Origin of the sequence: Micromonospora arida (genome assembly GCF_042873195.1) — a bacterium.
Lineage (GTDB): Bacteria > Actinomycetota > Actinomycetes > Mycobacteriales > Micromonosporaceae > Micromonospora > Micromonospora arida.
Map to the genome: position 1 here is coordinate 397,094 of NZ_JBIALC010000003.1, position 56,271 is coordinate 453,364.

The 56,271-nt window shown below is 72.7% G+C and carries 51 protein-coding genes, 1 pseudogene and 1 riboswitch (1 of these 53 running past the window's edge); of the genes and pseudogenes, 33 read left to right on the forward strand and 19 right to left on the reverse strand.

The annotated features are described in order from the left end of the window. On the forward strand, positions 1–2,447 hold the 3' portion of the coding sequence (gene aceE / locus ACFYP0_RS13020; protein WP_355494109.1) for a pyruvate dehydrogenase (acetyl-transferring), homodimeric type. It extends 292 nt beyond the left edge of the window; only the last 2,447 of its 2,739 coding nucleotides appear in the window; its start codon lies off the left edge, out of view; the stop codon is at positions 2,445–2,447. A 133-nt stretch (positions 2,448–2,580) separates the two neighbouring features. Here aceE and ACFYP0_RS13025 read toward each other — a convergent pair whose 3' ends face one another. Beyond that, the gene (locus ACFYP0_RS13025) at positions 2,581–3,027 is read right to left on the reverse strand and encodes an SRPBCC domain-containing protein (RefSeq protein ID WP_327041635.1); all 447 of its coding nucleotides are present in this window, start codon (positions 3,025–3,027) and stop codon (positions 2,581–2,583) included. Between the two features lie 188 nt (positions 3,028–3,215). Between ACFYP0_RS13025 and ACFYP0_RS13030 the strand changes: the two genes are divergently transcribed. The 3 genes from ACFYP0_RS13030 to gltX are packed head-to-tail and all read left to right on the forward strand — an operon-like array spanning position 3,216 to position 7,300. Further along, complete coding sequence (locus ACFYP0_RS13030; protein WP_355494108.1) at positions 3,216–4,565, forward strand: GH1 family beta-glucosidase; 1,350 nt, start codon at positions 3,216–3,218, stop codon at positions 4,563–4,565. Beyond that, complete coding sequence (locus ACFYP0_RS13035) at positions 4,562–5,839, forward strand: MFS transporter (RefSeq protein ID WP_355494107.1); 1,278 nt, start codon at positions 4,562–4,564, stop codon at positions 5,837–5,839. Before ACFYP0_RS13030 ends, ACFYP0_RS13035 begins: the two co-directional genes overlap by 4 nt. A gap of 51 nt (positions 5,840–5,890) precedes the next feature. Then, on the forward strand, positions 5,891–7,300 hold the full coding sequence (gene gltX, locus ACFYP0_RS13040) for a glutamate--tRNA ligase (RefSeq protein WP_112671611.1): 1,410 nt from the start codon (positions 5,891–5,893) through the stop codon (positions 7,298–7,300). Between the two features lie 172 nt (positions 7,301–7,472). Here gltX and ACFYP0_RS13045 read toward each other — a convergent pair whose 3' ends face one another. Then, complete coding sequence (locus ACFYP0_RS13045) at positions 7,473–8,090, reverse strand: copper resistance CopC family protein (protein WP_355494106.1); 618 nt, start codon at positions 8,088–8,090, stop codon at positions 7,473–7,475. Positions 8,091–8,342: 252 nt separating this feature from the next. Here ACFYP0_RS13045 and ACFYP0_RS13050 point away from each other — a divergent pair, with 252 nt between their 5' ends. After that, positions 8,343–8,993, forward strand: a complete 651-nt coding sequence (locus tag ACFYP0_RS13050; protein WP_112675883.1) for a hypothetical protein — start codon at positions 8,343–8,345, stop codon at positions 8,991–8,993. Positions 8,994–9,050: 57 nt separating this feature from the next. Here the strand turns inward: ACFYP0_RS13050 and ACFYP0_RS13055 are convergent, their stop codons facing one another. Then, entirely contained in the window at positions 9,051–9,362 is a 312-nt protein-coding gene (locus tag ACFYP0_RS13055; protein ID WP_355494105.1) for a hypothetical protein, read from the reverse strand. A 315-nt stretch (positions 9,363–9,677) separates the two neighbouring features. On the opposite strand from ACFYP0_RS13055, the gene ACFYP0_RS13060 reads away from it, so the two are divergent. The 7 genes and pseudogenes from ACFYP0_RS13060 to fabF all read left to right on the forward strand — a co-directional run bounded on the left by ACFYP0_RS13060 (position 9,678) and on the right by fabF (position 16,409). Continuing rightward, positions 9,678–10,862 carry a sensor histidine kinase gene (locus tag ACFYP0_RS13060; RefSeq protein ID WP_355494104.1) on the forward strand — a complete coding sequence of 395 codons (1,185 nt, stop codon included), beginning with the start codon at positions 9,678–9,680 and terminating at the stop codon, positions 10,860–10,862. 11 nt (positions 10,863–10,873) lie between these two features. Then, positions 10,874–11,560, forward strand: coding sequence for a response regulator transcription factor (locus ACFYP0_RS13065; protein ID WP_355494230.1), 687 nt, complete (start codon positions 10,874–10,876; stop codon positions 11,558–11,560). 48 nt (positions 11,561–11,608) lie between these two features. After that, positions 11,609–12,910, forward strand: coding sequence for a PucR family transcriptional regulator (locus ACFYP0_RS13070; RefSeq protein WP_355494103.1), 1,302 nt, complete (start codon positions 11,609–11,611; stop codon positions 12,908–12,910). A gap of 78 nt (positions 12,911–12,988) precedes the next feature. Beyond that, positions 12,989–13,906 (forward strand): annotated as a pseudogene (locus ACFYP0_RS13075) (ACP S-malonyltransferase); the annotation flags it as partial. 5 nt (positions 13,907–13,911) lie between these two features. Next, positions 13,912–14,856, forward strand: a complete 945-nt coding sequence (locus ACFYP0_RS13080) for a beta-ketoacyl-ACP synthase III (protein WP_355494102.1) — start codon at positions 13,912–13,914, stop codon at positions 14,854–14,856. Positions 14,857–14,940: 84 nt separating this feature from the next. Continuing rightward, a complete protein-coding gene (locus ACFYP0_RS13085; protein ID WP_030330276.1) occupies positions 14,941–15,180 on the forward strand; it encodes an acyl carrier protein in 240 nt (79 codons plus the stop codon). Between the two features lie 2 nt (positions 15,181–15,182). After that, positions 15,183–16,409 (forward strand): beta-ketoacyl-ACP synthase II, encoded by a 1,227-nt coding sequence (gene fabF, locus ACFYP0_RS13090; RefSeq protein WP_124855678.1) that lies wholly within the window; start codon positions 15,183–15,185, stop codon positions 16,407–16,409. 50 nt (positions 16,410–16,459) lie between these two features. Here fabF and ACFYP0_RS13095 read toward each other — a convergent pair whose 3' ends face one another. Next, positions 16,460–16,678 (reverse strand): hypothetical protein, encoded by a 219-nt coding sequence (locus ACFYP0_RS13095; RefSeq protein WP_124855676.1) that lies wholly within the window; start codon positions 16,676–16,678, stop codon positions 16,460–16,462. Between the two features lie 133 nt (positions 16,679–16,811). On the opposite strand from ACFYP0_RS13095, the gene ACFYP0_RS13100 reads away from it, so the two are divergent. After that, positions 16,812–17,486 (forward strand): lipoprotein, encoded by a 675-nt coding sequence (locus ACFYP0_RS13100; RefSeq protein WP_124855674.1) that lies wholly within the window; start codon positions 16,812–16,814, stop codon positions 17,484–17,486. Positions 17,487–17,516: 30 nt separating this feature from the next. On the opposite strand, the gene ACFYP0_RS13105 is transcribed toward ACFYP0_RS13100, so the two are convergent. Both ACFYP0_RS13105 and ACFYP0_RS13110 read right to left on the reverse strand, forming a co-directional pair. Continuing rightward, positions 17,517–19,250, reverse strand: a complete 1,734-nt coding sequence (locus tag ACFYP0_RS13105) for a glycoside hydrolase family 3 protein (protein ID WP_386995798.1) — start codon at positions 19,248–19,250, stop codon at positions 17,517–17,519. An 87-nt stretch (positions 19,251–19,337) separates the two neighbouring features. Then, positions 19,338–19,829 carry a DUF3145 domain-containing protein gene (locus ACFYP0_RS13110; protein ID WP_091409261.1) on the reverse strand — a complete coding sequence of 164 codons (492 nt, stop codon included), beginning with the start codon at positions 19,827–19,829 and terminating at the stop codon, positions 19,338–19,340. 308 nt (positions 19,830–20,137) lie between these two features. Between ACFYP0_RS13110 and ACFYP0_RS13115 the strand changes: the two genes are divergently transcribed. Further along, entirely contained in the window at positions 20,138–20,467 is a 330-nt protein-coding gene (locus ACFYP0_RS13115; protein WP_030330285.1) for a hypothetical protein, read from the forward strand. 148 nt (positions 20,468–20,615) lie between these two features. Here ACFYP0_RS13115 and ACFYP0_RS13120 read toward each other — a convergent pair whose 3' ends face one another. Further along, positions 20,616–21,239 carry a carbonic anhydrase gene (locus ACFYP0_RS13120; RefSeq protein ID WP_355494229.1) on the reverse strand — a complete coding sequence of 208 codons (624 nt, stop codon included), beginning with the start codon at positions 21,237–21,239 and terminating at the stop codon, positions 20,616–20,618. A gap of 169 nt (positions 21,240–21,408) precedes the next feature. Here ACFYP0_RS13120 and ACFYP0_RS13125 point away from each other — a divergent pair, with 169 nt between their 5' ends. The 5 genes from ACFYP0_RS13125 to ACFYP0_RS13145 all read left to right on the forward strand — a co-directional run bounded on the left by ACFYP0_RS13125 (position 21,409) and on the right by ACFYP0_RS13145 (position 27,603). Further along, positions 21,409–22,356, forward strand: a complete 948-nt coding sequence (locus ACFYP0_RS13125; protein WP_355494100.1) for an alpha/beta fold hydrolase — start codon at positions 21,409–21,411, stop codon at positions 22,354–22,356. Positions 22,357–22,463: 107 nt separating this feature from the next. Continuing rightward, complete coding sequence (locus ACFYP0_RS13130) at positions 22,464–24,581, forward strand: HelD family protein (protein WP_124855666.1); 2,118 nt, start codon at positions 22,464–22,466, stop codon at positions 24,579–24,581. 105 nt (positions 24,582–24,686) lie between these two features. After that, positions 24,687–25,604 carry a cation diffusion facilitator family transporter gene (locus ACFYP0_RS13135; protein ID WP_355494099.1) on the forward strand — a complete coding sequence of 306 codons (918 nt, stop codon included), beginning with the start codon at positions 24,687–24,689 and terminating at the stop codon, positions 25,602–25,604. A 145-nt stretch (positions 25,605–25,749) separates the two neighbouring features. Next, positions 25,750–25,881: riboswitch (cyclic di-AMP (ydaO/yuaA leader) on the forward strand. 5 nt (positions 25,882–25,886) lie between these two features. Continuing rightward, complete coding sequence (locus tag ACFYP0_RS13140) at positions 25,887–26,951, forward strand: coiled-coil domain-containing protein (RefSeq protein ID WP_386995802.1); 1,065 nt, start codon at positions 25,887–25,889, stop codon at positions 26,949–26,951. A gap of 142 nt (positions 26,952–27,093) precedes the next feature. Then, positions 27,094–27,603, forward strand: coding sequence for a hypothetical protein (locus tag ACFYP0_RS13145; RefSeq protein WP_355494098.1), 510 nt, complete (start codon positions 27,094–27,096; stop codon positions 27,601–27,603). 217 nt (positions 27,604–27,820) lie between these two features. Here the strand turns inward: ACFYP0_RS13145 and ACFYP0_RS13150 are convergent, their stop codons facing one another. After that, a complete protein-coding gene (locus ACFYP0_RS13150; protein WP_355494097.1) occupies positions 27,821–28,285 on the reverse strand; it encodes an SRPBCC family protein in 465 nt (154 codons plus the stop codon). Between the two features lie 190 nt (positions 28,286–28,475). Here ACFYP0_RS13150 and ACFYP0_RS13155 point away from each other — a divergent pair, with 190 nt between their 5' ends. Together ACFYP0_RS13155 and surE are read left to right on the forward strand one after the other, a co-directional pair. Then, positions 28,476–29,453, forward strand: coding sequence for a 1-phosphofructokinase family hexose kinase (locus ACFYP0_RS13155; RefSeq protein ID WP_181518436.1), 978 nt, complete (start codon positions 28,476–28,478; stop codon positions 29,451–29,453). Continuing rightward, positions 29,450–30,277: a 5'/3'-nucleotidase SurE gene (gene surE, locus ACFYP0_RS13160; RefSeq protein WP_355494096.1), complete on the forward strand. Its 828-nt coding sequence runs from the start codon at positions 29,450–29,452 to the stop codon at positions 30,275–30,277. The genes ACFYP0_RS13155 and surE overlap by 4 nt, the downstream gene beginning before the upstream one ends. 19 nt (positions 30,278–30,296) lie before the next feature. On the opposite strand, the gene ACFYP0_RS13165 is transcribed toward surE, so the two are convergent. Then, positions 30,297–30,659 carry an STAS domain-containing protein gene (locus ACFYP0_RS13165; RefSeq protein ID WP_124861320.1) on the reverse strand — a complete coding sequence of 121 codons (363 nt, stop codon included), beginning with the start codon at positions 30,657–30,659 and terminating at the stop codon, positions 30,297–30,299. A gap of 386 nt (positions 30,660–31,045) precedes the next feature. On the opposite strand from ACFYP0_RS13165, the gene ACFYP0_RS13170 reads away from it, so the two are divergent. Further along, positions 31,046–31,189, forward strand: coding sequence for a hypothetical protein (locus ACFYP0_RS13170; RefSeq protein WP_158629639.1), 144 nt, complete (start codon positions 31,046–31,048; stop codon positions 31,187–31,189). Positions 31,190–31,358: 169 nt separating this feature from the next. Then, positions 31,359–31,757 carry a hypothetical protein gene (locus tag ACFYP0_RS13175; protein WP_355494095.1) on the forward strand — a complete coding sequence of 133 codons (399 nt, stop codon included), beginning with the start codon at positions 31,359–31,361 and terminating at the stop codon, positions 31,755–31,757. 156 nt (positions 31,758–31,913) lie between these two features. On the opposite strand, the gene ACFYP0_RS13180 is transcribed toward ACFYP0_RS13175, so the two are convergent. After that, the gene (locus ACFYP0_RS13180; protein ID WP_355494094.1) at positions 31,914–34,610 is read right to left on the reverse strand and encodes a cellulose binding domain-containing protein; all 2,697 of its coding nucleotides are present in this window, start codon (positions 34,608–34,610) and stop codon (positions 31,914–31,916) included. Positions 34,611–34,970: 360 nt separating this feature from the next. Between ACFYP0_RS13180 and ACFYP0_RS13185 the strand changes: the two genes are divergently transcribed. The 3 genes from ACFYP0_RS13185 to ACFYP0_RS13195 all read left to right on the forward strand — a co-directional run bounded on the left by ACFYP0_RS13185 (position 34,971) and on the right by ACFYP0_RS13195 (position 36,796). Continuing rightward, on the forward strand, positions 34,971–35,657 hold the full coding sequence (locus tag ACFYP0_RS13185; RefSeq protein WP_124861313.1) for a BON domain-containing protein: 687 nt from the start codon (positions 34,971–34,973) through the stop codon (positions 35,655–35,657). Positions 35,658–35,753: 96 nt separating this feature from the next. Then, positions 35,754–36,251, forward strand: a complete 498-nt coding sequence (locus ACFYP0_RS13190; protein ID WP_124861309.1) for a redoxin domain-containing protein — start codon at positions 35,754–35,756, stop codon at positions 36,249–36,251. After that, positions 36,248–36,796 (forward strand): DsbA family protein, encoded by a 549-nt coding sequence (locus ACFYP0_RS13195; protein ID WP_091409221.1) that lies wholly within the window; start codon positions 36,248–36,250, stop codon positions 36,794–36,796. The genes ACFYP0_RS13190 and ACFYP0_RS13195 overlap by 4 nt, the downstream gene beginning before the upstream one ends. Before the next feature lie 5 nt (positions 36,797–36,801). Here ACFYP0_RS13195 and ACFYP0_RS13200 read toward each other — a convergent pair whose 3' ends face one another. Further along, positions 36,802–39,633: a helix-turn-helix transcriptional regulator gene (locus ACFYP0_RS13200; protein ID WP_355494093.1), complete on the reverse strand. Its 2,832-nt coding sequence runs from the start codon at positions 39,631–39,633 to the stop codon at positions 36,802–36,804. A 143-nt stretch (positions 39,634–39,776) separates the two neighbouring features. Here ACFYP0_RS13200 and ACFYP0_RS13205 point away from each other — a divergent pair, with 143 nt between their 5' ends. The 5 genes from ACFYP0_RS13205 to serS all read left to right on the forward strand — a co-directional run bounded on the left by ACFYP0_RS13205 (position 39,777) and on the right by serS (position 45,099). Then, entirely contained in the window at positions 39,777–40,217 is a 441-nt protein-coding gene (locus ACFYP0_RS13205; protein ID WP_386995808.1) for a hypothetical protein, read from the forward strand. Next, positions 40,214–41,362, forward strand: a complete 1,149-nt coding sequence (locus ACFYP0_RS13210; protein WP_355494091.1) for an alcohol dehydrogenase catalytic domain-containing protein — start codon at positions 40,214–40,216, stop codon at positions 41,360–41,362. Before ACFYP0_RS13205 ends, ACFYP0_RS13210 begins: the two co-directional genes overlap by 4 nt. A 51-nt stretch (positions 41,363–41,413) precedes the next feature. Beyond that, positions 41,414–42,610: a saccharopine dehydrogenase family protein gene (locus tag ACFYP0_RS13215; RefSeq protein ID WP_356977249.1), complete on the forward strand. Its 1,197-nt coding sequence runs from the start codon at positions 41,414–41,416 to the stop codon at positions 42,608–42,610. A gap of 25 nt (positions 42,611–42,635) precedes the next feature. After that, positions 42,636–43,718, forward strand: coding sequence for a DNA polymerase III subunit beta family protein (locus ACFYP0_RS13220; protein ID WP_355494089.1), 1,083 nt, complete (start codon positions 42,636–42,638; stop codon positions 43,716–43,718). Positions 43,719–43,815: 97 nt separating this feature from the next. Continuing rightward, entirely contained in the window at positions 43,816–45,099 is a 1,284-nt protein-coding gene (gene serS, locus ACFYP0_RS13225; protein ID WP_124853442.1) for a serine--tRNA ligase, read from the forward strand. A 15-nt stretch (positions 45,100–45,114) separates the two neighbouring features. On the opposite strand, the gene ACFYP0_RS13230 is transcribed toward serS, so the two are convergent. The 4 genes from ACFYP0_RS13230 to ACFYP0_RS13245 are packed head-to-tail and all read right to left on the reverse strand — an operon-like array spanning position 45,115 to position 49,915. Continuing rightward, complete coding sequence (locus ACFYP0_RS13230; RefSeq protein WP_386995812.1) at positions 45,115–46,035, reverse strand: cytochrome c biogenesis CcdA family protein; 921 nt, start codon at positions 46,033–46,035, stop codon at positions 45,115–45,117. Then, the gene (locus ACFYP0_RS13235; RefSeq protein ID WP_386995814.1) at positions 46,032–46,766 is read right to left on the reverse strand and encodes a TlpA family protein disulfide reductase; all 735 of its coding nucleotides are present in this window, start codon (positions 46,764–46,766) and stop codon (positions 46,032–46,034) included. The genes ACFYP0_RS13230 and ACFYP0_RS13235 overlap by 4 nt, the downstream gene beginning before the upstream one ends. 51 nt (positions 46,767–46,817) lie before the next feature. Then, positions 46,818–48,281 carry an NADH-quinone oxidoreductase subunit NuoF family protein gene (locus ACFYP0_RS13240; RefSeq protein ID WP_208740771.1) on the reverse strand — a complete coding sequence of 488 codons (1,464 nt, stop codon included), beginning with the start codon at positions 48,279–48,281 and terminating at the stop codon, positions 46,818–46,820. After that, a complete protein-coding gene (locus tag ACFYP0_RS13245) occupies positions 48,281–49,915 on the reverse strand; it encodes a hypothetical protein (protein ID WP_386995816.1) in 1,635 nt (544 codons plus the stop codon). The genes ACFYP0_RS13240 and ACFYP0_RS13245 overlap by 1 nt, the downstream gene beginning before the upstream one ends. 284 nt (positions 49,916–50,199) lie before the next feature. Here ACFYP0_RS13245 and ACFYP0_RS13250 point away from each other — a divergent pair, with 284 nt between their 5' ends. Then, positions 50,200–51,645, forward strand: a complete 1,446-nt coding sequence (locus ACFYP0_RS13250; RefSeq protein ID WP_355494085.1) for an alpha-amylase — start codon at positions 50,200–50,202, stop codon at positions 51,643–51,645. A gap of 75 nt (positions 51,646–51,720) precedes the next feature. Continuing rightward, a complete protein-coding gene (locus tag ACFYP0_RS13255; protein ID WP_386995819.1) occupies positions 51,721–52,632 on the forward strand; it encodes a L,D-transpeptidase in 912 nt (303 codons plus the stop codon). Between the two features lie 16 nt (positions 52,633–52,648). Here the strand turns inward: ACFYP0_RS13255 and ACFYP0_RS13260 are convergent, their stop codons facing one another. The 4 genes from ACFYP0_RS13260 to ACFYP0_RS13275 are packed head-to-tail and all read right to left on the reverse strand — an operon-like array spanning position 52,649 to position 56,136. After that, the gene (locus ACFYP0_RS13260; protein WP_386995822.1) at positions 52,649–53,281 is read right to left on the reverse strand and encodes a response regulator transcription factor; all 633 of its coding nucleotides are present in this window, start codon (positions 53,279–53,281) and stop codon (positions 52,649–52,651) included. Beyond that, positions 53,278–54,408, reverse strand: coding sequence for a sensor histidine kinase (locus ACFYP0_RS13265; protein WP_386995824.1), 1,131 nt, complete (start codon positions 54,406–54,408; stop codon positions 53,278–53,280). The genes ACFYP0_RS13260 and ACFYP0_RS13265 overlap by 4 nt, the downstream gene beginning before the upstream one ends. Positions 54,409–54,434: 26 nt before the next feature. Next, a complete protein-coding gene (locus tag ACFYP0_RS13270) occupies positions 54,435–55,235 on the reverse strand; it encodes an ABC transporter permease (RefSeq protein WP_355494082.1) in 801 nt (266 codons plus the stop codon). A gap of 1 nt (position 55,236) precedes the next feature. Next, positions 55,237–56,136 carry an ABC transporter ATP-binding protein gene (locus ACFYP0_RS13275; protein ID WP_091409175.1) on the reverse strand — a complete coding sequence of 300 codons (900 nt, stop codon included), beginning with the start codon at positions 56,134–56,136 and terminating at the stop codon, positions 55,237–55,239. Positions 56,137–56,271 lie beyond the last annotated feature (135 nt).

The following is a 56,271-nucleotide window of genomic DNA, read 5'->3' on the forward strand; positions in this document are numbered from 1 at the left end:
GGTGGAACGCCGCCATGCTGGTGCACCGGGCGCAGCGCCCGGAGATCGGCGTCGGCGGGCACATCTCCACCTTCGCCAGCTCGGCGTCGCTCTACGAGGTGGGCTTCAACCACTTCTTCCGGGGCAAGAACCACCCGGGCGGTGGCGACCAGATCTTCTACCAGGGCCACGCCTCCCCCGGCATGTACGCGCGGGCGTTCCTGGAGGGGCGGCTCAGCGAGCACCAGCTCGACGGGTTCCGCCAGGAGCTGTCGCACCCCGGTGGTGGGTTGCCCTCGTACCCGCACCCTCGGCTGATGCCGGACTTCTGGGAGTTCCCCACCGTCTCGATGGGCCTCGGCGGTCTGAACGCGATCTACCAGGCCCGGTTCAACCGGTACCTGCAGCACCGCGGCATCAAGGACACCTCCCAGCAGCACGTCTGGGCGTTCCTCGGCGACGGCGAGATGGACGAGCCGGAGACCCTCGGCGCCATCGGCGTCGCCGCTCGCGAGGAGCTGGACAACCTCACCTTCGTGATCAACTGCAACCTGCAGCGGCTGGACGGCCCGGTCCGGGGCAACGGCAAGGTCATGCAGGAGCTGGAGGCGTTCTTCCGGGGTGCCGGCTGGAACGTGATCAAGGTCGTCTGGGGTCGTGAGTGGGACCCGCTGCTCGCCGCGGACACCGACGGCGCGTTGGTCAACCTGATGAACACGACGACCGACGGCGACTACCAGACCTACAAGGCGGAGTCCGGCGCGTACGTGCGGGAGCACTTCTTCGGCCGTGACTCACGGACCCGCAAGATGGTCGAGCCGCTCAGCGACGACGAGATCTGGAACCTCAAGCGGGGTGGGCACGACTACCGCAAGCTCTACGCGGCCTACAAGGCGGCCACCGAGCACACCGGTCAGCCCACCGTCATCCTGGCGAAGACGATCAAGGGCTGGACCCTCGGCTCGCACTTCGAGGGCCGCAACGCGACCCACCAGATGAAGAAGCTGACGCTGGAGGACCTGAAGACCTTCCGCGACCGGCTCTACCTGGACATCCCGGACTCGGCGCTGGAGGACAACCCCTACCTGCCGCCGTACTTCCACCCGGGCGAGAAGTCCGAGGAGCTGGCGTACCTCAAGGAGCGGCGCGAGCAGCTCGGCGGGTACCTGCCGTCCCGGCGGACCAGCACGAAGCGGCTGGCCATCCCCGGGCCGGAGCGGTTCGCCGACATCAAGCGCGGCTCTGGCAAGCAGAAGGTGGCCACCACGCAGGCCTTCGTCCGTCTGCTCAAGGACGTGATGAAGGACAAGGAGTTCGGCAAGCGTTGGGTGCCGATCATCCCGGACGAGGCCCGCACCTTCGGTCTCGACTCGATCTTCCCGACCGCGAAGATCTACTCGCCGCACGGCCAGCGCTACACCTCGGTCGACCGCGAGCTGTTCCTCTCGTACAAGGAGTCGACGACCGGGCAGATCCTGCACGAGGGGATCAACGAGGCCGGCTCGGTGGCCTCGTTCACCGCGGCCGGCTCGGCGTACGCCACGCACGACGAGCCGATGATCCCGATGTACATCTTCTACTCGATGTTCGGGTTCCAGCGGACCGCCGACGGGCTGTGGGCCGCAGCCGACCAGATGGCCCGGGGCTTCCTGCTCGGCGCCACCGCGGGTCGGACCACGCTCAACGGTGAGGGCCTTCAGCACGAGGACGGGCACTCGCTGCTGATCGCCGCGACCAACCCGGCCGTGGTGGCGTACGACCCGGCGTTCGCGTACGAGATCGCGCACATCCTGGAGCAGGGTCTGCACCGGATGTACGGGGACGCGCAGGAGAACGTCTTCTACTACCTGACGGTCTACAACGAGCCGACCCTCCAGCCGGCCGAGCCGGCCGACGTGGACGTGGAGGGCCTGCTCAAGGGCATCTACCGCTACTCGCCGGCACCGCAGGTCGACGGCCCGAAGGCCAACCTGCTCGCCTCGGGCACCGGGATGCAGTGGGCGCTCAAGGCCCAGCAGCTCCTCGCCCAGGACTGGGGGGTGGCCGCGAACGTCTGGTCGGTGACCTCCTGGACGGAGCTGCGCCGCGACGCGGTGGAGACCGAGGAGTACAACCTGCTCAACCCCGGCGCCGAGGCGAAGGTTCCGTACATCCAGCAGAAGCTGGCCGACGCGGACGGGCCGAAGGTCGCGGTCAGCGACTTCATGCGTGCGGTACCGGATCTGATCGCCCGCTGGGTACCCGGCGACTACACGTCGCTCGGCACCGACGGTTTCGGCATGTCGGACACCCGGCACGCGCTGCGCCGGCACTTCCACGTCGACGCGGAGTCGATCGTGGTGGCCACCCTGCGGCAGCTCGCCCGCAGCGGCGCGGTGGCGACCACGGTGCCGGCCGAGGCCGCCAAGAAATACGCGATCGACGACGTCAACGCCGCCCCGGTCGGCGAGACCGGCGGCGACAGCTGATCCAGCACCACTGAGGAGGGCCCGGCGCATCCGCGCCGGGCCCTTTTCGGTGTAGGGAGCGGCGGTGGTCCGGGGGCCCTGGCGGGGATCCGGACCACCGCCGTCGCGGGTGACGCCGGGAGGATGGCGCTCGTCAGCCGACGGCGGCCAGGTCGGTGAGCCGGGCCAGCGAGTCCTCCAGGTCGGCGCCGACCCGACGCAGTCCGAGCCGCAGCAGGGCTGCCTTGACCGGGCCGGCCGGCCAGCGGACCACGATGAGGCGCACGACGGTCCCGCCCTCCTCCTCGTCTCCGGTGAGCTGGACGTAGATCTCGGTGCGTGCCTCCGCCCGAGATCCAGCGCCCTTGGCCCGTTCCCGCCAGCCGATCAGCGTCGGTTCCTGGTAGGCGATCACCTCGGCCTCATGCGCCGAGCCGCGCCCCGCCTGGACGAGTTGTCGCCGCCCGAAGCCCTCTCCCGAGAGCACTTCGGCCGCTCGGACCCCGGCCAGCCAGGCCGGCAACTGCTCGGCCCGCTGCACGACATCCCAGACCACTTCAATTGGCGCCGCCACGTGCGCACTGCGTTCCACGAGGATCATTTCCGTCTTTCCTCCGGTGAGGACATCCCACGATATCGGCACTCTATGCGTTAAATCGGACTTACCTGGACGGGTTCGGAAAAAGACACGCCGATCAACCATTGCGCATTGCGCCAGGCCGGCCTATGGCGCATTCATCGACAGCGCCCTAAAGTCCCGAGCACGTTTCACGTTGACCGGGAGGGCGCATGTCAACCGCACCGATGCCCCAGTTCCCCACCGGCTTCCGCTGGGGCGTCTCCACATCGGCCCACCAGATCGAGGGCGCCACCACTGCCGACGGCCGAGCGCCGTCCATCTGGGACACCTTCGCGCGCTCCCCCGGGCGGATCAGCGACGGCAGCAGCGGCGAGGTGGCCTGCGACCACTACCACCGGCACACCGAGGACGTGGCGCTGCTGGCCGGCCTGGGCGTCTCCGCGTACCGGTTCTCCATCGCCTGGCCCCGGATCCAGCCCACCGGCGCCGGCCCCGCCAACCCGGCCGGCCTGGACTTCTACGACCGCCTGGTGGACGAGTTGCTGGCCGCCGGCGTCGACCCGGTGGCCACCCTCTACCACTGGGACCTGCCGCAACCTCTCGAAGACGCCGGCGGCTGGCTGCACCGCGACACCGCCGCCCGGTTCGCCGAGTACGCCGAGAAGACCGCCGCCCGCCTCGGCGACCGGGTCCGGCTCTGGATCACCCTCAACGAGCCGTTCATCCACATGAGCCTCGGCTACGGCATGGGTGTGCACGCCCCCGGCCGGATGCTGCTGTTCGACGCCTTCCCGGTCGCCCACCACCAACTGCTCGGGCACGGGCTCGCGGTCGCCGCGCTACGGACCCACACCGCCAGCCCGGTGGCGATCGCCAACAACTACTCGCCGGTGCGGGTGCTCGGCGACCACGACGCCGACCGGGCCGCCGGGGCGGCGTACGAGGCGCTGCACAACCGGCTCTTCACCGACCCGCTGCTCGGCCGCGGCTACCCGGAGCTGCCCGGCTTCGACCCGAGCGTCATCCACCCCGGCGACCTCGACACGATCGCCACTCCGATCGACGTGCTCGGGGTGAACTACTACAACCCCACCGGTGTACGGGCAGCAGAGGAGGGCTCGCCCCTGCCGTTCGACCTCGTACCGCTCGACGGCTACCCGCGTACCGCCTTCGACTGGCCGGTGGCCCCCGACGGGCTGCACGAGTTGCTCGGCTGGCTGCGCGACACGTACGGCGACGCACTGCCGCCCATCGAGATCACCGAGAGCGGCTGCGCGTACGACGACGCGCCCGACGCCGACGGGCAGGTGGCCGACCCGGAGCGGATCGCGTACCTCGACGGGCACCTGCGGGCGGTCCGGGCAGCCATCGACGACGGGGTGGACGTACGCGGTTACTTCGTCTGGTCGCTGTTGGACAACTGGGAGTGGGCCGAGGGGTTCACCAAGCGCTTCGGTCTGGTGCACGTCGACTACGCCGCCCAGACCCGTACGCCGAAGTCGTCGTACACCTGGTTGCGGGACGTGATCGCGGCCAGCCGGCCGGGGTCGGCGCGGTGACCACCCTCGACCCGACGCCGGCGTCGCTGCCGGCGGCGCTCGCCGAGCCGACGGCGCCGGTGCGGCGCGGCTGGATCGGTTTGATCTTCGCGGCCAACCTCGGCGTGTGGATGGCGTTCTTCACGCCCATCCAGGTGCTGCTGCCGCAACAGATCGAGCAGATCGCGCCCGGCGACAAGGAGAACATGCTGGCCGTGGTCACCGGCCTCGGCGCGCTGGCCGCGGTGCTGGCCAACCCCCTCGCTGGCGCGTTCTCCGACCGGACCTGCCTGCGGATCGCCGGGCGCGAGTTCGGTCGACGGCACGTCTGGACGGCGGGCGGGGCCGTGCTCGGCGCGGCGGCCCTGGTGCTGCTGGCCCAGCAACGGACCATCCTCGGCGTCGCCCTCGGCTGGGTCGCCGCGCAGGTCTGCTTCAACGCGATGCTGGCCAGCCTCACCGCCGCCATCCCGGACCGCGTCCCGGTGCGCCAGCGCGGCGGAGTCTCCGGGTGGGTGGGCATCCCGCAGGCGCTCGGGTTGGTGCTCGGCGCGGTGCTGGTCACCGCCGTGGTCACCGGCAACGCCGCCGGCTACCTGGCGATCGCCGTGGCCATCCTGCTGCTGTCGCTGCCGTTCGCGCTGCTCACCCCCGACGAACCGCTGCCGCGTGCCCATCGGCCGGCGATCCGGACGCGGGCGCTGCTGGCCTCGATGTGGATCAGCCCTCGCCGGCACCCGGATTTCGCCTGGGCCTGGATCACCCGGTTCCTGGTCCAGTTGGGCAACGCCCTGGGCACCCTCTACCTGCTGTACTTCCTCACCGACGGGGTGCGTCACCCCGACCCCGAGGGCGGCCTGCTGGTGCTGATCCTGCTCTACACGCTCGGGATGATGCTGACCGCTGTGGTCGCCGGCCGGCTGTCCGACCGTTCCGGCCGCCGCAAGATCTACGTGATCGCCTCCGGGCTGATCATGGCGGTGGCGGCGCTGCTGCTCGCGGTCGCGCCGGTCTGGCCGATGGCGATCGTCGCCGCGCTGCTGCTCGGCGCCGGCTACGGCGTTTACCTCTCGGTGGACGCCGCGTTGATCACCCAGGTGCTGCCCCGGGCAACCGACCGGGCCAAGGACCTGGGCGTCATCAACATCGCCAACTCGGCGCCGCAGGTGCTCGGCCCGGCGCTCTCCGCCCCGCTCGTGGTCTACCTGGGCGGCTATCCCACGCTCTACGCGGTCACCGCCGTGGTCACCCTGCTCGGCAGCGCGCTGGTCGTCAAGATCCGCTCGGTGCCGTGAGCCAGGGGGCGGTGGCGGAAAGCAGTCGCGTACCGCCGTAGGCTGGGGGACGTGACAGTACGTGTGCGCTTCGCCCCCTCCCCGACCGGTATGTTCCACGTCGGCGGTGCCCGCTCGGCGTTGCAGAACTGGATCTACGCCAAGCAGCAGGGCGGCGTGTTCGTGCTGCGCATCGAGGACACCGACGCGGCGCGCAACAAGCCCGAGTGGACCGAGGGCATCCTCTCCGCGCTGGACTGGATCGGGATCTCCCGGGGCAGCTACGAGGGCCCGTACTTCCAGTCGGCGAACGCCGGCGAGCACCGGGCCGCCGCCGCGCGCCTGTACGACTCGGGCCGCGCCTACTACTGCGACTGCACCCGCGAGGACGTGCAGGCCCGCACCGGTTCGCAGTACCAGGGCTACGACGGCTACCACCGCGACCGTGGCCTCGGCCCCGGCCCGGGGCACGCGCTGCGCTTCCGTACGCCCGACGAGGGCGCGACAGTGGTGGTCGACCTGATCCGTGGTGAGCCCACGTTCGAGAACAAGCTCATCGAGGACTTCGTCATCGCCCGGGGCGACGGCTCGCCGGTCTTCCTGCTGGCCAACGTCGTCGACGACATGACCATGGGGATCACCCACGTGATCCGGGCCGAGGAGCACCTGCCCAACACTCCCAAGCAGCAACTGCTCTGGGAAGCCCTCGGAGTCAAGCCGCCGATCTGGGCGCACGTGCCGGTGGTGGTCAACGAGAAGCGGCAGAAGCTCTCCAAGCGTCGGGACAAGGTCGCCCTGGAGGCGTACCGCGACGAGGGTTACCTGGCCGGCGCGATGCGCAACTACCTCATGCTGCTCGGCTGGGCCCCCTCCGGCGACCGGGAGATCGTTCCCTGGTCGGTCATCGAGGACGAGTTCCGGCTGGACGAGGTCAACCTCTCCTCGGCGTTCTTCGACGAGAAGAAGCTGCGCGCGTTCAACGGCGAGTACATTCGCGCGCTGCCGGTGGCCGAGTTCATCGACGCCTGCCAGCCCTGGCTGACCGGCACCGGGACCATCGCGCCGCCGCCGTGGCAGCCGGAGGAGTTCGACGCCGACGCGTTCGCCGCCGTGGCGCCGCTGGCCCAGACGCGGATCGCGGTGCTCAGCGAGATCGTGCCGAACGTCGACTTCCTCTTCCTGGCCTCACCGCTGATCGACGAGGCCGCCTGGACCAAGACGATGAAGGACGGTTCCGCCGAGCTGCTGGACGACGCCGTCGCGGCGTTCGAGGCGCTGGAGTCCTGGGACGCCGAGTCGTTGAAGTCGACGCTGGAGGCGGTCGGCGCCGAGCGGGGCCTCAAGCTCGGCAAGACGCAGGCACCGGTGCGGGTCGCGGTCACCGGCCGCACCGTGGGTCTGCCGCTGTTCGAGTCGCTGGAGGTGCTCGGTCGCGAGCGCACCCTGACCCGGATCCGCGCCGCCCGCCTGCGCCTGGTCTGACTGTCGCTCGTCGACGCGTCACGGGCGCGTCGCCGGCCCAACTCCGCATCGCCCTGCCTTTGCTCTGCACCCCAATAGGCGCCGGTCACAGACCGTAGCCGTCGCTTCCGCGGGTGCAGAGCAAAGGATGGCGCGCACACCTGACCCACCGGGAGCGGTGAGTATCAGAGGGTCACCGAACCCGTCGCTGACGGCGGAACACGAGGCCGGCCCCGAGTGCGGCGAGCAGCAGCAGGCCGCCGAGGGCCCAGAACCACCAGCGACCGCCGGAGTCGGACCGCTCCGACGCCGCCGGCACCGCGGAGGCCGTCGAGCTGCCGGGTGTCGCCGACGCGGGCCCGCTGGAGGGTGCGCCGACCGCCGACGCGCCTGCCGAGGGCGAGTCGGCCGGGTTGGTGCTGGCGGCGGCCGACGGCGAGGCGGACGGGTCGGCCGCGGTGCCGGTGGTGAGGGTGAACCGCACCTCGCCCTTCACCGGGTGCCCGTCGGACGACGCGAGCTGGTAGCCGACGATGTAGAGCCCGGCGGCGGCCGGCTTGAACGGCACCCGCACCCGACTGCCGTCGAAGGCGGGAGTCCCGCCAGCGACCACATTGTCCGGTCCGGTTATTGTGATCTTCGTCGTAGTCGGCGACGGCTTGGCGAGGAACCGCAGCTCGACGCGGGCGGGTGCCGTCGCCACGCGGGCGCCGTCGCGCGGGTCGCTGCCGGTCAGTTGGTTGTGGGCGGCGGCCGGAGTCGCCGGCACCAAAAACGACACACCGAACGCCACGCCGAGCACCACTGGCATGACCCGCACCGTACGTGTAACCCTGCCCCCCATGAACCCCTCCGTAAGGGTACGATCCGCCCGCTGATCAAACGGCTCCTCATTAGTCGAGCAGAGATCGCAGATAGTTCCAATTACTGTTCCGAAAGCTGCAACTCATCGACGTTCTGCGGAGTCTGTAAGAGTGGACGCGACCATCCGGTCGATGCCGCACCGGCAGATCGGTCCAGACGTCACGACGAAGCCATCCATCGAACGGGGCGAGGAGGCGGGATGGTCCGACACATGAGGCGGTTGGCCGCCGTGTTGGCGGGCACGCTGGCGGTGGCACTGCTGTCGCTTGGCACCGCCGGCTCGGCCTCGGCGGCGCCGAAGCCGGCACCCGCCGGAGTGGACATCACCGGCACGGGGCTGTCCGAGCCGCTGCGGTTGCACGCGGACAAGGAGCCCGCCCTCGTGGGCGCGGTCATCGACCAGGTCAACTTCCTCGCTCGCACCGGCATGCCGACCGGTCCGAAGGCCGCCAACCTCGGTCCGAAATACACGGTCGTGGTGCTCGCCGGCGAGACGCCGAAGCAGACCTACGACCTCTATCCCAAGGCGATCGGCGGCCCCCGCGTCTACCGGCCGGCGAAGCAGCCGGACGGCCGCAAGACCAGCGCCGGCTGGTTCCTGGGTCGGCTCAGCATGTCCGAGACCCTGCGCACCGCCGGCGTGCCGCTGGAGCGACAGTTCGACACGGTCAGTGGCGGCGCGGGCGGCGGCGAGCGCGTGCTCCCGGAGGACACGCTCGACCCGGCGAAGGACCTCGACGAGGCGCTCGGCGACCTGCAACGCCTGCTGCTGCTCAACGTCGGCGTGATGCTGACCATCACGGTCGGCCTCGCCGGGATCGCCCTGCTGATCCGCCGCCGCACGCGCTGACCCGACGCACTCGCTGACCCGACGCACTCGCTGATGCAGCGAGTGCGTCGACGGTGCTCAGCACCAGCGGCGCGGTGGGCGCTCCCGGCGGGTGGCCCGCGGCCGCGGCCGGACCGCGCCGTGCCGGTGCGCCCCGGCCCAGCCGGGAAGTTCGCTGAGGCAACCAGCGGGAACGTCCGAGTCGGGCTCGGCGGAGCGCTGACGGGGCAGCACGGGCTCGTCGTCGACGCGCCCGTGCAGTGGCTCCACCGGGTGCGATGGTGCGCCGCCGACCGGCCGGCGATGCTTGCCAGCCGCCTGCGGGTCGTGGTGCCCCGGCCGGCAGGGCTCGCCCTGGGCGCAGCCGTGCTCGGCCTCCCCGTGCGCCATCCCCGGTCTCCTCACGCTCGCCTCACCCTCGGGTGCTCTCCCCGAGGTGCCCTGTCACCGTACTGGCCGGGACCGACGGGCCGCGCGGCAGCGTACCCGGGGTCCGGACCGGCCGGTCCTCGAAGACGTCGCTGAGCGCGGGGGCCGGTTACGCAGTTCACAGCTTCTTTTCGTGCCGTTCACCCGACGCGTCACGGCCGCTGACCGTACTGGCGGTCGGTAAGGGTCCGTGTACCCCTTTCGGCCCATGGCGGTGCCGTCGAGGTCCTCCCCCGGTGGGAGTTCGGCGGGCGGCGACTGTGGTGGGATCGGGGCATGCGTGCGCCACCGTGGCTCGACTCCGGCACCCTCGGCCGCGACCTCGTGCTGGCCGGCGCGTCGCTGGCGGGTGGTCTGGTGCTGCACGCCCTGGGGTGGCAACCGCAGGTCCGTCCCGACGCCGACGTGCCGTCGGCGTTGTTCCTGCCGCCGCTGGTGGCTGTCTGCGTCGCCGTCGGCCTACGGCGGGTCGCACCACGCGCCAGCCTGGCCGTGGGGACCGGCGCGCTGGTGGTCGACACGGCGCTGGGCAGTTCGCTGGGCACGGTCCTGGTCTACACGCAGGTGCTCTACGACGCCTGCGTGTACGGCCCGCCCCGGCTGTGGCGGTGGTTGCTGCGGATCACCGTGGCGCTGAGCCTGGTCGGAGTGGTCGTCGGCGTGCTCACGTACGGCCAGTGGCGCGGGGCGGCGCTCGGGGTGCTGGTGGTGCTCGCCGGGCTGCTGCCGGTGCTGACCGGCATCAGTGTGCGGCAGTACCGCGACCAGGCCGCCGCCGAGCGGGAGCGGGCCGAGCAGACCGCCCGGCTGGTCGAGTTGGATCGTCGGCAGGCGGTCAGCGCCGAACGGGCCAGGATGGCCCGGGAGCTGCACGACGTGGTCGCGAACCACCTCAGCGCGGTGGCCATCCACGCCACCGCCGTGCTCTCCGTGCCCGGGTTGGGTCGCGGTCAGGTGGAGTCGGCGTTGCGGGTGATCCGGGAGAGCAGTGTGCAGGGCCTCGCCGAGATGCGTCAGATGATCGAGGTGCTGCGCGAGCCCGGAACCGGCGCCGGCCTGGCCACCCCCGAGGTGGTCACCGCGCGGCTGGCCGAGGCGGACGGACTGGTCGACAGGGTCCGGGCGGCCGGCCTCGCGGTCCGCGTCCGGACCGATGGCACGCCGGGCGCGTTGCCGGTGGGGGTGGACCTCGCCGCGTACCGGATCGTGCAGGAGTCGCTGACGAACGCGCTCAAGCACGGTACGGGTGAGGCGGAGCTGACGATCGCGTACCGGCCGGCCGAGGTGGTGCTGACGGTGGAGAACCCGGTGCGCGGGGGCGGGGCCGGGCTGCCGGGCGCCGGTGCCGGACTGATCGGCATGCGGGAGCGGGCCACGCTGCTGGCCGGCCGGTTCACCGCCGGACCGCACGACGGTCGCTGGCAGGTGCGGGCGGCCCTGCCCACCGGGGAGGGCGGGTGACCGGGCCGGCGATGCCACCGGACGACGCGGGCCCGGCGACGGTACGGGTGGTGCTCGCCGACGACCAGCCGGCGGTACGGGCCGGACTGGCCCTGATCCTGAACGGCTCAGCGGGCGTCGAGGTGGTCGGCGAGGCGGCCGACGGCGACGCCGCGGTGCGCCTGTGCCGGGAGCTGCGCCCCGACGTGGCGGTGCTGGATGTGCGGATGCCGCACCGGGACGGGATCTCCGCGACCCGGGCGATCGTCACCGACGGGCTCGCCGACGTGCTGGTGCTCACCACCTTCGACCTGGACGAGTACGTCTTCGGGGCGTTGCGGGCCGGCGCGGCCGGGTTCCTGCTCAAGGACACCGACGCCGACGGCCTGGTCAGCGCGGTGCGGACGGTGGCGCGGGGTGACGGGTTCATCGCGCCCACTGTGACCCGCCGGCTGATCACCGCGTTCGCGGCCACCGCGCCGGGCGCGTCGGCGGACGCCCGGGCCGCGCTGGACACCCTCACACCGCGTGAGCGTGACGTGCTGGCCTGCCTCGGCTTGGGCCTGTCCAACCAGCAGATCGCTGATCGACTGGTGCTGGCGGAGAGCACCACCAAGACCCATGTGAGCCGGATCCTGGCGAAGCTGGACCTTCGCAGCCGGGTGCAGGCCGCGATCCTGGCCCAGGAGGTGGGCCTGCCCGCTCCCCCACAGCCCTGAGACGGGCCCGCTGGGCGCGCCGACGATGGTCGGCAGACCGGTGCCGGCGTGGTTGGCCTGCTCACGACGTGTCAGGCTAGGGCGGTGAGCACGCCGGGCGGTGGGGAGCTGTCGGCCACGCTGCGCCGGATCGAACGATCGGCGGGGGCGTTGGCCACCTCCAGCGTGGCCCGGATGGACGAGACGCTGCCCTGGTTCCGGGCGCTGCCGGCCGACCAGCGCTCCTGGGTGATGCTGGTGGCCCAGGCGGGCGCGAGGTCGCTGGTGCAGTGGCTGCGCGAGGGCGGCGGCACGGCGGACAGCACCCAGGAGGTCTCGGACGAGGTCTTCGCCGCCGCCCCGCAGGCGCTGGCCCGGTCGATCACCCTCCAGCAGACCGTGGCGTTGATCAAGGTGACGATCGACGTGGTCGAGGAGCAGGTGTCGCAACTTGCCGCCGTGGGCGAGGAGCAGCAGCTACGCGAGGCGGTGCTGCGCTTCTCCCGGGAGATCGCGTTCTCCGCCGCCCGGGTGTACGCGCGGGCCGCCGAGTCGCGCGGCGCCTGGGACGCCCGGTTGCAGGCGCTGCTGGTCGACGCGCTGTTGCGTGGTGACTCGCCGGACGTCCTGGCCAGTCGGGCCGCCGCGCTCGGCTGGGCGGACGCACCGCCGGTGGCGGTGGCTGTCGGTCGGTCGCCCGGCGGCGAGGTCTCCGCGGTGCTGCACGTGGTCTACCGCCAGGCCCGCCGGATCGGCGTGGAGGTGATCGGCGGCGTGCACGGCGACCGGCTGGTGATCGTGCTGGGCGGCGCACCTGACCCGCTGACCGCCACGGCGAAGCTGCTGAGCGCGTTCGGGGACGGCCCGGTGGTGGTCGGTCCCGCCGTACCGAGCCTCGACGAGGCGACCGAGTCGGCGCGGGCCGCGCTGTCCGGCTTTCGGGCCGCACCGGCCTGGCCGAGCGCGCCCCGGCCGGTGCTGGCCGCGGACCTGCTGCCAGAGCGGGCCCTCGCCGGCGACGCGGAGGCCCGTCGGCGGCTGCGTCACGATGTGTACGCGACGCTGGTGCGCGCCGGTGGGGAACTGCTGGCGACCCTGGATGCCTTCCTGGCCGCCGGTGGCACGCTGGAGAGCGCGGCACGGGCACTGTTCGTGCACCCGAACACGGTGCGCTACCGGTTGCGCCGGATCGCCGAGGTGACCGGGTTCTCGCCACTGTCGCCGCGAGACGCGTTCGCCCTTCAGGTCGCGCTGACCGTGGGTCGGTTGGATCCGGTCGCCCCGCTGGCCTCGCAGGTCCCGACTCAGACAATGACCCCGGCTACCCGGAAATCCGCCCAAACCGAGGATGATCCCCGCCGATCTTTGTAGGAAACCTCTAAAGGTCCTAGTGTGGTTTGGTCGAGGGCGGCACCGCGTTACCCGCCTTTATCCGGGAGAGTCATAGACGTGCTCGCCGTACTTAGTCCCGGCCAGGGTTCTCAGAAACCCGGCTTCCTGACCCCCTGGCTCGACCTGCCTGGCACTGAGGCGCGACTGCGCGACTGGTCGGCGTTGGCCGGGGTCGACCTGCTGCACCTGGGCACCGACGCCGACGCCGACGAGATCAAGGACACCGCCCGCACCCAGCCGTTGCTGGTCGCCGCGGCGTTGCTCGCGGCCGAGCACCTGCCGCTGGACGGCGTCGCACTCACCGCCGGCCACAGCGTCGGCGAGTTGGGTGCCGCCGCCCTGGCCGGTGTGCTGTCGGCGGACGCAGCGATCACCCTGGCCGGCGTCCGTGGCCGTGAGATGGCCGCCGCGTGCGCGCTGGAGCCGACCGGAATGGCCGCGGTGCTCGGCGGCGACCCCGACGAGGTGATCGCCGCGATCGAGGCGAACGGGCTCTACCCGGCCAACCGCAACGGCGCCGGGCAGATCGTCGCTGCGGGCGCGCTGGACGGGCTCGACAAGCTGGCCGCCGCGCCGCCCGCCCGGACCCGGATCATCCGACTCCAGGTGGCCGGTGCGTTCCACACGCCGTACATGGCTCCGGCCGAGACCGCGCTCGCCGCGGAGGCCGCCGGGATCACCCCCGCCGACCCGGCCCGGACCCTGCTCTCGAACCTCGACGGCACCGCCGTCGACAACGGCGCGGCCATGGTGCAGCGCCTCGTTCGTCAGGTCACCGCGCCGGTGCGCTGGGACCTGTGCATGCGCACGCTGGCCGACCTCGGGGTCACCGGCGTGATCGAGCTACCCCCGGCCGGCACCCTCGCCGGCCTGGTCAAGCGGGAACTCAAGGGCGACGGCGCCCCGGAGATCGTCACCCTCAACACCCCGGACGACCTGCCGGCCGCACGGGACCTGATCGCCCGTATCGGAGGTCGTTCATGACTGGCAGTCGCATCGTCTCGATGGGGCACTACCAGCCCTCCCGGGTGGTGACCAACGACGACATCGCCCAGCTCGTCGACACCAACGACGAGTGGATCCGCGACCGCGTCGGCATCGTCAGCCGGCGGATCGCCGACAGTGAGACGGTCGCCGACATGGCCGCCGCGGCCGCCGGCAAGGCGCTGGCCAACTCGGGCCTGACCGCCGCCGACATCGACCTGGTCGTGGTCGCCACCTGCTCCTCCATCGACCGTAGCCCCAACGTGGCCTGCCGGGTCGCCGCCAAGCTGGGCATCACCGCGCCGGGCGCGTTCGACCTCAACACCGCCTGCTCGGGCTTCGCGTACGCGCTGGGCACCGTCGACCACGCCATCCGGGCCGGGGCGTCGCGCAACGCGATCGTCATCGGCGCGGAGAAGCTGTCCGACTTCACCGACTGGACCGACCGCTCCACCTGCATCATCTTCGCGGACGGGGCCGGGGCCGCAGTGGTCTCCGCCACCGCCGACGACGAGCCAACCGGCATCGGCCCGGTCGTCTGGGGTTCGGTGCCGGACAAGAGCGACGCGGTCCGCATCGAGGGTTGGCGCCCGTACATCCAGCAGGAGGGTCAGGCGGTGTTCCGCTGGGCCACCACCGCGATCGCGCCACTCGCGCTCCAGGCCTGCGAGCGGGCCGGGGTCGACCCGTCGGAGCTGGCCGCGTTCGTTCCGCACCAGGCCAACGCCCGGATCATCGACGGCATCGCCAAGCGGCTCAACATCCCCGACGCGATCATCGCGAAGGACATCGTCGAGGCCGGCAACACCTCCGCGGCGAGCGTGCCGCTGGCCCTGTCCAAGCTGGTCGAGCGCCGGGAGGTGCCCTCGGGCGCACCGGTGCTGCTGTTCGGCTTCGGCGGTGGCCTGACCTACGCCGGTCAGGTCGTCCGCTGCCCCTGATGACCCCCTCGGCGCGTACGCGTCCAGGAGCGGCGGTCGGCGACGCCGGCCGCCGGAGAACCCCGATGAAAGGAACCAACCGCAATGACCCGTGACGAGATCACCACCGGCCTCGCCGAGATCCTCGAAGAGGTTGCCGGGGTGAACCCGGACGACGTGGCCGAGGGGAAGTCCTTCACCGACGACCTCGACGTCGACTCGCTCTCGATGGTTGAGGTCGTGGTCGCGGCCGAGGAGAAGTTCGGCGTCAAGATCCCGGACAACGAGGTGCAGAACCTCAAGACCGTCGGCGACGCTGTCAGCTACATCGCGGCGCAGTCCTGATCATGAGTCGTCCTGACGTCGTCGTCACCGGGCTCGGCGCGACGACCCCGCTTGGCGGGGACGTCGCGTCGACCTGGGACGCAATGCTCGCCGGCCGCTCCGGGGTGAGTGCCCTCACCCAGGAGTGGGCCGAGCAACTGCCGGTCCGCATCGCCGCCCAGTTGGCCGTGGAGCCGTCCGAGGTGCTGGACCGGGTCCGCCTGCGCCGCCTGGACCGTTCCGAGGCGATCGCGATCATCGCGGCGCAGCAGGCCTGGGCGGACGCCGGCCTCGCAGGCTCCGACCTCGACGGTGAGCGGTTGGCCGTCAGCGTCGGCTCCGGCATCGGCGGTGCCACCACCCTGCTCGCCCAGGACGACATCCTGGAGGCGTCCGGGCCACGGCGGGTGTCCCCGCACACCATCCCGATGCTGATGCCGAACGGCCCGGCCGCCTGGGTCGGGCTGGAGCTGGGCGCCAAGGCCGGCGTGCACTCGGTGGCCAGCGCCTGCGCCACCGGCGCCGAGGCGATCGCCCTCGGCCTGGACATCATCCGCTCCGGCCGGGCCGACGTGGTGGTGGCCGGCGGCACCGAGGCGGTCATCCACCCGCTGCCGATCGCCGGCTTCAGCTCGATGCGGGCCATGTCGACCCGCAACGACGACCCGGAGCGGGCCTCCCGCCCGTGGGACCGGGGCCGGGACGGCTTCGTCCTCGGCGAGGGCGCCGGCATCGTGGTGCTGGAGCGGGCCGAGCACGCCGCGGCCCGGGGCGCCCGGGTGTACGCGCGCCTCGCCGGCGCCGGCATCACCTCCGACGCGTACGACATCGTGCAGCCGCACGCCGAGGGCGAGGGCGCCATCCGGGCCATCGCCAAGGCGATCGCGGACGCGGACGTGGCCAAGCGGGACATCGTGCACGTCAACGCGCACGCCACCTCGACCCCGGTCGGGGACATGCTGGAGATCGGCGGGCTGCACAAGGCGCTCGGCGACCACCCGGTGCTGTCCGCGACGAAGTCGATGACCGGTCACCTGCTCGGTGCGGCCGGTGCGCTGGAGTCGATCGCCACCATCCTGGCGATCCGCGACAGTGTCGTTCCTCCGACGATCAACCTCGACGACCCGGAGCCAGGCCTCACCCTGGATGTCGCCGCGCACAAGGCCCGCCACATGGAGATCCCGGCCGCGTTGAACAACGCGTTCGGCTTCGGCGGCCACAACGTGGCGCTCGTCTTCGCCCGTCCCTGAAATCCCGCGAAAGGGCCCCTCCTCGTCGAGAGGAGGGGCCCTTTCGTCGTTCAGCCTCGGTTGCGGGGGTGCTGTTTCGCGGTGCGCTCGTTGCCGTGGCGGTAGTTGCCCGTCCAGCGGGCCATCACCAACTGCGGGTCGTCGTCGACCTCGGCGAGGAACTCTGCGGCCCGAGCGCCGCGCAGTGTGCCGGCGACCCGGCCGTGGTGGGTGATCACCACGGTGCCGTCCGCCCGTTGCATGTGCCGGAATCCTGCTGCCGCTCCCATGGGGCGAGGTTGTCAGACCGACCGGGGGCAGGGCGACCCGATTTCGGTCAGGTATGCAGCGATCCCGATTGACGTCGGGAGACCGCACGGCTTAGATGGGCCGACTGAAGATCGACTGACGGGGATCACCACCATGGACACTCGTACCCGCGTCGCCGTGTCGGCGGCTGCGCTCACCCTCGGCCTGCTGACCGGCTGCGGCGACGACGACGCCGCTCCCGCCGGGCCCGCGGCCGGCGCCCCGGCCCCACAGGCCACTGGCGAACCCTGGTACGACGAGCTGGCCCCCGCGTCGCCCAGCGGCACCACCGGCGGCGCGAGTTCCCCCTGCCCGGTACCTGTGACGTTTCCGCTGGCCGAAGGGTGGACGGCCAAGGCCATCGAGCCGCCCAAGGGTGAGCTGGCCGAGCTGCTCGGCGAGGCGCTCACCAAGCGCGGCGGCACCACCGTGCGCTGTGAGGTGGACGGCCGGCCGGCCGGCGGCGGATTCCTGCGGATCTGGGCGGCGGACTCGCCGACGGTCACGCCGCGCGCCGCGCTGGAGAGTTTCGCCGCCGGGGCCGGCGAGACGGTCGCCGGCCAACAGTTCCGCGACCTCCGCGCCGGCGGCTTCGACGCCACCGAGATGACCTGGCTCGCCACCAACCCGCTGGTCGAGGACGAGGATGAGTCGCGAAACTGGGCGCTGGCCGTCCAGTCGGCTGGGCAGACGCTCGTCTTCGCGGTCAACGAGGGGCTGATCACCGAACGGACCGACGTGCTGCCGGCGTACCGACTCGCGGTGCGAGGGCTCGCCAAGGGCGAGTGAGGTGGGCGCTGACCTGGCCGTGCCGGACGGTCAGGTACCGCAGGTCGTCGCGGGCAGTCCGGGAACGGCCACCGGGGACCGGCCGCCCGGCCGGGCCTTGCCGGCGAGCACGGCGGCCAGGGCGGTCATCGACGCCCGGCTGGAGGAGTACGTCGCCAGCAGCGTCGGTGACTTCGCGTCGGCCAGCACGTACGGGGTGTCCATGGCGACCGTGACCGCCGCGTCGGGGCTCAGGTCCTTGCCGCCGTCTCCGTAGCCCACCAGGTGCACGATCGTGCCGCCGCTGGGCTTGACCTGCACCCCGGCGGCGGTCAGTGCGGCGGTGAGGATGGCCCGGGTGCCGTCCCGACCGCCGGACGTGGTGACGGTGACCGGCCCGCGTACCGCTCCGCCACAGGCGCCCCTCAGCACCGTGACGGCGGCGGCGGCCAGCGCGTCGGCCGCCGCCCGGTGCTCCGGGGTGTTGAGGGTGGACATCTGCGCCGCCGGCAGCTCCGCGAGCCGGAACTTCATGGTCAGCACCCGGGTGACCGCCTCGACCAGTCGGGTCCGGGGCAGCGATCCGCCGCGCAGTGCGGCGAGCAGCCCGTCGTACGCCTGACCGACGTTCGGGGTCATCAGGATGAGGTCGTTACCGGCGTTGAGCGCCCGGACCGCCGCCTCGCCGGGAGCCCAGCGCTTCGCGGGCGGCATGTTCATCCCGTCGGTGATCACCACGCCCTTGAAGCCGAGTTGGCCGCGCAGCACGTCGGTGAGCAGCTTGTGCGAGAACGTCGCCGGGGTCCCCGGGTCGATCGCGCGCGCATCCAGGTGACCGGACATCACGGCCATCGCGCCCGCGTCCATCCCGGCGGTGAACGGCGGCCACGCGCCGCTCTGCAACGCCGCGGCGGACTGGGTGAGCACCGGCAGGTCCTGGTGCGAGTCGTCGGCGCTGTGGCCGTGCCCGGGGAAGTGCTTCAGGGTGGCCGCGACCCCGACCGCCTGGAGGCCACGGACCGCGCCGCCGACCTGCGCGGCGGCCTGCTTCGGGTCGGCGCCGTACGACCGGGAGCCGATCACGGTGCTGCGGGTGGCCAGCACGTCCGCCACCGGGGCGAAGTCGATGTTGATGCCCATCGCGGCCAGCTCGGCGCCGGCGGCCCGCCAGGCGGCCTCGGTGAGCTTCGGGTCACCGGCTGCGCCGGCCGCGAGGGCGCTGGGCAGCACGGTGACCCCGTCGGTCACGCGGGTGACGACGCCGTACTCCTGGTCGGTGCCGATGAGCAGCGGCGCCGAATCGGCGGCGAGCCGACCTGCGGCGGTGCGCAGCCCGGTGGTGAGCTCGTGCACCTGCTTGGGGTTGTCGACGTTCGTGGTCTCCTGGTTGCCCTTGGTCGGGTCGTCGGCGCTGAAGCCGACCAGGATCAGGCCACCCAGTCGGTACTTGGCGATCATGTCGGCGGGGGTGTCCACCCCGGCGAGGGCCTGGTTACCGGCCGCCGAGCCGGCGGAGACCTTCGTCGCCGAGTCGCCGTAGGCGTACGGCATCAGCACCTGGCCGACCAGGTCCTCGTCGGACAGCGTCGCCACCAGCGCGGCGGCGCGGCTGGCGGGGTCGCTGACCGGCGGCGCGGCCGGGACGCTCGGGCCCGCGGACGTACCGACCGGGCTGGGCGTCGGCGTGGGGCGCTCCGGGTCACCTGAGCAGCCGGAGACGAGCAGGGCGGTCAGGGCGGCGACAGCGACACTGGCGCGCCACGGGCGATTCGACACGCCGCCCATCCCACCAGCTTCTCCCTTATCGGGGCAACTTGACCTTACCGGTCGTCACCGGCGCGACGGCGTACGGCCAGCGGCCCGCAGGCCGGGTCAGCCGACCCGAGTGAGCAAGGTCACCGGGGCGCCGTCCCCGGCGTACCGGTAGGGCTCCAGGTCAGCGTCCCACGCCGTGCCGAGCGCCTTGTCGAGGGCGTGCGCCAGCGCCTCGGGGGCCCGGGAGGCCGCCATCAGCGCCCGAAGGCGGTCCTCGCCGAGCTGGATGTCGCCGGCCACGCCGACCGTTGCCCGGAACAGGCCACGGGCTGGCACGTACATGAAGCGCTCACCGTCGGCACCGGGACTCGGCTCCTCGGTGACCTCGAAACGGATCATGGGCCACTGCCGTAGGGCAGCAGCCAGCTCGGCGCCCGTCCCCGGACGACCGGTCCACCCGCACTCGGCCCGGCGTGCGCCGGGGTCGACGGGCTGAGCCGTCCACTGCAGGTTGACCGGCGCGGCTAGGACGCGCGCGATCGCCCACTCGACGTGTGAGCACACGGCGAGCGGGGTCGAATGGACGTATACGACGCCACGCGTTGGCACGGTGACCTCCCGGAGAGCGAGGTGCGTCTTCCCCTACGACCTCGTCCACCCAGGTGGCTGCTGCAACACATGATGACTCCTGTGACGCGTGATGCGCCAGGGAATCGGAAAAAACGCCGGGTGGAATAGCCGGACGGGTGGTCGCCGTTGCCTCTCAGGACACCGCGGCGACCAGCATGATGTCGTGGTCCTGTACAGTTCCACCGGCGGCTTATGCCGCGTTACACCTTCGCGGGTCGAGTCACGTACGACCCGCACACAGCCCCCGGACGTCCAGTCCTCCCGTACGTCTTGCAAGGAGTACCTCCGTGGCGAGCAACACCTCTAAGACCGCGCGCGCGTCCGTCCGGGCCGGCCAGGCTGGCCAGGGTGGCGCCCTCAGCGTGCTGGGCGAGTTCAAGTACCTCATCCCGCTCAACGGCGGCAAGCACGCCTACGTGCGGAACCTGACCAACGGCAAGACCGCGCACCTGCGCACGGACTCCGACGCCTTCGTCGAGGAGATCCGCGTTCTGGCCGCCGCCGGCCACGCCGCCAAGATCCGGGCGGAGATCAACAACCTGGCTGCCACCCACCCGGGTGACGGCTGGGAGGCCACCGAGAAGCGCCTGGTCGCGGCCGGCGTCTTCGAGGGCTGAGCCCCTCCCCCACCGCACCAACGAAACCGCCCGCCGGGAGTTCCCGGCGGGCGGTTTTCGCGTGCCCGGGGCCGTGTCCGGGGCCGGGTCAGCCTGGATCGAGGGGTAGGCGGCGTAGAGCCGCACGCCGGCGCTCAGAACAGCCGGGTCAGCCCGGATCGAGCAGGGCGACCTCGCCGCTGGCCAGGTCGTAGAGGCCGCCGACCACGGCCACCCGGCCGGCCGCCACCGGTCCGGCCAGGAGATCGTCCTCGCGCAGGGTGCGCACCGTACGCCGGACGTGCCGGCGGATCGCCAGCGGCTGCACCGCCGGATCGTCCAGCCCCGCGTCGGTGACCGCCGGAGCGATCTCGTCCACCAGGTGCGCCAGCGACCCGCCGGGACGCTGCCCGGTGCGCAGCGCCTCCACCGTGGCCTGCACCGCACCGCACCGCTCGTGGCCGAGGACCATCACCAGCGGTACGCCGAGCTGGCCGACCACGTACTCGATCGAGCCGCAGACCGCGCGATCGAGCACGTGCCCCCCGGTACGGATCACGCAGATCGCGCCGAAGGTCTGGTCGAAGATGGCCTCCAGCGGCACCCGGGAGTCGATGCAGCCCAGCACCACGGCGTACGGCTGCTGGTCGCCGGAGGCCGCGGCGGCGGCCGTGACGTCGTGTCCGTGCACCGGCTGGCCGCTGACGAACCGCCGATTGCCGGCGAGCAGGGCGGCCAGCGCGGCGCGGGGCGTACCGCCGGCCTGCCGCCCCGGCCCCGACGTCGCACCCATGGGCGCTCCCGACGACCCCATGCCGTTCAGCTTGGCCCGCCGCCGTCGGGCACGGGCGAGGTCGGGAATGTTCGCCACGGCGTGATTGGCGTGGTGTCATGGCGGGTAGCCGGTGTTACCGCCGGGTATCCCGGTGCTGGTGGTACTGGGCGGCCCTGGGGAGGCGGCGATGCCGGAGCGGTTCGAGGTCGGTCTGCCGGACGGTGTACGGCTCAACGTTGAGGCGACGGGTCCGACGGACGCCGAGGTCACCGCCATCCTGCTGCACGGCTGGACGCTGGACGGGCGTGCCTGGCACCGGCAGGTCGACGCGCTCACGGCACCGCCGTTCGGCAGTGCGGTGCGGGTGGTCGCCTACGACGCGCGGGGGCACGGCCGGTCCAGTTGCATGGCGCTGCCCACGGCCACCCTGGCCCAGTTGGGTGACGACCTGGCGGCGGTGATCGACGCGGTCGCGCCGACCGGCCCGGTGGTGCTGGTCGGGCACTCGATGGGCGGCATGACGATCATGGAGTACGCCCACCGCCACCCCGCGCACTTCGCCGCCCGTACCGCCGGCCTGGTTTTTGTCTCGACCACCGCCGAGGGGCACACGCACACCGTCTACGGGCTCTCGCCGCGGATCGCCCGGTTGATCCGGCTGGCCGAGACGACCGGCGCCGGCGTGCTGGCGCGGTGTGGCTCGTGGCGCGCGCCCCGGGCACTGCTGAAAGCGCTGCAACCGAGCATCCGGTGGATGCTCTTCGGTGACCGCTGCGATCCGGCCGACATCCGCCTGGTGACGTCGGCGGTGGCTCGGGCCTCGCTGCGCTCGATCGGCGGGTTCCGCGCCTCCATCGGCACCCAGCACCGACTGGACACCCTCACCGCGTTGGCCCACCTGCCGGCCGCCGCCCTGGTCGGCGACCGGGACCGGCTGACCCCGCCGCCGTGCGCCGAGTCGATCGCGGCGGCTCTGCCGGCGACCGAGCTGACCGTCTGCCCGGGTGCCGGGCACATGCTGATGATGGAACGTCCGGACGAGGTCAACGCCGCGCTCACCGGCGTGGTGCGGCGGGTGCTCGCCGAATCGCCGCCGGCTCACCGTGGCGCGTCGCCCGCCGAGACGCCTGCCTGAGCACGTTCGCGCACCTCGGGCGCGGCGGGTCGGCTCCGGGGCCGTACTCTTCTCGGTTGGCCCGCGCGGTTCCCGCCGCCTGCCGGCGACCTCTGAAGGAGCGTGCGTTGACCGACCAGTCCGGCCTGGAGCAGGAGATCGCCGTCGAGCAACGACACCTCGACCGGGTGTACGCCCGACTGGCCGAGCTGCGGCGGTCGGCCGTCCGCGCCGAGCGTGACGGCTACCGGATGGCCCGGGTGGGCACGCACGGCGCCCTGGTCGAGCGCGACGCGATGGTCTTCCACGCGGCGCAGCGGCGGCACACCCTGGACGCCGAGCACGAGGGGCTGGTCTTCGGCCGCCTGGACCTGCGCGACCGTCAGGTGCTGCACGTCGGGCGACTGGGGATCCGCGACGAGAACGCCGTCACGCTTGTCGTCGACTGGCGCGCGCCGGCCGCCGCCGCCTTCTACCAGGCCACCCCTGCGCAGCCGCTGGACGTGGTGCGGCGGCGCACCATCCAGTCCCGCGCCGAGCGGGTCACCCGGATCGAGGACGACCTGCTGGACCCGACGGCCGCCCCGGAGGGGATGACCGTCGTCGGTGACGGCGCGTTGCTGGCCACCCTGTCCAAGGCCACCGGCCGGGGCATGCGTGACATCGTGGCGACCATCCAGCGGGAGCAGGACGAGGCGATCCGCTCGCCCGGCTCCGGGGTGACGATCGTCGCGGGCGGCCCCGGCACCGGCAAGACCGCTGTCGCCCTGCACCGGGCCGCGTTCCTGCTGTACTCCGACCGCAGCCGCTACGCCGGCGGCGGCATCCTCGTGGTCGGCCCGTCGTCGGTCTTCGTCGAGTACATCGGCTCCGTGCTGCCGTCGCTCGGTGAGGACACCGCGACCCTGCACTCGCTGGGCACCCTCTTCCCGGGAATGACCGCCACCCGCCCCGACCCGCCCGAGGTGGCGGCGGTGAAGGGCTCGCTGCGGATGCGCCGGGTGCTGGAGCGGGCGGCCCGCGACGCGGTGCCGGGCGGCCCGGGTGAGCTGCGGCTGCTCTACCGGGGCACGCTGCTGCGGTTGGACCGGGCCGCGCTGGACCGGATCCGGGACCGCGCGCTGCAACGCGGCGCACGACGCAACGAGGTGCGTCGGGCCGGTTTCGACGGGGTGTTCGCCGCGCTCTGGGCGCAGGCCCGTGAGCTGAGCAGCGGCCGACTGCCGGAGCAACCGGCCTTCGAGGCGGAGATCGCCGAGCGGTCGGAGTTCCGGGAGTTCCTCAAGGCGTGGTGGCCTCGGCTGCACCCCCGGCACGTGCTCGGCTGGTTGGCGGAGCCGGACCGGCTGCGCCGGTACGCCGGGGGGATCCTCTCCTCGGCGGAGATCCGGCTGCTCAACGCCGCGTACCGGAACCTGGACTCGGCCGGGCTGACCATCGCCGACGTGGCGCTGCTGGATGAGTTGGACGCGCTGCTCGGTAAGCCCGCGCAGCCGGCCCGCGCGCGACGCGATCCGTTCCAGCTCGCCGGCGGCGTCCGTGAGCTGAGCACCCTCGGTGAACGGCAACGGGCCGCCCGCGCGGCGGCCCGGGAGCGTCCGGAGGACTACCGGGAGTACGCGCACGTGGTGGTGGACGAGGCACAGGACGTCTCGCCGATGCAGTGGCGGATGATCGGTCGACGCGGCCGACTGGCCTCCTGGACCGTTGTGGGCGACCCCGCGCAGACCGCGTGGACCGGCGATCCGGAGGAGCTGACCCGAGCCCGCGACCAGGCGTTGGGCCGGCGCAAGCGACACGACTTCACGCTCACCACCAACTACCGCAACTCGGCGGAGATCTTCGCGGTGGCGGCGGCGGAGATCCGTCGGCTCTACCCGGACCTGCCGCTGCCGACCGCCGTTCGCTCCACCGGGGTCGAGCCGGTGGAGCTGGTGGTGCCCGCGACGGGGTTGGAGACCGCGACCGTGGAGGCCGCCGCCGGTCTGCTGGCCGAGGTGGAGGGCACGGTCGGGGTGATCACGCCGGTCCCCCGCCGGGACGAGGTCGCCGGTTGGCTGGGCGCGCTCGGCGCGCCCAGGTTGCAGGTGGTGACCAGCCTGGAGGCCAAGGGAATGGAGTACGACGGGGTGGTGCTGGTCGCCCCGAGCGAGATCCGGGCGGATCCGGGCGCCGGGGTGCGCACCCTGTACGTGGCGCTCTCCCGGGCCACCCAGCGGCTCACCACCATCGACCCGACCGGCTGACGTGTGCGGACTGCCGCCGGCGGACGCCCTGCCCGCACACTTGCACACATAGCGATGTGAGCATACATTTGACCGGGTCCCGGCCAGCGGCGGAAGGTGGTTCTCGTGGGCGCAGGTCATGACCACCACCATGGGTCCGTCGCCAATGCCGCACACCAGCACCGAGGTCGACTCTGGGCGGCTTTCGGGTTGCTCGCCACCCTGATGGTGGTCGAGGCCGTGGCCGCCCTGCACACCGGCTCGCTAGCCCTGCTCTCCGACGCCGGGCACATGTTCACCGACGTGCTCGGCATCGGGATGGCGCTCGCCGCCATCACGGCGACCCGGCGGGCCACCGGCGACCCGCAGCGCACCTTCGGGCTCTACCGGCTCGAGGTGCTCGCCGCGCTGGCCAACGCCGTCCTGCTCTCCGGCGTCGCGATCTACGTGGTAGTCGAGGCGATCCGCCGCTTCGGTGACCCGCATGAGGTCGTCGCCGGCCCGATGCTCGTGGTGGCCGTACTCGGCCTGCTCGCGAACATCGCCGCCTTCGCGCTGCTGCGCGCCGGAGCCCGGGAGAGCATCAACCTCCAGGGTGCCTACCTGGAGGTGCTCGGTGACCTGCTCGGCTCGGTCGGCGTCATCGGCGCTGCGCTGCTCATCACCGTCACCGACTGGTGGTGGGCCGACCCTCTGGTCGCGGTCGCCATCGGCGTGTTCATCCTGCCGCGCACCTGGCGGCTGGCCCGCGCCGCCATCCGCATCCTGGTGCAGGCCGCCCCGGAGCACCTCCAGGTGACCGCCGTGCACGACCGGCTCGCCGCCGTCCCCGGTGTCGTCGAGGTGCACGACCTGCACGTCTGGACGCTCACCTCGGGCATGGAGGTGGCCTCCGCCCACCTGACCATGGCACCGGGCGCGGAGGTCGGCGCGGTGCTCACCGCGGCGCGTACGGCCCTGCACGACGACTTCCGCATCGAGCACGCGACGTTGCAGATCGAGCCCGGTGCCGCCTCCGGAGCGTGTGGCTCGATCGAATGGTGACCGGGGATTTTTGGAGCATTTCTCAACTTTCGCGGTAATTTTCCGTGGCGACGCACGCACCGTCCGTCACATTGGCTGCAGCGGCCCCATTGGCACCGGTAGGCTCGGTCCCGGCCTCCACCAGGCGGCGCCCTCCCGGCGCCGGTGGCGGTCGCCGCCTAATCGCCCAACCAGGCGAACCGGGGAACCATGTTCCTGGGGTGCATCCGCGTCAGCGGTAGGGATCTTCCGTCCCGAACCCGTCAGCTAACCCGGTCGGCGGCTGACGGAAGGACATGCGCAGTGGCACCAGCACGACCACCCGCCGCCCGACTGGCGGCCCTGATCGTCGCGATGTTCGCCCTCGGCGTCGCGCTTCCGGCCGGCACCGCCTCGGCCGCTCCCCCGACCGGCCTGCGGGCCGCCGCACCCGACTCCGACGAGGAGGGCGGCACCCCGGCGCTGCGGGCCCAACTCGAGGCGGCCAGCAAGGGCTACCTGGACGCGAAGCGCGCCCTGGACACCTCCGTGCAACGGCAGAAGCAGCTCGCCACACAGATGAAGACCATCGAGGTCGAGATCGAGCAGCGCAACGGCAAGGTCGGCGAGATCGCCGAAGTGGCCTACCGCACCGGCCGGCTCGGCGCGATGTCGGCACTGCTCAACAGCAACACCCCGGAAGGTTTCATGGACCGGGCGGCCGCGCTGGACGCGGTGGCCGCCAACGAGGACCGGGTGCTGCGCGACCTGCTGAACAGCAAGGACAAGGCCAATCGCACCCGGGTCGCCCTGGACGGCGAGATCACCGAACAGCGCAAGCAGGTCGCGGTGATGGCCAAGCGCAAGGAGCAGGCCGAACGGGCCCTCACCGTCGCCACCACACCCAAACCGCAGACCACCGCCGACACCGGCTCCAACCGGGGCACCTCCAGCGCCAACGCGACGGCCGCGCCGCGCAACTCCGACGGCTCCTGGCCCTCCGAGTCGTGCAGCGTCAACGACCCCACCCCGGCCAGCGGCTGCATCACCCCCCGCACCCTGCACGCGCTCAACCAGGCCAAGGCCGCAGGGTTCACCCGGTACGTCTCGTGCCACCGCCCCAGCGGCTCCGGCGAACACCCGAAGGGCCGGGCCTGCGACTTCGCGGCGCAGAAGGGCGGCTTCGGCGGGGATGCCACCGGCGGCGACAAGACCTACGGCAACAACCTGGCCGCGTACTTCATCCGCAACGCCGACCGGCTCGCCGTGCTCTACGTGATCTGGTACCGGCAGATCTGGCTGCCCAGCAGCGGGTGGAAGTCGTACAGCGGGGCGGGCGGCGACCCGTCCAGCGACCACACCAACCACGTACACCTGTCGGTCTACTGACCCACGCGTCGTGATGCCTGTGAGTCATCGTGATGACTCACAGGCATCACGTACGTCCGGGGCCCGGCTACGTCGCCGGGCGTACCCCTGATGTCGTCGCTCGTCGGACGACCCTGCCACGGTCCGCGGGCAGCATCGCGGTATGCCTCGGATCCGACCCACCACCCGCAAGGCGCTGCTCACCCTGCACCTCGTCACCTCGCTGGGCTGGCTCGGCGCCGACCTGGTGCTGCTCACCCTCGGCATCGCCGTGCAGCGAGGTGCCGACCCGGCGGTGGTCTATCCGGTCACGGCCCTGGTCGGCACGATGCTGTTCGCGCCGCTGAGCGTCCTGGTCTGGCTGATCGGACTCGCCAGCTCGCTGCTCACCCCGTGGGGCCTGCTGCGCCACCGCTGGGTGCTGGTCAAGCTCGTGCTCACCACGGTGATGGTCGGGCTGGTGCTGTTCCTGCTCACCCCGAACCTGCGTCACGCCGGAGCGGTCGGTGCCGCCCTGCCCGCCCGGGATCGCGCCGACCTGGTCATCGCGCCGGCGGTGTCGACCAGCCTGATGATCATCGCGACGGTGCTGTCCACCTACAAGCCGTGGGGCCGGCGCCCCGCCGCCCGACCCGCCCACACGAGCCGTGATCGCGCCGCAACCACGAAGTAGGCGCCGCCCCCGCTGCGCGCAGGGAGCAGGTCAAGGCCGCCGCTACGCGCGATCTTGCCCTGCCCCGCGATCTTGCCCTGCCCCGCGATCTTGCCCTGCCCCGCGATCTTGCACTTACTGTCCCGACACATGGGGCATCCCGCCGATATCGACAGCCGGAACTGCAAGATCGACGCAGCGGGCGATGCGGGCGGGGCGGGGCGGCGGGGCGGGCGGGTCAGGTGGGCGGGGGGTTGCCGGTGCGGTCGAGGGCGGCGCCCAGCCGGGTGGCGAGGGCGAGGTGAGCCGCCTGGGCCTGGCGGAACGCGTACCTGAACAGTGGCCTCGGCGCGGTCAGGGTGATCTCGACGTCGATGCGGACCAGGCCGTCCGGCTCGGGGCGTAGTCGGGTGTGGTTCCGCACGGTGGTGGACGGCCACTGGCGGGCAACCATGACGATCTCGTCGGCCTCGCTGATCAGCACGTCCGCGTGGTAGGTGGTCCGGAAGCGCAGCGGACCGGCCGCCAACCGGTCGTTGATCGTGTAGCTGGCCTGGGCGCCGGGCCGGGGCGGCACCCGGCGAACCCGGACGATCAGCGGATGCAGCTCGCCCTGCCGGGTCAGGTCGCTGAGCAACGCTGCCGCCTCGGCGGGTGAGCACCGGGCCTGGACGGTGTAGCTGAAGGTACCGCTGCTGAGCACACCGTCTCCCGCCGCCGTTGGTGGCCCGATCGTCCCGTACCGATGTCTGGCTGGCAACGCCCCCGGCGCCCTCAGTGCCGTGCCGGACCGGGCCGATGCGACGACCTGTCACCACCTGCGCCATTAAGGTCGGTTAGTACAAAATCTTCCGTAGATGCCGGAGGGCGGCCAGCATGAACGGCGACGACCGATGAGTGGGCACGTGATGGTCTTCGCGCCCACTCCGCAGCTGACGGTGACGGTGGACCAGCCCAACGACCACCCCGAGCTACACCTGCACCCTGGCGGGCAGGGCGTCTGGCAGGCGCGGATGGTGATCTCCCTCGGTGTCGACGTGGTGCTCTGCGCCGCCCTCGGCGGTGAGATCGGCCAGGTGCTGGAGCCGTTGCTGGTCAGTGAGGGCGTGGACCTCAAGGTGGTGGTCCGTGACTCCGGCAGCGGCGGGTACGTGCACGATCGCCGCGAGGGCTCCCGGCAGGAGATCGCCGACGTGCCGGGGCAGCCGCTGAGTCGGCACGAGATCGACGAGCTGTACAACCTCGCCCTCGGCGAGGGCCTGCGGGCCTCGGTGAGCATCCTCAGCGGGCCGAACGAACCGTGGCTCGTACCGGCCGACCTGTACCGACGCTTCGCCGCCGACCTCGGCGCGAACGGCGGCCGGGTGGTGGTCGACCTCTCCGGCGATCACCTCGGTTCGGTGCTGGAGAGCGGGGTGTTCTTCCTCAAGGTGAGTCACGAGGAGTTGATCCGCGACGGCCGCGCCCGCAGCGACGACACCGAGGAACTGACCCGGGCCATGTACGAGCTGCATGCGGGCGGCGCCGAGACGGTGGTGGTGAGCCGCGCCGACCAGCCGGCGTTGGCGCTCATCGACGGGGAGCTGTTCCAGGTCGAGATGCCCCGGCTGGAGGCCGCCGACCCGCGCGGCGCGGGCGATTCGATGACGGCCGGAGTGGCGGCCGTCGTGGCCAGGGGCGGGGACATTCGGACCGCCATCCGCACCGGCGCCGCCGCCGGCGCACTGAACGTGACCCGGCACGGCCTGGGCACCGGGCGGCTGGACTCGATCACCGGGCTGGTGGACCGGGTCCGGCTGGTGCCGGCGGACAGCCGGCAACAGGAGCGGACCACCCCGGACGAGTTGGCCGGCCGGGTGGTCGAGCGATGACCCTCCGTGTGTTGATCACCAATGACGACGGGATCGCCGCGCCCGGCATCCAGGCGCTGGCCTGGGCCGCCTGGCAGCGGGGCCTGGACGTCGTGGTGGCCGCGCCGATGGAGGAGGCGAGCGGCACCAGCGCCGCGATGAGCGCCATGGAGCGCGACGGGCGGGTCATCGTGAACGACCACCCGCTGCCGGACCTGGCGGGTGTGCCGGCGTACGGGGTCGCCGGATCCCCGGGCTTCATCACGCTGATCGCCCTGCACGGGGCGTTCGGCCCACCGCCGTCGGTGGTGCTCTCCGGCGTCAACCGGGGCGCCAACGCCGGCCGGGCGGTGCTGCACTCCGGGACCGTGGGCGCCGCGTTCACCGCCGCCACCAACGGCTGCCGGGCGATGGCGGTCTCCCTGGACGTGCTCTCCGCCGGCGAGGCGACGGCCGCGAGCGGTGGCGCCGCCGTGGACGCCGCCGCCCGGGTACGCGACGCCGAGCGGCACTGGGGCACCGCCGCGCGGGTCGCCCTGGACCTGCTCCCCCGCTTGACCTCCGCGCCCATGGAGAGCGTGCTCAACGTGAACGCCCCGGACCTGCCGCACGGGCAGCTGCGCGGGGTGCGGCGCGGCACCCTGGCCAGCTTCGGTCAGGTGCAGATGACGGTGGCCGAATCCGGCCACGGGTTCGTCCGTACCTCGCTGGAGGAGCCGGGGCAGGCCGCACAGCCGGGCACGGACGTGGCGTTGCTGGCCGCCGGGTACGCGTCGGTGACGGCCATCCGAGCGGTCACCGAGGCGACCGACATCGACCTGACCGGCCTGGACGAGCATCCCTGACGGGGAACGCCCGGCGCGCTCAGGCGCCGGGCAGCACCTCGCGGGTGGCGGCGCCGGCGAAGTAGGGCTCCGGAGCGCCGAAGAGGCCGAGCAGGCCGGTCACCCAGAGCTGCCGGTGCACGAACCGGCTCGGCTCGGTGACCACCAGCTTGACGTCGCTGACCTCGGCTGTCTGGAAGCCGGCGACCATGGCGCTGATGCCGACCGAGTCGATGAAGGTGACCAACCTCATGTTGAGTTCGATGCGCAGGGGGCGGCCCTTGGCCAGCACCTCTGCGATCGCTTCGCGCACCTCGTACGCTGTGTCGACGTCGATCTCACCCCGTGGGGCGATCTCCACGACACCACCGGACAGAACCGACTTCACGATCGACAGGCTCACGCGAGCACCTCCACCCGCCCGTCCCCCGGGCGCCTCATCAGTACGCGGGCCGCGACCGAGAGTATTCCTCCGACGGCCTCGGTCGCCACCCCTCGGGATGAGCAATTCGCGGATCCGGGCCGACAAAGTCACCCATATCCGCACTTTTCAGTATCTGATTACTCAAGACTTTTCGTTATCTGACCATCGACGATCGGTCGTGACCGACGCGCCGCCGAACCAGGGTAGCGGTCCGGACCCGGCGCGCCCGACAACCGGCCCACGACGTACGCCTGCCCCGTGTGCCGTCGGCGTGTCGCCCACCGCCGGCCGGCACGATCCGCGCCCCCGGTTGCCGACGCGCCCTAGCATCGGCCGGGACACCACCGCGACGGAGAGGATCCTCGATGATCAAGCGACTTGCCGGGCTGGCCGGCGTCGGTGTTCTGCTCGCCCTCGTCCTGGCCTGCGGTTTCGGTGGCGGGGGCGACGATGACGACGATGATGACGACGACTTCGCCCGAGGTGTCGCCGTGTCAGCGGTGCGCTGATTCGGTGGCGCGCCGGGTTCCGGTGCGCCGAGCTGTCGGTGCTCCGCGGAGGTCGGGGTTTGCGTCCGGCTGACGCGGGGCACTGCGGGGTAGGCGACACCGTGACGCGCTGGAAAGACGCCGAAGTCCGAAGTGGCCGGCGACTTCGGCACCCGAGGAGGTAACCACGATGTTCGGAACCAACCTGCTGGACCGCCGCAGCAAGCCGGAGCGGATCGCGGATCAGGCCTGGGAGCACATGCTCTCGGCCGTCAGCTATGCCGGAGACAGTGTGCGGGACACCGCCCGCTCGGCCCGCCAGAACAGCAGCGACCTCGCCGACGGGGCGGGTGACCTGGTGGGATCCGCCGCCGAGGAGGCGCGACGCCGAGCCTCGCTGGCCTTCGACGCGCTCGCTGGCCGCCAGCCGGCACTGCCCTGGACGCTCCTGATCGGCGCCGCGCTCGTCGGCGCGGCGGTCGGCTGGGCCGTCGGCTCCGCCGCGCGGGCCGCCGGCAGTCGGGACGACCGTGCCGTCGACGACGTGGAGTTCGTCGACGTCGACCGCCCCAACTCCCCCGCCATCTGAACGACAGCGCCACCACGGGCCCCGATCGACCCCAAGGTCGAGCGGGGCCTGCCGTCGTGGTGCTGGGTGGACCCGGTCCGCCGGGTGCCGGACCCCTCAGGCGGCCCGGCGGACCGGTGTCTGGTGGTGATCCGGGTCCGGGCCCGGATCACCCGCTCAGCGACTCGTGCAGGTGATGGCGGCCGGGGACGTGTTGCGACCGGCCCACGAGCCGAGGAAGCCGGCGGTGGTGCTGGCCCCGGCGGCGAGCGCTCCGTTCCAGCCCGTGTCCCGGACTGACACGGCGGCTCCGGTCTGGGTGTGGGTGCCGCCCCAGAACTGGTCGATCCGCTGGCCGTCGGCGAAGGTCCAGCCCAGCGTCCAGCCGGCGATGGGGGCGCTTCCGGCGTTACGGACCACCAACTCGGCCTGGAAACCGCCGGACCAGGAGCCGGTCACCCGGTACGTCGCCGCGCAGCCGGCGGACGGCGGCGGCGTGGTGGGCGGCGGAGTGGTCGGAGGCGGCGTCGTCGGCGGCGGCGTGGTGGGCGGTGGCGTCGTCGGCGGGGGCTCGCCGCCGGTACGGTCAGCGACCAGGATGCCGCGACCGTTGGTGCCGAGGTAGACCCGACCGTAGACACGCGGGTCGCCGGTCAGCGCCTCGGTCGGATTGCCGTACTGGTGGCGGTCGTCGTTGACGCGTACCCAGGTCGCGCCGGTGTCGTCGGAGCGGTGCACGCCCGGTTGACCGTTCACCGTGCCGTAGAGGAACACGGCGGGGTTGGTCCGCCCGGGTGCCGCCTTGCCGAAACCGACGTTGCCGGAGGCGCTGACGCCGTCCAGCCTGGTGAAGCTGGCGCCGGCGTCGGTGGAGCGCCACAGACCACCCGGCCCCGCCAGCCACAATTCGCCGGCCCGGCCCGGCAGTGCCTTGAACCGCACGTCGGTGGTGGGCAGCCCGGTCGCCGCGGTCGGGGTGAAGCTGGCCCCGCCGTCGGTGCTCAGGTAGAAACGCCCGCCGCTGAAGCCGTAGAACCGGGTGGGGTCGACCCGGTCGGACTCGACCGTGGCGTTCGCCGGGATGCCGGTCGACGCTGCCCAGGAGTTGCCGAAACCGACCGAGTGGACGACGCGTTGGCCCGCGTCACCGGGTGCCCAGACGAAGCGGCTGCCGTCGGCCGCGGCGGCCACCGTGCCGCCCAGGTTGACCCCGGACGGTTCGGTGCCCTGGAACCAGGTGGCGCCGCCGTCGGTGGAGAAGGCGACGTGACTGTCATTGGGTCGGTCGGCGTCGGTGAAGTTGCCGGCGCGCACCAGCACCGCGGGCTTGCTCTCGGCGTAGTCGAGGCTGGTGGTGGACGTGAACACCGGCTGGGTGAACAGCATCGACGGGATCGCGTCCAGGTCGGTGTGCCGGAAGCCGCCGACGTCGCCGAGCGCGCTGATCAGGGGTGCGCCGCTGGGCGGGCTGATCAGGTCGAGGACCGCGGTCTCCTCCAGCCCTCGGACCATGGGCCGGAGGGTGAACTGACCGCCGGTGTCCCACCTGGTCAGGTCGGTGGTGCCGTAGATGGTGGCGCCGGTGCCGTACATCATGCGGTTGGAGTCGTGCGGGTCGATCTCCACCGACTCGTTCATCCAGCCGAGCTTGGGCGCGTCCTCCGGGGGTGCCGGGTTGAGACCGAAGGTCAACCAGGGCACCGAGCTGATGTCCATGGTGTAGCGGCGGGACCTCTCCGGGTAGTTGCTGAACTCCCAGATCCGCGTCCAGCTCGCCCCGCCGTCGGTGCTGCGGAAGAAGATGGCGTCCGGCCACCAGGAGACCTGGGTGGCCACCAGCAGGGTGTTCGGGCGAAGCCGATCGATGGTCAGCCCGCTGTAGCCGAAGTAGGCGTCGGCGCTGGTGGAGGGCACCGGGCTGATCCGCGTCCAGGCCCCGGTCGACCGGGTGAACTTCCAGACGTCGCCCTTGCCGCCGTCGTACGGGCCGCCGGTGTCGCTGGTGGCGATGTAGAGGTGACCACCGACCGGGTCGACGACCCCCTTGTGGGCCAGGTAGCCGGTGGGCTGGCCGGGGATGCGCCCCCAGGTGACGCCGCCGTCGGTGCTGCGGTAGACCGGGTTCTCCTTGTCCGCCACGCCCACGTAGATGGTCTGCGTGGTGGAGCCGGCGGTGCCGGTGCTCTTGTCGAAACTGACCCAGGTCAGGCCCTGGTTCTGCCCGTTGTAGCCGTTCGGGTCGCTGGGGTCCGCCCGGTAGTTGCCGACGTTGGGGAAGGCGGCGACGCGGGCCCAGGTCACGCCGTGGTCGGTGCTACGCCACAGCCCGTTGCCGCCCTCGGCGCCGTAGTACACGATGCTGTTCCGGTTGGGGTCGACGGCGAGCCGCTCCCCCATGCCCCGGCCCGGCATGTTGCCGCCGTTCTTGAACGGCAGCTCGGTGGCCTGCCAGGTGGCGCCCTTGTCGGCCGAGCGCAGGATCGCGCCGTTGTTCGGGTCCCAGCCGTTGGTGTACATGCCGACCGCGGCGTACACCCGGTTGGTCTGCACCGGGTCGGTGGCGATGCTGACCACGCCGTTGTAGCCCCAGCGGTCGGCGCCGACCCAGTCGAGCAGCGGCGTCCAGGACTGGCTGGTCTGTTCCCAGCGGTACGCCCCACCGATGTCGGTGCGCGCGTAGATGAGGTTCTTCTCGGTGGGGTTGAAGACGATGCCGGGCACGAAGCCGCCACCGCCCACCGGGACGTTCCGCCAGGTGTACGCCTCCGCCGCGGCCGGAGTGGCGGCCGATCCGGCGGCGGTGAACGGGACCACCACGACGGCTGTGGCGGCGGCCAACACGGACACGAACGCGCCGGCGAGACTTCTCCGCATCTGCGGTTCCTCTCGGGATGAAACCCCGGGGGAACGGGGTCGATCGCCTGGGTGACGCCGTGGCCCGGGGGACGAGCACGACGACGGGGACGAGCAGAGCTGCCCTGGCTCCACCACCCGACGCGACGGCTCCCGCGATCGAGGAACGCGATTACCGTAACCGAAATCGGCTCGCTTTGGAAGCGCTCCCACCATCGATGTTCGTCCCCACTTCCCACCCGTGCCGCCCAGCTCCGGGCCACGCCGTCACCCGGTCCGGGCGAGGCCGGCTCACCCGGGGCGGCGGCAGGATCGCGACACGGCGGACCTCCGGCCGCAGCCACCACCCGGGCCGCCATCGGAACAGCGGAGGAGGGGCACATGGCCATCGCGGAGATCAATCGCACCGACCAGGACATCCAATCCGCCGTGCTCGACGAGCTGACCTGGGAACCACGGGTGCAGCCGCACGAGATCGGCGTGACCGTCGCCGAGGGCGTCGTCACCCTGACCGGCCGCGTGGACAGCTACGCCAAGAAGTGGGCCGCCGAGCGGGCCGCCCACCGGGTCGCCTCGGTCCGGGCGGTCGCCAACGACGTGGCCGTGCAGCTCACCAACGGCACCGAGCGCGCCGACAGCGACCTGGCCGCGGCGGCCAGCCACGGGCTGGAGTGGGACGCGTTCGTACCCATCGAGAAGCTCCAGGTCACCGTCTCGGCCGGCTGGGTGACGCTGCACGGCGACGTCGAGTGGGAGTACCAACGCCGAGCCGCCGAACGCGCGGTGGCCCGGCTGACCGGCGTACGCGGGGTGAGCAACGGCATCACCGTCCGACCGGCCACCGCGCCGGACGGCCGCGACCTGGCCGACCGGATCGTCGACGCCCTCGCCCGGGCCGGAGCGACCGAGGCCGAACGGATCAGCGTCCGGGTGCACGGCGACACGGCGATACTCGCCGGGTTGGTGCACTCGATGCCCGAACGGGCCGAGGTCGAGCAGGTGGCCTGGTCCGCGCCGGGCATCCGGGAGGTGCAGAACCACATCGCGGTCGCCCCGGTGCTGCGCTGAGCGGGCGCGTGCGCCCGCTCAGCGGGCGCTGAACGGGCGCGGAACCACCCGGGGTGGGTGAGCCGGCCTCACCCACCCCGGGAGCAGGCTGGTGGCATGAGTGATCCGAACGGGCTGATCCAACCGGGGCGCACCGCGCCCGGTTTCACCCTGCCAGCCACCCCGGACGGGGATCTGCTGGGGCCTCAGCAGTTCCGTGGCCGGCCGGTCGTGCTCGCCTTCTACCCCGCCGACTGGAGCCCGGTCTGCGGTGACCAGATGTCGCTCTACCAGTCGGCGGCTCCCGTCTTCGCCCAGTACCAGGCGGTGGTTCTCGGCCTGTCGGTGGACAGCATCTGGTCACACCGGGCGTTCGCGGAGAGCCGGGGCATCGAGTTTCCCCTGCTGGCCGACTTCGAGCCCAAGGGCGAGGTGGCCCGCAGCTACGGCGCGTACATGTCGAACGGTGAGGCGGCCCGCGCGCTGGTGGTGCTGGACCCGGCGGGGAAGGTGACCTGGAGCTACCTGTCGCCGCCCGACGTCAACCCCGGCGCCGACGGCATCTTCGACGCGCTGGACCAACTCGCCGCCGATCGGAAGGTGATGGCCGGATGAGTACGCCACTGCAGGTCACCGCCCGACTTCGAGACCCGGTGACCACCGACGACCACATCCGGGGGCCGGCCGACGCGGCGGTGACCATCGTCGAGTACGGCGACTTCCAGTGCCAGTTCTGCGGTGCCGCGTACCCGAATCTGCACGAGTTGCTGCGGCAGCGGGCCGACACCGTACGGCTGGTCTACCGCTACTTCCCGATCGCCAACGTGCACCCGTACGCCGAACGGGCCGCCGAGACGGCCGAGGCCGCCGGGGTTCGCGGCCGGTTCTGGGAGATGCACGACTGGCTCTACGAGCATCAGGACCAGTTGGACCCGGTGCACCTCTCGCTCGGCGTCGAGCAGGTCGGGTTGCCGCCGGACGAGTTGAACGCGGAGGTGGAGAACCGTGCGCACGCGGACCGGGTGCGCCGGGACTTCGTGGGGGGCATCCGCAGCGGGGTGAACGGCACCCCGACCCTGTTCGTCAACGGCATCAGGCACGACGGCGGGTACGACCTGCCCGACCTGCTGACGGCCGCGGACGCCGCCGCCAACGCCTGACCCGCTCAGATCAGCCGCAACTCGCGCGCCCGCCGGACCGCTTCGCGCCGGCGGGTCGCGTCGAGTTTGCGGTAGATGTTGCGGACGTGGGTCTTCACGGTGTTCACCGAGAGGGACAACTCGCTGGCGATCTCCACGTTGGACAGGATGCTCTGCAGGTAGCGCAAAATGGTCAGCTCCCGCTCGGTGAGCGGCTCGTCGAGCACGCCTCTCGGCCCGGGGGCCGGCCCGGCGGCGCTCTGTCCCGCGCCGCGCACCAGGTCACTGACCAGCGTGAAGTGCGCGGTGCCCGCGTCCAGGTGCGCGGCCAGCAGGTCCCGCACGGGTGGTTCGGCGCGGGTGAAGACCCTACGGCAGCCCTGCGGGCCGGCCAGGTCCAGCGTCTGCTCCAGGATCCGACCCGCCCGACGCCCGTCCCCGGCGCGCTGGGCCAGCACGGCGTCGAGCAGGCCGGCGTCCAGGCGTACCGGTAGCGGCCAGGCAGTGGCGGCCGGCGCCTGCCAGTCCGGCAGGGTCCGGGCGGCGGTGGCGGCGTCGCCGGCCAGCAGCTGCACCTTCGCCAACGTCACCGCGAGCACCTGGTCGGCCCCCTCGTCGGCGGCGTCGGCCAGCAGGTCACGGGCGGAGTCCAGGTCGCCCCGCGCGGCCCGCAGTTCGGCCTCGGCGGCCCGCAGCAGACCGGTCAGCTCGGCGGCGGACGGCCGGGCGGCCAGCGTCTCCCGGGCCCGGACGAGCAGCCGCTGGCCGGCCGCCGGGTCGCCGGAGTCGCGGTGTAGCTGCGCCCGGCACAGCGCGGCCACCGCCGTCGCCACCGGTTCGTCGGAGACGGTGGCCAGCCAGTCGTCGCCGACTTCGGCGTCGCCGGCCCGGCCGCCGGTCACGTCGAGCGCCGGGAGGGCGAGGGCGAGGTTCGCCGTGGCCTCCTCGGGCTGGTCGCGCAGCAGCGCCACCACGGCGAGAGCCAGGTACGCGTGGCCACAGTCGAGCCGACAGGGCGGCATGCCGAGCGCGTCCCTGGCCGCCTGCTCGGCTGCCCTCAGCTCGCCGCGCACCGCGAGCAGCAGCGCGGCGCGGCTCGCGGCGACCAGCTCGGTACGCGGCCGCCCGGCTTCCCGAGCGGCCGACCGGGCCCGGACGAACCGGGCGGTGGGCAGCGCCCCGTCGGCCAACTCGACCAGCCCGAGCGCGGTGCCGGTGAACGCCCGCAGGTCCAGGTCGTCGGCGGCGCCGCCACCACCGGCCGTCGGGGCGGAACCGGTCGTCCCGGTCGGCAGCCGGGTCGGCGTGGCCTCCGCCGGACGGGTGCGCAGCAGGCGAGCGGCGGCGGCCCGGACCTCGGTGCGGTCGTCGGCGAGCCGGGCCACGGTCAGCTCCAGCGCGGTGACCAACCGCAGGAACCGGTCCCGGCGCGGCACCGGCAGGCCCGCGGCGTGACCCGCCGCGGCCCGCAGGTGACCCTTGGCGGCCGGCAGGTCACCGGCGTACGCGCGCTCGGCGGCGCAGGCCAACGCCACCTCCGGGTCGGCGCGGATCACCTCCGCTGGCGGCGGCGTGGGTGCCGGGGTGTGCACCGGGTCCCGGTCGTAGCGGGTCAACTCCGGCCAGTGCCCGACGAACAGGTCACCGGCCAGGTCCCAGCGGCCGGCGGCCAGGGCGTGCCGCAGAGCGTCGGCGGGCCGGCCAGCGCCCGCGTACCAGTCGGCGGCCCGGACGTGCAGCTCGCGTAGCTCGTCGGCGGGCAACCGGGCGAGGTCGGCGCGGAGCAGGTCGGCGAGCAGGGACTCGTACCGGTACCAGGGCGGCCGGGTGTCCTGCCGGTGCAGCAGACCACCGGTCCCGGCCAGGTCGGCCAGCACCTGCCCGGCGTCGGCCCGGCCGGTCAGCGCCTCGGCCAGGTCCGCGCAGACGGTGTCGACGACGGCGGTACGGCGCAGCAGATCCTCCTCGGCCGGGTCGAGCGTCGCCAGCACCTCCTCGTGCAGGTAACCGGCGATCTCCGGCTGGTCTCCGCCGAACTGCCCCACCCAGCGTTCCGGGTGAGGCTGTCCGCGTACCGCCAGGGCGGCGATGCGCAGCGCGGCCGGCCAGCCGCCGGTGCGCTCCCGCAGCCGGTGCACGGCGGTCGCCGGCAGCGCGGCGCCGTGGGCGGTGAGCAGGTCGGCCACCTCGTCGTCGGTGAACGCCAGCTCGTCCGGGCCGATCTCGGTCAGCTCGCCGGCGAGGCGGAGCCGGTGCAGTGGCAGGTGCAGTCCGGCCCGCGCGCCGATCACCAGGCGGAGACGCCGCCCGGCATGCCGCAGGAGGAACTCCAGGCCGGTCAACGCCGCGGGGTCGGCGACCCGGTGCAGGTCGTCCAGGATCAGCAGCACCGGCCGGTCGGCGGCGGCGAGCGTGGCGGCCAGCGCCTCCAACTGGTCGGGGCGCGGCGGCCGGTCGGGCAACGGCCCGCCCTCCGTCGCCCCGGTCGCCGAACGCAGCGCCGCCGCGAGGTACGCCCACAGCCGGTCGGAGTCGTCGCCGGCCTCCACCGACATCCACGCCGACACCGGGTCGTCAGTCGACGAGACCGACAGGTCGCCCGAGTCGGGCACGATCGCGCCCGGCTCCACGTCGGGCGGCGCGCCGCCCAACCGCATCCAGGAGGCGAGCAGGGTGGTCTTGCCCCAACCGGCGGGGGCAGCCACCAGGGTGACCGGTCCCGCGCTGCCCTCGTCCAACCGGCGCAGCAGGCGGGGCCGGGCGACCACCGGCTCCGGCGGCACGGCCGGCGTCAGCCGGGATGCCAACAGCGGTGGCCCCGGTGCCGGTTCGACGCGTACGTGATCGTGTTCCGGCACCCAGCCCCACCCCCACCACGCGCTCCGCCCCGGTCGGCGAGCGGTTACCCGGCACGGGCCGGTTCACCCCTTCCGGGCGAGCGCGCTTCACCCGGGTGCGACCGAGGATCGGAGGACGTGAACCGGGAGGACGGGTGGTGCCGATGGGACGGCTGGCGCGGGCGGGACCCGCCCTGGGTGGCGCGGCGCTGGCCGGGGCGGCGCGGCTGCTGCGCGTACCCCATCGGGGTGCCCGGCCCGGCGCGGACGGCGACGCTGCCGCGCCGGCCCGGTGGGAGGTGGTGACCGTCGACCGGCCGCCGGAGCAGGTGCTTCCGGAGGGCCGCTGGCCGGAGCCGCTGCGCCGCCTGGACGGGGCGGTCGAGGTGCGGGTGCGCCCGGCGCCCGGTGACCGGGGCACCGAGCTGGCCGCTCGGCCGCTGGCCGGCGTCACTCCGCCCGCCGGGCTGGCCGCGCATCTGGTCGGCGACGACCCGGGTCTGCTGGTCCGCCGGACCCTGCGCCAGATCAAGCAACGGGTGGAGGCCGGTGAGGTGCTCCGCGCGGACCGGTCCGCGCTGGACCGCCCCGAGGTCCACGGGTGAGAGCGCTGTGTTGGGTGACCGCCGGCGAGTTGGCCGTACGCGAGGTCCCCGACCCGGAGCTGCGCAACGAGCGTGACGTCATCGTCCGGGTTCGGCGTAGCGCCACCTGCGGAGGCGACCTGCCGCTGCTGGCCGGCCGGCACCCGCTGCTGCGGCCCGGCGACGTACTCGGCGCGGAGTTCCTCGGCGAGGTGGTGGAGGTCGGCCCCGGGGTCCGCCGACACCGCGCCGGCGATCGGGTGGTCGTCGGCGCGAGCGTGGCCTGCGGCGGTTGCTGGTACTGCCGCCAGGGCCTGCATTCCTGCTGCGACAACGCCCATGCCGACCTGGCCAGCGCCGACCCCGACTGGGCCCGCTCCGACGCCGGCTGTTTCGGCCGGCCCCGGGCGGCGGGCGGTTTCGCGGGCGGCCACGCGGAGTACGTGCGGGTGCCGTACGCCGACGTGAGCGCCTTCCGGGTGCCGGACGCCGTCGACGACTACCGGGCGGTGTTCGCCGCGGACGTGGCGCCGACCGGGTGGCTCGCCGCCGAGTTGGGTGCGGTGCGCCCCGGCGACGTGGTGGCGATCTGGGGCGCCGGGGCGGTGGGTCAGTTGACCGCCCGCGCGGCGGTGCTGCGCGGGGCCGCCCGGGTGCTGGTCGTGGACCGGCACGAGGAGCGGTTGCGGATGGCCGAGCGGCACTCCGACGCCGAGCCGCTCGACTACCGCCGCACCGACGTCGCGGCCGAACTGCGCGACCGTAGCGGTGGGCGCGGGCCGGACGTGTGCGTGGTGGCGGTCGGCACGCCGCCGGCCCGCTCGATGGCCGACCGGTTCGGTGGCCAGCACGCCGACCGACCGGACGCGCTGCGGGAGGCCGTGCACGCGTGTCGCAAGAGCGGCGTGGTGGTGGTGCTCGGCGGGACGGGCGGGTTCGTCGACGCGTTCCCGCTGGGTGCGCTGACCGAGCGGCGGCTCACGCTGCGCGGCGCCGGTCGACCTGATCTGCGGAACGTGCCGATGCTGCTGGACCGGATGGCCCGTGACGAGCTGCGGACCGAACACCTGGCCACCCACCGGCTGCCGTTGGCGCAGGGCCCCGAGGGGTACGCGCTGTTCCGGGACCGGGCCGACGGCTGCGTACGCGCCGTGTTCGCACCGTGACCGCCCTCCTCGTGATCGCTGATCGGTGACCACGAATGGCAGACTCTGAGGATGACTGGCGAGCGAACGTACGACGTGGTGCTGTTCGGAGCGACCGGGTTCACCGGCGGCCTGACCGCTGAATACCTGGCCCGACACGCGCCGGCCGAGCTGCGCTGGGCGCTGGCCGGGCGCAACCCGCAGCGCCTCGCCGCCGTACGGGAACGGCTCGTCGCGATCGACCCGAGCCTGGCCGACCTGCCGCTGCTCACCGCCGACGTGACCGACGCCGACTCCCTGCGGACGGTGGCGGAGGGCGCCCGGGTGGTGGCCAGCACGGTCGGCCCGTACATCCACCACGGGGAGCCGCTGGTCGCGGCCTGCGCCCGGGCCGGCACCGACTACCTGGACATCACCGGCGAGCCGGAGTTCGTCGACCTCATGTACGTGCGCCACCACGCCGAGGCGACCCGCACCGGCGCGCGGCTGGTGCACGCCTGCGGCTTCGACTCCGTCCCGCACGACCTGGGCGTCTGGTTCACCGTCAAGCAGCTGCCCGCCGACGTCCCGATCACCGTGGACGGGTACGTGCGCGCCGGCGGCCGGTTCTCCGCCGGCACCTACCACTCGGCGCTCACCGCGTTCTCCCGTACCGAGCAGGCCAGCCAGGCTGCCCGGGCCCGTCGGGCGGTCGAGCCGCGCCCCACCGACCGGCGGGTCCGGGCGGTGCCCGGCCGGCTGGCCCGCTCGGCGGAGCTGGGGATCTGGACCGTGCCACTGCCGACCATCGACCCGCAGGTGGTCCGCCGCTCGGCGACGGCCCGCCCGGAGTACGGCCCGGACTTCCGCTACCGGCACTTCGCCGCCGTGAAGCGGCTGCCCACAGTGCTGGCCGGCGCGGCCGGTCTCGGCGCGCTGATCGGGCTGGTGAAGCTGCCGCCCAGCCGACGCTGGCTGCTCGGGCGGCTCGCGTCCGGGCAGGGGCCCACCGCCCAGCAGCGAGCGTCGTCCTGGTTCCGGGTCCGGTTCGTCGGCACCGGCGGCGGGCAACGGGTGGTCACCGAGGTCGCCGGCGGTGACCCCGGCTACGACGAGACGGCGAAGATGCTGGCCGAGTCAGCGCTCTGCCTGGCGCTCGACGAGCTGCCGCCGACCGCCGGCCAGCTCACCCCGGTCGCCGCGATGGGTGACGCGCTGCTCGACCGGCTCGTCCGGGCCGACCTCACCTTCCGGGTGCTCAAGCAGGAGACGCGGGAGCCCGCGGCTTGACCCTCAACCGGGTCGAGGGAGCAGGATGCCCAGCGTGAGCGACCTGCACAGCATCGGCGAGCTGGCCCGGGCCAGCGGCCTGACCGTCAGCGCACTGCGCTTCTACGACTCGGCGGGGGTGCTGGAGCCGACCCTGGTCGACCCGGTGACCGGCTACCGCTGGTACACCGAGGGGCAGATCGCTCCGGCCCGGCTGGTGGCCGGGCTGCGCCGGATCGGCATGCCGGTGCCGGAGATCGCCGCCGCGGTACGCGCCGAGCCGGCAGTGGTGCACCAACTGCTCGACGCGCACCTGCGCCGGCTGGCCGACGGGCTCAGTGACGCCCGCCGCGAGGCCGACCGGCTCCGCGCCCTGGTCGACCCGGCCCCGCCGACCGCCACCACACTCCTGGTCACCCCCGCCGCCCTGGCCGCAGCGCTCGACGCGGTGCGCTTCGCCGTCGGCGTCGACCCGGAGCTGCCGATGCTGGCCGGAGTGCTGTTCGACGTGGAGTCCGACGGCGTCCGGCTCGTCGCCACCGACCGGTACCGGCTCGCGCTGGCTCGGGCCGGTGCCGACGTTGACGGGCCGCCGGTGCGGGTGTTCCTGCCGGTGGCTCTGGTCGATGAGCTCCGGCCACTGCTCGACACCGCCGACCCCTGGCCGGTACGGCTGACAGTGGCGGGCACGGACCTGCGGGTGCGGGTGGCCGACCGCACGCTGACCGGCGCCGCCCTGCCGTACGACTTCCCGGACTACCACCGGCTGCTGCGCAAGTCCGTCGGTGAGCGGCCGACCGCGCGCCGGATCCCGGTGGACGTGGCCGCGCTGCGCGCCGCGCTGGCCGACCCGGCGGCCCCCACTGTCGCCCTCGACCACGACGGCACGACCCGGGAGGTCACAGTGCTCGGCGTCGACGACCAGGGCGAGCTGCGGCTGCTTCCCGCCGCCGACCTGGGCACCGACGCGCTGCGGGTCGGGGTGGACGGTGGTTACCTGCTGGACGCGCTGAACGCGGCCGGCGGCCCGCAACTGGTCCTGGAGCTGGATGGGCCGATCGCCCCGCTGGCCGTACGCCGACCGGACGACGCGGACACCTACTCGGTGCTCATGCCGATCCGGCTCTGAGTCGGCGGGCAGCACTCCCCATCCGGGGAGGAAAAGCTCGCGACGGTAGCATCTGGTGGTTCACCTGTGAACCCCGGACGGAGGCGTACGGAGCAGCATGCTCGACATGGAGTTGATCCGGAAGGATCGCGAGGCGGTGGCGACCGCGCTGGCGAAGCGCCTGGATCCCGCCGAGGTCACCCGGGCCCTGGACGAGATCCAGCGGCTCGACCAGGAACGCCGCGCCCTGATCACGGAGATCGACGCTGAGCGGCAGCGCCGCAAGGCCGAGGCCCGGGCGTACGCGCAGGCGAAGCGGGCCGGCGAGGAGCCGCAGGCCGCCGCGCCGGAGGCGGAGCGTAAGCAGCTCGCCGAGCTGGAGTCCCAGCTGGACGAGGTGCAGGCCCGGCTGCGCGACGCGATGAGTGAGCTGCCCAACCTGCCCAGCGACGACGTGGTGGCCGGCGGCAAGGAAGCCAACCGGGTGGTGAAGACCTTCGGCGAGCCGCCGGTGATCGAGAAGGTCCGCGACCACGTGGAGCTGAGCCGCGCGTTGGGCCTGGTCGACTACGAGCGCGGGGTCAAGCTCGGCGGGTCCGGTTTCTGGATGTACACCGGGGTCGGCGCCCGGCTGGAGTGGGCGCTGCTCAACTACTTCGTCGACCAGCACATCAAGGCCGGTTACGAGTTCCTGCTCCCGCCGCACCTGCTGCTGGATTCGGCCGGCTTCGCCGCCGGGCAGTTCCCCAAGTTCTACGACGACGTCTACCACCTGGACTCGGCGTCCGCCCCGCGTGGCCAGTTCCTGCTGCCCACGTCGGAGACGGCGATCCTCGGCGCGTACCAGGACGAGATCCTGGAGACCCCGAAGCTGCCGCTGAAGGCGTTCGCGTACACCCCGTGCTACCGACGGGAGTCGGCCGGCTCGCACTCGGACGAGCGCGGCACGGTGCGGGGGCACCAGTTCAACAAGGTGGAGATCTTCCAGTTCACCCTGCCGGAGCAGGCCGACGCTGCGCTGGAGGAGATGCTCGCCCACGCCGAGAGCCTGGTCGAGGGGCTGGGTCTGCACTACCAGCGCACGCTGCTCTCGGCCGGTGACGCCAGCGCCTCGATGAAGAAGACCCTCGACATCGAGGTGTGGATGCCGAGCACCGGCAAGTACAAGGAGGTGTCGTCGGTCTCCTGGGCCGGCGACTACCAGGCTCGTCGGGCGGCAATCCGTTACCGCGAGCCGGGCGGCAAGCAGACGCGCTTCGTGCACACCCTCAACGGGTCGGCGCTGGCCACCAGCCGGCTCTTCCCGGCCATCCTGGAGCAGTACCAGCAGGCCGACGGCAGCGTCCTGGTCCCCAAGGTCCTCCAGGACCGCCTCGGCACCGACCGTCTGACCCCCCGCTGACCTCGGCCTCTCGCCTCACCCTGTCGATCTTGCAGTTTCGGTTCCCGCGATGCGGGGGTCTGCGTCTTTCGTCGCAACAGAAACTGCAAGATCGCGGGGGCGGCGGGGGTCGCGGGGGCGGCGGGTCAGGGCTGCAGCGAGGAGGAGGGCTGCCAGGGCTGCGAGCAGCAGTGCTGGGCCTGCCGCGTCCAGGGCGTTGGCCACTGTGTGTTGTAGCTGCGACGCCGCTTGGATGACCGGGTCGTGCAGGGCGTCGCGACGGCCGGCGGCCAGGCGTAGCTCGTACCAGCCGTACCAGGCGACGTAACCGCCGGTGACCAGCAGCATCAGGCCACTGAGGCGGGGCACCAGCGCGCCGGCGACGCGCAGCCGGGCCACCAGGCCGTCGCGCAGCAGCGCCACCCCGAGCGCGGCGACCGCGACCACCAGACCCATCCCGAGGGCGTACGCACCGAACAGCGCCAACCCCTGACCGGTCGAGCCGGCCTGGAGGCTGGTCACCACGATGGCCAGGAACGGCGCGATGGCGCAGCCGAGTGACGCCAGCGCGTACGCCGCTCCGAACAGCGCCATCGACGGCCAGGACCGGGTCAGCCGGGGTGCCCGGGCGGACCAGCCGGGGGCGGGCAGCCGCCGACCGGCGAGCAACCAGCAGCCGGCCACCACCAGCAGCACGCCGAGCGTCACGGTCAGCCACGGCAGCCGGGGCCGCAACCAGCCGGCCAGCGGCGCGAGCGCCAGGCCGAACGCGCCGAAAACCAGCACGTACCCCACTGTCAGCCCGGCCGCCGCGGTGAGCGCGCGGCCGACCGCGCCGCGGGTGTCCGACTTCCCGGCGACCAACAGCGAGAGGTACGCGGGCAGCAACGCGAAGCCGCACGGGTTGACCGCGCCGAGCATGCCGGCGGTCAGCGCGAGCAGCAGTGCGGCGGTCACGCCCCGGCCAGTGCGGCGACCTTGGCGGTGAGCGCCTCACCGTCGAGGAAACCGTGGTGGACGACCGCGCCGTTCCGGTCGATGATCACGAAGATGCTCTGCTCGGTCACCTTGAACCGCTTCCAGAGCGCGCCCCTGGTGTCCTCGATCTGGGGCGTCGCGCCGAGGTCGAACTCGGTGACGAACTCCTTCATGGCCTTCCGCTCGCCCAGCCCGGCGACGCCGACGATCGGCACGGTGTCCCGGTACCGGGGTTCGATCTCGGCCACCGTCCAGGCCTGGCTGGCGCAGGTGGCGCACCACGGCGCCCAGAACCACAGCACCACCGGTTTGCCGGCGAGCTGTGCCGCGTCGAACGCGGCCCCACCGAGCGTGGTCCCGGTGAAGCGCAGCACGTCCGGAACCTGCGCCGGAGCGGCGGGTGGCCCGCCGGTCGGGGTGGGCGGGGCACCGGTCGGGGCGGACGACGCATCGGTCGAGGCCGGGGCCGATCCAGCGGCGGCGGGCCCACCCGGCGCGGTGCCGGTACAGGCGGCAACACCGAACAGGGCCACCACGAGCGCCCCGGCGGTGGCGGCACGGCGAAGCTGCCCGGCCCCTGTCCAGCGGCGAAGCTGCCCGGCCCCTGTCCAGCGGCGAAGCTGCCCGGCCCCTGTCCAGCGGCGAAGCTGCCCGGCCGCTGTCCAGCGGCGAAGCTGCCCGGCCCCTGTCCACGCCATGCTGATCCGCATCCGCTTCTCCGTTCCGGTCCGGAAGGGACCCATGCTGGGCCTGACGCTTCGCTACTCGGCCTTGGCGAGTCGGAGAGCCAACTCCGGGCAGACCTTGACCGCCTTCAACGCGCCCTCGCGCAGCCAGGTCGGCACGGGAGTGGCCGGGAAGGCGGGATATCCGTTCGCGTCGAGCCGGATGAAGTCCGGTACGACGTGCGCGCAGAGGCCGTGCCCGTCGCAGCGGGACCAGTCCAGGGTGAGCTTCTGCGGATTCGCGTCGGGTGCGCCCGGCAGCCCCATCGAGCCCTTGACCCGTCGGCCACAGCCGTCGCCGGTGCTGTGCAGCCGCAGGTCCTCGGCGAAGACCTCGATCGCGGAGAGCGCGAACCGGGCGGTGCCGTCGGGGTGGCTGCACGCGCCCCGGCCCTTCACCTCGCCGGCGGCGGCGCGCACCACGTCCGCCGGTTGGCTGCCGGCGACGGCCAGGTCCACCGCGCGGGCCAGGTCCGGCAGGCCCATCTTGCACGGCCCGCACTGCCCGGCGGACTCGCCGGCCAGGTAGCGCACCACCTGGGCGGCCTCACCGAGCGGGCAGGTGTCGACGCCGAGCGGGACGATGATGCCCGCGCCGAGGGTGCCGCCGACGGCGGCCAGGCCCTTGCGGGAGACCTCGGCCTTCTCCGCCGCCTCCGGGGTGATCCACTTGCCGTGGTAGCCGCCCATCAGGATGCCCTGGACGTCCGGCACCTCGCACAGGTCGAGGACGTCGCGCAGCGGCATGCCGGCGGTGCACTCCACCACCGCCGGTCGGCCCGCCGCGCCGGTCACGGTGAGCAGCACGGTGCCCGGCTCGTCGTCGGTGCCGAGCGCCGCGTACTCGTACGGGCCCAGTCGGGCACCGATGGCGAGCTGGGAAAACGTCTCGGCGTTGGACAGCAGGGTGGGTAGGCCGCTGACCCCGGAGTCGCTGGAGCGCTTCTTGGTGCCCGGCGGGATGTGCGGCAGCCCGTTGATCCCGTTGACGAGTGCGCCGCCCTCGCCGGAGATGAACCGGTGCGGCACTGTGACGATCGTCGTCTGCACCGGCATCCGGCGCTCGTCGAGCGCGTCCATCAGTGAGTCCCGGCCGACCCCGTCGTCCGCCACGCCGATCACGATCTCGTCGGCGTCCAGCGCGTACGCGGCCAACGCCGCGCCGTCCAGGATCAGGTGCGGGGCGCGGGTCAGCAGGACCTTGTCCTTCCAGCTGGCCGGCTCCCCCTCGGTGGCGTTGACCACCACCACGGCGGCCAGGTCCTGCCGTTCGCAGGACTCCAGCACCGCGCGCATCTTGCGGGCGAACGGGAACCCCGCCCCGCCCTTGCCCTTGAGCTGCATGCCCTCGGCGAGCTGGAGCAGCTGCGCGGGTTCCATCGGGCCGATCGGTCCGTGCACCTCCTCGTGCGCGCGCAGGTCGAGTCGGCCGTACTCGGCGAAGCCGGCGGTGAGCCGGGGCTCACCCACACAGGCGACAGGTGGCACGGCGGTCCGCATCACTTCGCCTCACCCCGCAGCCCGGCCCAGTACGCCCCGTCCACCGCGTCGGCGCTGGCCTTGCGGCGCTTGGACTTGCCCTCGCCGGCTGCCCGCTTGGCGCGGCGGGATGCCAGGTCGACAAGGGTCGGGGTGTCGTCGACGGGCGGCGCCACCTCGTCCGGCACGTACCGGGCCGGCGGACGCCAGTAGTCCGGCTCCTCGGGCAGGTCGTCCTCGACGCTGTGCCGGCCGCTGCCGCTGCGCGGCGCCGACGAGATCGGGCTGCTGGAGACCGGGCCGGCCGAGATCGGCTCGACGGAGATGGGCTCGTCGGCCTGCCACCGGCGTGGGCTGTCCCACGGCTCCTCGGCCTCGTCGCGGGTCGACCGCGGCGGCGCCGAGTAACGGCTGCCGTCGTCCTCGCTGCGGGACCGGCGACGGGACCGCTCAGCGGTCTGCTCGTCGGCGCGTCGCCGGCCGGTCGGCACGGCCTCGTCGCGGGTACGCGAGGTGCGCCGCCGGGTCACCGGCTCGACCTCCTCCTCGTCCCGTCGACGGATGTCGGTCTCCTCCACGCTGCGGCGGGCCGACCGGCGGGTCGTCGACTCCTCGTCGGCACGTCGGCCGCGCGAGGACCGTTCGGTGTCGCGGCGGGCGGCCGGCTCCTCCTCCCGCCGACGGCGGCTCGGCCGGGCCGGCTCGACGAGGGAACCGGGCTCGGGCACCACCGGGACAGTGAACCGTTCCGGGTCGCGCCGCGCGGCCGGCGCGGCCCAGGTGGCGGTGGTGGTGTCCGCCCAGGCGGGACGCTTGTCGGCGGCCTTCGGGCGCCGACCCAACCCGGCCAGCAGCGATCTGGCGGTCTTGGCCTCCTCGGCCCGGCCGACCATGACCGCGTTGCGCACCGCTGCCTGGTGCTGCTCGCGGCTGCGCCGACCGATGCTGACCGAGAACCGGACCAGCAGGGCCAGCACCACCAGCAGAATGCAGCCCAGGTAGCTGAACGCCACCCAGGGCGCTGCGGCCCGACCGGCGTTGAGGCCGTGCAGCACAGCGAAGGGCCAGGCGAGGTACGCGACGGAGTGCATGGCCCGCCACACCCACTTCGGACCGACGCCGGCGAAGCGTGCGCGGATGATGCCGGTCCAGATCACGCTGACCATCAGTAGCGCCGCCACCGTGCCGAGCCCGATGTAGAGCCCTCGGCCGCCGACGAACGGCACCAGCGCGTCGGTCGCCGCCGCTCGCCCGGTGGCGACCTTGGTGAGGACGTGGAAGCCGAGGCCGGCCACGCCCAGCACGCCGGTGGCCCGGTGCGCCGACTGCATCAGCACCCGGTGCGGGATGCGCAGCACCAGTCGGTCGGTGGCGAGCAGGCCGAGCATCACGGTGAGGCTCAACGCCACCAGGGAGACCACACCGGCGAAGAACTCGGTGAAGAAGAAGCCGTACGCGTACGCCGTCTGACCGACGCCGGTCAGCATGATCGCCGCCCAGAGCGCGGCGAGCACCGATGCGATCAGCAGGGCGCTCGCCGACCGTGACGGGGCGCGCACCCCCCGACTGCTGGCGCTGGTCCGGACCTTCGCCGCCTTCTTGTCCTGCTGTGCCCGGGCCATCTGCTCCTCGATCGTCTCGCGGCGGCGCACCACCGGCCGACCCCTGTCCCCCATCCAGTACGGACCGGCGGGGCGCGCGGATCACCTGCCGAAGGAAATTTCTGGGCCGAAATCGAACCGAGGGGCGCGGCCGTGCGTTGTACCCGTCCAACCCAGCGGTCCGGACAGTGACGAATGTCCATGCATTGACAGTCGCCGCAACACGCTTGTAACCTTTCAGCAAATTTCAGCCAGGCTTGCAAAATTCCGGCAACCCGGCACTCCCCCACCCCGCACCACCACCCCCGCTCCCGCTCCCGCTCCCGTCAGGAGTCCCCATGCACCGACGTCGACGCGGCTCGGCGCTCCTCGCCCTCGGCCTGATCGCCAGCCTGCTCGTCCCCACCGCCGTGACGGCACCCCCGGCCGTCGCCGCCCCGTCCGGCGGCAAAAAGGTCATCGTCCAGCTCTTCGAGTGGAACTGGCCCTCGGTGGCCAGCGAGTGCCAGAGCACCCTCGGCCCGAAGGGCTACGGCTACGTGCAGGTCTCGCCCCCGCAGGAGCACGTGCGGGGCAACCAGTGGTGGCTGGCGTACCAGCCGGTCAGCTATCGGATCGAGTCCCGCAAGGGCACCCGGGCCCAGTTCCAGTCGATGGTGAACACCTGCCACGCGGCCGGGGTCAAGGTGATCGTCGACGCGGTGATCAACCACATGTCCGGTCAGGACAACGGCGGCACCGGCTGGGCCGGCTCGTCCTACTCGCACTACGACTACCCGGGCATCTACCAGACCCAGGACTTCCACCACTGCGGGCGCAACGGCGGCGACGACATCGCCAACTACAACGACCGGTACGAGGTGCAGAACTGTGAACTGGTCAACCTCTCGGACCTGAAGACCGAGTCGGACTACGTCCGCACGAAGATCGCCTCGTACCTCAACGACCTGCTCTCGCTCGGCGTCGACGGCTTCCGGATGGACGCCAGCAAGCACATGCCGGCCGCCGACATCGCCGCCATCAGGGGCAAGCTGTCCCGCTCCGCGTACATCGTGCAGGAGGTCATTTACGGCGCCGGCGAGCCGGTCCAGCCGACCGAGTACACCGGCAACGGTGACGTGCACGAGTTCCGCTACGGCAAGGACCTGGCCCGGGTGTTCCGCTCCGAGCGGTTGGCGTACCTGCGCAACTTCGGCGAGGGCTGGGGGCACCTGCCCACCGGAAAGGGCTCGGTGTTCGTGGACAACCACGACACCCAGCGCGACTCCGGTGGGGTGCTGACCTACCGCGACCGGGGCATCTACGCGCTGGCGAACGCCTTCATGCTGGCCTGGCCGTACGGCTCCCCGACGGTCATGTCCAGCTACACCTTCAGCAACCGGGACGCCGGCCCGCCGTCGGACGGCGCCAACAAGACGCTCAACGCCACCTGCTACTCCGGTTGGGAGTGCGAACACCGCTGGCCGGTGATCGCCAACATGGTCGGCTTCCGCAACGCCACCGAGGGCGCCGGCGTGGCCAACTGGTACGACAACGGCAACAACCACATCGCGTTCAGCCGCAGCGGCAAGGGCTTCCTCACCGTCAACGACGAGGACTCCGCGGTGAACGGCCGCTCCTACTACACGGGGCTGCCCGCCGGTCGATACTGCGACGTCGTCCACGGCACGTACGCGGGCGGCACGTGCAGCGGACCGGTGATCACGGTGGACGGTAGCGGCTGGTTCGCGGCGAACGTGCCGGCGCACGACGCCGTGGCCATCCACATCGGCGCACGAATCTGATTCGCCCGGGGCCTCCGGACGGCGGGTCTCGCCGAACCGGGGGCCCCGAGGCATCCGCCACCATAGAGTGGTTTCGTGTCGTTTGACCGAAAGACTCCGTACCGTCGTCGCGGCCTCTGGGTGGCCGCCGCGATCGGCTTACCCGCGCTGCTGGTGACCGCGCTGCTGGTCGGCCAGGCCCTGACGCCGAGCTCGACGGCCCCCGATGACCGCAACGTGGTGGCAGCCGACCCCACTCCGAGCAGTGTGGAGCAGAGCCCGGAGGAGTCGATCCCGCCGGCCGCGCCCGCCCCGGACGGGCTGCCGGTGGTCGACTACGACCCCGCACCCGGAGGGTTCCCCACCGATCCGAACACCATGGACGTCACACCGCTGGCCGACGGCGTGCACCCGACCAGACGGATCGCCGCGTACGACGCGCCCGGCGGTCGGCCGCGCGCCTTCCTCGAACCGACAATCAGCGGTGTCGAGCTGACCATGCCGATCGCCAAGCGGCGTGCCGGCTGGACGGCGGTCCTGCTGCCCTCGGCCAACCGACGGCTCGCCTGGCTGCCGCCCGGCGGGTTCGAGACGGTGCCGCTGCGCGACCAGATCGTGGTGGAACGCAAGGTCCACCGGCTCACCTGGTACCGGGCCGGCAAGGCGGTGCGCTCCTGGAAGGTCAGCCTCGGCCAGTCGGGCCAGGAGACGCCACTGGGGCGGACCTTCATCCTGGGCCGCACCCCACCGCCGGAGGAGGTCTACGGCGGGGTGGACATCTACGCCCTCGGTTCGGTGCCCGACGACCCGGAGTCGGTGCCGTCCGGGCTGCGCGGCGCGCACATCGGGGTGCACACCTGGTACAACGACGACGAGCTGGGCGAGAACACCACGAACGGCTGTATCCGGCTCACCCGCAGCGGTCAGCGGGAACTGCTCGCCGAGGTCCGTCCCGGCAGCAGCGTCGTGGTGGTCGACCAACTGGCCGCCCCACCGCCGACCGCCTGAGCACCGGCGCGCACTGTCAGTCCCCGAGCAGCCAGCCGTTCTGCTCGGCGACCCGGATCGCGTCGGCCCGGTTGCGGGCACCGGTCTTGCCGATCGCCGCGGACAGGTGATTGCGTACCGTCCCCTCCGAGAGGTGCAACGCCCTCGCCAGGTCGGCGGCGCTGCCACCGCCCCGAGCGGTCCGCAGCACCTCGGTCTCCCGCTCCGTCAGCGGGCTGACCCCGGCGGCCAACGTCTCCGCGGCCAGCGTCGGGTCGACCACCCGCAGGCCGGCGTGCACCCTGCGGACCGCGTCGGCGAGCTGCCGGGCCGGGGTGTCCTTGACCACGAAACCGCTCGCACCGGCCTCCATCGCCCGGCGCAGGTAGCCGGGTCGACCGAAGGTCGTCACCACCAACACCCGGCAGGTCGGCAGCGCGGCCCGCAACGCCGCGGTGGCGGCGATCCCGTCCAGGCCCGGCATCTCCACGTCCAGCAGGGCGACGTCGGGAGCGTTGCGTCGGGCCTCGGGCACCACCTCGTCGCCCCGGCCGACCTCGGCGACCACTGTCAGGTCCTCCTCCAGCGAGAGCAGGGCGGCCAGCGCGCCCCGGACCAGCGCCTGGTCGTCGGCGAGCAGCAGCCGGATCGGCGTGGAACCGCCGCTCACCGGGACTCCCCCGGCGCGTGCACCCGCAGCAGAAAGCCGTCGCCCGCAGGCCGACGGCCGACGGTCACCACCGCGTCCAGCCGCCGCGCCCGCTCCCGCAGGCCGACCAGCCCGTGCCCGCTCGGGTCGGGTGTGGACGGGCCACGACCGTCGTCACTGATGTCGACCCGGTCCGGGTACACCCGGATCACGCAGCACCGCGCCCCGCTGTGCCGGACCACGTTGGTCACCCCTTCCCGTATCGCCCAACCGAACAACCGGTCCCACTCCTCCGGCAGCTCCGGCACCTCGGCCGGTAGGTCCGCCGCGATGCCCGCCGCGGCCAGCGCGGAGCGGGCGCCCGCCAACTCGGCGCCGAGGCTGACCTCGCGGTACGCCCCGACCGTCTGTCGCACGTCGGCCAACGCGGCCCGGGCCAGCGCCTCCACCTCGGCGATTTCGGCGGCGGCCCGGTCCCGGTCGACCTCGATCAGACGGCCGGCCAACTCGGCCTTGATCGCCACCACGGTCAGCGAGTGCCCGAGGATGTCGTGCAGGTCGCGGGCGGCGCGGGCCCGCTCCTCGGCGACCGCGAGCCGGCCGATCTCCTGCTGGGCGGCCCGGAGTTCGCTGTTGCGCTGAGCCAACTGGGAGAACCCGAACATGGCGAACGAGGCGAGCAGCACGGCGAAGACGATGCCCTTCTCCGCCTCCCACCCCGGCACCAGCCAGGACGCCAGCACCGGGGTCACCGCGCAGAGCAGCACGGTGGCCAACGCCTCCCACCGCGGCAGCAGGAACACCGCCGCCGCGGCCACGTAGACCACGGTGGACAGCCAGTCCCCGCCGGTGCCCGGGAGACTGGCCAAGCCCACAGCGAACAGCAGCGCCAACGCGACCCGCGCCCGGCCCACCGGGATCGGCAGCATGGACTGGCGCAGCCTGCGGGCCCACTGGAACAGCAGCACGTAGCCGATGCTGAAGACGACCAGGGCGGCCACACCGAGGATCCGCCGCCACGGCTCCGGTTGGCGCAGCGCGGTGGCGAGCGGCACGTTGAGGAAGAACAGCCAGACCGCAGCCAGCAGCCAACCGGTGAACCGCCAGTGGCGGTTCACCGGCCAGGGCTGCCCGGTGGAGAGGTCCATCGGGTTCACGCTAACGGTCCGGCCGGTCAGACCCGCGCGGTGTCCCGGCGGAACAGCCGGGCCGCGCCGACGCCGAAGACCAGTGCCCAGACGACGAGGTTGACCACCGCCGCCATGCTCACCCCATCGCCGGTGAGGGGAGCGCGAGCCAGCACGCCCATGCCGTACACCGGGGTGAACTTCGCGACCTGCTGGAGCACGTCCGGCAGCACCTCGACCGGGACGAACAGCCCGCCGAACATGGCCAGCACCGCCAGCACGGGGCCGATGATCTGCATGACGTTCTCGGCCGGCGCCAGGTAGCCGATGAACAGACCGAACGCGGCGAAGACCAGCGAGCCGAGCCAGGCGGCGAGCCCGGACAGCAGCCAGACGTACGCCGGGACGCGGACGCCTGCCGCCGCACCCACTACGAACTCGACGACCACCGCGAGCAGGCCGAGGCTCATCGCGGTGATCAGCTTGGTCGCCACGTACGCCGCCGGGCGCAGCGGGGTGAGCCGCAGTTGCCGGCTCCAGCCCAGGGCCCGCTCGGTGGCCACCGCGCCACCGACGCTGGTCGTGGCCACCATTGCCGCGTACACGGCCAGGCTGATCATGATGTACGCCGTCACCGGCCGACCGTTGTCCAGTGACTGCCCACGCTGGGGCAGGCCGAAGATGAGGAAGAAGACGCCCGGCATGATCAGCGTGAAGGCGAGGGTGCGACGGTTGCGCAGCACACGGCGCAGCTCGATGCCCAGGGCGCCGGGAGCGAACCCGCCCAGCGCGGGCAGCCGACGGTCCGGTTCGGTGACAGCGGCGCGGGTGGGGGTGGAGGTGGTCATCTCAGGCTCCGGTCTGCGCTGTGGTCAGGGCGAGGAAGGCGTCCTCGAGGTTGCGGGAGGTGATCTCGACGTCCCGCGCGGCGGTCCGGGTCAGCAGGTGCCGGGCGATGGCGTCCGAGTCGCCGGTCCGCACCAGCACGCTGTCGCCGCGCACCTCCACGGCGTCCACGCCGGGCAGCGCGGCGAGCGCGGCCTGGTCGGCGCCGGGCAGGGTGGCCCGCACGGTACGGCCGGCGGCCAGGTTCTTGATCTCCGCGGTGGTGCCGTCGGCGACGATGCGCCCCTGCCGGACCAGCACGATCCGGTCGGCGTACGCGTCCGCCTCGTCGAGGTAGTGGGTGGCGAAGATGACGGTCCGTCCGCGCCGGGCGTCTCGGCGCAGCGCCTGCCAGAAGTCCCGCCGACCCTCGACGTCCATGCCGGTGGTCGGCTCGTCGAGCACCATCAGGTCCGGGTCGGGCAGCAGGGCCAGCGCGAAGCGCAGTCGTTGCTGCTGACCGCCCGAGCAGCGCCCCACCACCCGGTCGGCGATGTCGGTGATACCGGCCCGCTCCAAGACCTCCGCCGCCGGGCGGGTGTGCCGGTAGAAGTGGGCGGTCATCCGTACCGTCTCGCCCACGGTGAGGTCCTTGAGCAGCCCGCCGGTCTGGAGTACGGCGGCGACCCGACCTCGGGCCACCGCGTCGTCCGGGGTGCCGCCCAGGACGCGGACGGTGCCCCTGTCCGGGCGGGACAGCCCGAGCAGCATGTCGATGGTGGTGGTCTTGCCCGCGCCGTTCGGGCCGAGGAACGCCACCACCTCGCCGGGCTGCACCCGAAGGCTCAACCCGTCGACAGCGGTGACCGCGCCGAAGCTCTTGGTGAGGCCGTCCAACTCGACAGCCGGATGCGTACTGGTCATGCCACTGATGCTCCGGCGCGGCGTACCCCGATGCCCGGAGCGGTCGTCACCTCCCGGCCGTGACATTTGTCAGGGGCCAGACGCCACGGAGAGTGACCTCCGTGCGAGCAAACACCGCGACGAGCGTGATGCCCC

Excerpts from the sequence above, each read along its gene's own strand:
- ACFYP0_RS13050 (WP_112675883.1), top strand. The coding sequence starts at position 8,343 with ATGGTCCGACACATGAGGCGGTTGGCCGCCGTGTTGGCGGGCACGCTG.
- ACFYP0_RS13045 (WP_355494106.1), bottom strand. The coding sequence starts at position 8,090 with ATGCCAGTGGTGCTCGGCGTGGCGTTCGGTGTGTCGTTTTTGGTGCCG.
- ACFYP0_RS13080 (WP_355494102.1), top strand. The coding sequence starts at position 13,912 with ATGACTGGCAGTCGCATCGTCTCGATGGGGCACTACCAGCCCTCCCGG.
- ACFYP0_RS13105 (WP_386995798.1), bottom strand. The coding sequence starts at position 19,250 with ATGGGCGGCGTGTCGAATCGCCCGTGGCGCGCCAGTGTCGCTGTCGCC.
- ACFYP0_RS13250 (WP_355494085.1), top strand. The coding sequence starts at position 50,200 with ATGCACCGACGTCGACGCGGCTCGGCGCTCCTCGCCCTCGGCCTGATC.
- surE (WP_355494096.1), top strand. The coding sequence starts at position 29,450 with ATGACCCTCCGTGTGTTGATCACCAATGACGACGGGATCGCCGCGCCC.
- ACFYP0_RS13215 (WP_356977249.1), top strand. The coding sequence starts at position 41,414 with ATGACTGGCGAGCGAACGTACGACGTGGTGCTGTTCGGAGCGACCGGG.
- ACFYP0_RS13185 (WP_124861313.1), top strand. The coding sequence starts at position 34,971 with ATGGCCATCGCGGAGATCAATCGCACCGACCAGGACATCCAATCCGCC.
- ACFYP0_RS13125 (WP_355494100.1), top strand. The coding sequence starts at position 21,409 with ATGCCGGAGCGGTTCGAGGTCGGTCTGCCGGACGGTGTACGGCTCAAC.
- ACFYP0_RS13235 (WP_386995814.1), bottom strand. The coding sequence starts at position 46,766 with ATGCGGATCAGCATGGCGTGGACAGGGGCCGGGCAGCTTCGCCGCTGG.
- ACFYP0_RS13270 (WP_355494082.1), bottom strand. The coding sequence starts at position 55,235 with ATGACCACCTCCACCCCCACCCGCGCCGCTGTCACCGAACCGGACCGT.
- ACFYP0_RS13180 (WP_355494094.1), bottom strand. The coding sequence starts at position 34,610 with ATGCGGAGAAGTCTCGCCGGCGCGTTCGTGTCCGTGTTGGCCGCCGCC.
- ACFYP0_RS13190 (WP_124861309.1), top strand. The coding sequence starts at position 35,754 with ATGAGTGATCCGAACGGGCTGATCCAACCGGGGCGCACCGCGCCCGGT.
- ACFYP0_RS13095 (WP_124855676.1), bottom strand. The coding sequence starts at position 16,678 with ATGGGAGCGGCAGCAGGATTCCGGCACATGCAACGGGCGGACGGCACC.
- ACFYP0_RS13085 (WP_030330276.1), top strand. The coding sequence starts at position 14,941 with ATGACCCGTGACGAGATCACCACCGGCCTCGCCGAGATCCTCGAAGAG.
- ACFYP0_RS13220 (WP_355494089.1), top strand. The coding sequence starts at position 42,636 with ATGCCCAGCGTGAGCGACCTGCACAGCATCGGCGAGCTGGCCCGGGCC.
- ACFYP0_RS13025 (WP_327041635.1), bottom strand. The coding sequence starts at position 3,027 with ATGATCCTCGTGGAACGCAGTGCGCACGTGGCGGCGCCAATTGAAGTG.
- ACFYP0_RS13275 (WP_091409175.1), bottom strand. The coding sequence starts at position 56,136 with ATGACCAGTACGCATCCGGCTGTCGAGTTGGACGGCCTCACCAAGAGC.
- ACFYP0_RS13195 (WP_091409221.1), top strand. The coding sequence starts at position 36,248 with ATGAGTACGCCACTGCAGGTCACCGCCCGACTTCGAGACCCGGTGACC.
- ACFYP0_RS13120 (WP_355494229.1), bottom strand. The coding sequence starts at position 21,239 with ATGGGTGCGACGTCGGGGCCGGGGCGGCAGGCCGGCGGTACGCCCCGC.
- ACFYP0_RS13170 (WP_158629639.1), top strand. The coding sequence starts at position 31,046 with ATGATCAAGCGACTTGCCGGGCTGGCCGGCGTCGGTGTTCTGCTCGCC.
- ACFYP0_RS13205 (WP_386995808.1), top strand. The coding sequence starts at position 39,777 with ATGGGACGGCTGGCGCGGGCGGGACCCGCCCTGGGTGGCGCGGCGCTG.
- ACFYP0_RS13065 (WP_355494230.1), top strand. The coding sequence starts at position 10,874 with ATGCCACCGGACGACGCGGGCCCGGCGACGGTACGGGTGGTGCTCGCC.
- ACFYP0_RS13155 (WP_181518436.1), top strand. The coding sequence starts at position 28,476 with ATGAGTGGGCACGTGATGGTCTTCGCGCCCACTCCGCAGCTGACGGTG.
- ACFYP0_RS13240 (WP_208740771.1), bottom strand. The coding sequence starts at position 48,281 with ATGCGGACCGCCGTGCCACCTGTCGCCTGTGTGGGTGAGCCCCGGCTC.
- fabF (WP_124855678.1), top strand. The coding sequence starts at position 15,183 with ATGAGTCGTCCTGACGTCGTCGTCACCGGGCTCGGCGCGACGACCCCG.
- ACFYP0_RS13175 (WP_355494095.1), top strand. The coding sequence starts at position 31,359 with ATGTTCGGAACCAACCTGCTGGACCGCCGCAGCAAGCCGGAGCGGATC.
- ACFYP0_RS13100 (WP_124855674.1), top strand. The coding sequence starts at position 16,812 with ATGGACACTCGTACCCGCGTCGCCGTGTCGGCGGCTGCGCTCACCCTC.
- ACFYP0_RS13265 (WP_386995824.1), bottom strand. The coding sequence starts at position 54,408 with ATGGACCTCTCCACCGGGCAGCCCTGGCCGGTGAACCGCCACTGGCGG.
- ACFYP0_RS13145 (WP_355494098.1), top strand. The coding sequence starts at position 27,094 with ATGCCTCGGATCCGACCCACCACCCGCAAGGCGCTGCTCACCCTGCAC.
- ACFYP0_RS13060 (WP_355494104.1), top strand. The coding sequence starts at position 9,678 with ATGCGTGCGCCACCGTGGCTCGACTCCGGCACCCTCGGCCGCGACCTC.
- ACFYP0_RS13055 (WP_355494105.1), bottom strand. The coding sequence starts at position 9,362 with ATGGCGCACGGGGAGGCCGAGCACGGCTGCGCCCAGGGCGAGCCCTGC.
- ACFYP0_RS13030 (WP_355494108.1), top strand. The coding sequence starts at position 3,216 with ATGTCAACCGCACCGATGCCCCAGTTCCCCACCGGCTTCCGCTGGGGC.
- serS (WP_124853442.1), top strand. The coding sequence starts at position 43,816 with ATGCTCGACATGGAGTTGATCCGGAAGGATCGCGAGGCGGTGGCGACC.